Source organism: Acinetobacter sp. UBA1297, assembly GCF_002307755.1.
GTDB lineage: Bacteria > Pseudomonadota > Gammaproteobacteria > Pseudomonadales > Moraxellaceae > Acinetobacter > Acinetobacter radioresistens.
Genome location: NZ_DBUF01000014.1, coordinates 60,229 through 110,281, shown reverse-complemented (window position 1 = coordinate 110,281; position 50,053 = coordinate 60,229). Strand labels below are relative to the sequence as shown.

General features: G+C 41.0%; 46 protein-coding genes and 1 pseudogene. 22 read left to right on the top strand and 25 right to left on the bottom strand.

From position 1 onward, the window contains the following. Positions 1-506 precede the first annotated feature (506 nt). Entirely contained in the window at positions 507-1,880 is a 1,374-nt protein-coding gene (locus B3R63_RS06755; RefSeq protein WP_151984778.1) for a phosphomannomutase CpsG, read from the top strand. Positions 1,881-1,927: 47 nt separating this feature from the next. Here the strand turns inward: B3R63_RS06755 and galE are convergent, their stop codons facing one another. From galE to tviB, 15 genes are all read right to left on the bottom strand, one after another. Continuing rightward, on the bottom strand, positions 1,928-2,947 hold the full coding sequence (galE, locus tag B3R63_RS06750) for a UDP-glucose 4-epimerase GalE (protein ID WP_286729294.1): 1,020 nt from the start codon (positions 2,945-2,947) through the stop codon (positions 1,928-1,930). Continuing rightward, the gene (pgi, locus tag B3R63_RS06745) at positions 2,940-4,616 is read right to left on the bottom strand and encodes a glucose-6-phosphate isomerase (protein WP_286729292.1); all 1,677 of its coding nucleotides are present in this window, start codon (positions 4,614-4,616) and stop codon (positions 2,940-2,942) included. Before pgi ends, galE begins: the two co-directional genes overlap by 8 nt. Then, positions 4,613-5,878, bottom strand: a complete 1,266-nt coding sequence (locus tag B3R63_RS06740; protein ID WP_286729290.1) for a UDP binding domain-containing protein — start codon at positions 5,876-5,878, stop codon at positions 4,613-4,615. The genes pgi and B3R63_RS06740 overlap by 4 nt, the downstream gene beginning before the upstream one ends. Positions 5,879-5,891: 13 nt before the next feature. Then, on the bottom strand, positions 5,892-6,770 hold the full coding sequence (gene galU / locus B3R63_RS06735; RefSeq protein ID WP_286729288.1) for a UTP--glucose-1-phosphate uridylyltransferase GalU: 879 nt from the start codon (positions 6,768-6,770) through the stop codon (positions 5,892-5,894). 14 nt (positions 6,771-6,784) lie between these two features. Further along, complete coding sequence (locus B3R63_RS06730) at positions 6,785-8,659, bottom strand: polysaccharide biosynthesis protein (protein ID WP_286729286.1); 1,875 nt, start codon at positions 8,657-8,659, stop codon at positions 6,785-6,787. Positions 8,660-8,821: 162 nt separating this feature from the next. Then, a complete protein-coding gene (locus B3R63_RS06725) occupies positions 8,822-9,997 on the bottom strand; it encodes a DegT/DnrJ/EryC1/StrS family aminotransferase (RefSeq protein ID WP_286729284.1) in 1,176 nt (391 codons plus the stop codon). 17 nt (positions 9,998-10,014) lie between these two features. Continuing rightward, entirely contained in the window at positions 10,015-11,022 is a 1,008-nt protein-coding gene (locus B3R63_RS06720; RefSeq protein ID WP_286729282.1) for an ATP-grasp domain-containing protein, read from the bottom strand. Between the two features lies 1 nt (position 11,023). Continuing rightward, positions 11,024-11,557, bottom strand: coding sequence for a GNAT family N-acetyltransferase (locus tag B3R63_RS06715; RefSeq protein WP_286729280.1), 534 nt, complete (start codon positions 11,555-11,557; stop codon positions 11,024-11,026). Beyond that, positions 11,535-12,161, bottom strand: a complete 627-nt coding sequence (locus tag B3R63_RS06710) for a sugar transferase (protein ID WP_286729278.1) — start codon at positions 12,159-12,161, stop codon at positions 11,535-11,537. The genes B3R63_RS06715 and B3R63_RS06710 overlap by 23 nt, the downstream gene beginning before the upstream one ends. Then, the gene (locus tag B3R63_RS06705; protein WP_286729276.1) at positions 12,154-13,317 is read right to left on the bottom strand and encodes a glycosyltransferase family 4 protein; all 1,164 of its coding nucleotides are present in this window, start codon (positions 13,315-13,317) and stop codon (positions 12,154-12,156) included. Before B3R63_RS06705 ends, B3R63_RS06710 begins: the two co-directional genes overlap by 8 nt. Positions 13,318-13,327: 10 nt before the next feature. Then, positions 13,328-14,488, bottom strand: coding sequence for a glycosyltransferase (locus B3R63_RS06700; RefSeq protein ID WP_286729275.1), 1,161 nt, complete (start codon positions 14,486-14,488; stop codon positions 13,328-13,330). Beyond that, positions 14,485-15,639, bottom strand: a complete 1,155-nt coding sequence (locus tag B3R63_RS06695) for a hypothetical protein (RefSeq protein ID WP_286729273.1) — start codon at positions 15,637-15,639, stop codon at positions 14,485-14,487. Before B3R63_RS06695 ends, B3R63_RS06700 begins: the two co-directional genes overlap by 4 nt. Beyond that, positions 15,636-16,940: an O-antigen polymerase gene (locus B3R63_RS06690; protein ID WP_286729272.1), complete on the bottom strand. Its 1,305-nt coding sequence runs from the start codon at positions 16,938-16,940 to the stop codon at positions 15,636-15,638. Before B3R63_RS06690 ends, B3R63_RS06695 begins: the two co-directional genes overlap by 4 nt. A gap of 3 nt (positions 16,941-16,943) precedes the next feature. After that, the gene (locus B3R63_RS06685) at positions 16,944-17,963 is read right to left on the bottom strand and encodes an NAD-dependent epimerase/dehydratase family protein (protein ID WP_286729270.1); all 1,020 of its coding nucleotides are present in this window, start codon (positions 17,961-17,963) and stop codon (positions 16,944-16,946) included. A gap of 24 nt (positions 17,964-17,987) precedes the next feature. Continuing rightward, a complete protein-coding gene (tviB, locus tag B3R63_RS06680) occupies positions 17,988-19,265 on the bottom strand; it encodes a Vi polysaccharide biosynthesis UDP-N-acetylglucosamine C-6 dehydrogenase TviB (protein WP_286729268.1) in 1,278 nt (425 codons plus the stop codon). A 377-nt stretch (positions 19,266-19,642) separates the two neighbouring features. Between tviB and B3R63_RS06675 the strand changes: the two genes are divergently transcribed. The 5 genes from B3R63_RS06675 (at position 19,643) to B3R63_RS06655 (ending at position 25,019) form a co-directional block, all read left to right on the top strand. Further along, on the top strand, positions 19,643-20,743 hold the full coding sequence (locus B3R63_RS06675) for a polysaccharide biosynthesis/export family protein (RefSeq protein ID WP_005405968.1): 1,101 nt from the start codon (positions 19,643-19,645) through the stop codon (positions 20,741-20,743). Further along, the gene (locus tag B3R63_RS06670; protein ID WP_286729265.1) at positions 20,743-21,171 is read left to right on the top strand and encodes a low molecular weight protein-tyrosine-phosphatase; all 429 of its coding nucleotides are present in this window, start codon (positions 20,743-20,745) and stop codon (positions 21,169-21,171) included. The genes B3R63_RS06675 and B3R63_RS06670 overlap by 1 nt, the downstream gene beginning before the upstream one ends. An 18-nt stretch (positions 21,172-21,189) precedes the next feature. Continuing rightward, on the top strand, positions 21,190-23,370 hold the full coding sequence (locus B3R63_RS06665) for a polysaccharide biosynthesis tyrosine autokinase (protein WP_286729263.1): 2,181 nt from the start codon (positions 21,190-21,192) through the stop codon (positions 23,368-23,370). Positions 23,371-23,578: 208 nt separating this feature from the next. Next, positions 23,579-24,283 (top strand): FKBP-type peptidyl-prolyl cis-trans isomerase, encoded by a 705-nt coding sequence (locus B3R63_RS06660; RefSeq protein WP_248132555.1) that lies wholly within the window; start codon positions 23,579-23,581, stop codon positions 24,281-24,283. A gap of 46 nt (positions 24,284-24,329) precedes the next feature. Next, positions 24,330-25,019 carry an FKBP-type peptidyl-prolyl cis-trans isomerase gene (locus B3R63_RS06655; protein WP_005017411.1) on the top strand — a complete coding sequence of 230 codons (690 nt, stop codon included), beginning with the start codon at positions 24,330-24,332 and terminating at the stop codon, positions 25,017-25,019. A 65-nt stretch (positions 25,020-25,084) separates the two neighbouring features. Here the strand turns inward: B3R63_RS06655 and murJ are convergent, their stop codons facing one another. Together murJ and ampD are read right to left on the bottom strand one after the other, a co-directional pair. Then, the gene (gene murJ, locus B3R63_RS06650; protein ID WP_286729259.1) at positions 25,085-26,626 is read right to left on the bottom strand and encodes a murein biosynthesis integral membrane protein MurJ; all 1,542 of its coding nucleotides are present in this window, start codon (positions 26,624-26,626) and stop codon (positions 25,085-25,087) included. Positions 26,627-26,695: 69 nt separating this feature from the next. After that, a complete protein-coding gene (gene ampD, locus B3R63_RS06645) occupies positions 26,696-27,274 on the bottom strand; it encodes a 1,6-anhydro-N-acetylmuramyl-L-alanine amidase AmpD (RefSeq protein WP_286729257.1) in 579 nt (192 codons plus the stop codon). A gap of 145 nt (positions 27,275-27,419) precedes the next feature. Here ampD and nadC point away from each other — a divergent pair, with 145 nt between their 5' ends. Next, positions 27,420-28,265, top strand: a complete 846-nt coding sequence (gene nadC, locus B3R63_RS06640; protein WP_151984726.1) for a carboxylating nicotinate-nucleotide diphosphorylase — start codon at positions 27,420-27,422, stop codon at positions 28,263-28,265. A gap of 8 nt (positions 28,266-28,273) precedes the next feature. Here nadC and B3R63_RS06635 read toward each other — a convergent pair whose 3' ends face one another. The 5 genes and pseudogenes from B3R63_RS06635 to B3R63_RS06615 all read right to left on the bottom strand — a co-directional run bounded on the left by B3R63_RS06635 (position 28,274) and on the right by B3R63_RS06615 (position 34,231). Then, entirely contained in the window at positions 28,274-28,417 is a 144-nt protein-coding gene (locus B3R63_RS06635) for a hypothetical protein (RefSeq protein ID WP_171499861.1), read from the bottom strand. Positions 28,418-28,773: 356 nt separating this feature from the next. Further along, positions 28,774-30,936 (bottom strand): annotated as a pseudogene (locus B3R63_RS06630) (phosphocholine-specific phospholipase C). 284 nt (positions 30,937-31,220) lie between these two features. Beyond that, positions 31,221-31,937: a ribonuclease PH gene (rph, locus tag B3R63_RS06625; RefSeq protein WP_005017425.1), complete on the bottom strand. Its 717-nt coding sequence runs from the start codon at positions 31,935-31,937 to the stop codon at positions 31,221-31,223. A gap of 69 nt (positions 31,938-32,006) precedes the next feature. After that, a complete protein-coding gene (locus B3R63_RS06620) occupies positions 32,007-33,179 on the bottom strand; it encodes a fatty acid desaturase family protein (RefSeq protein WP_005405357.1) in 1,173 nt (390 codons plus the stop codon). A 32-nt stretch (positions 33,180-33,211) separates the two neighbouring features. Next, positions 33,212-34,231 carry a flavin reductase family protein gene (locus B3R63_RS06615; protein WP_286729252.1) on the bottom strand — a complete coding sequence of 340 codons (1,020 nt, stop codon included), beginning with the start codon at positions 34,229-34,231 and terminating at the stop codon, positions 33,212-33,214. A 173-nt stretch (positions 34,232-34,404) separates the two neighbouring features. Here B3R63_RS06615 and B3R63_RS06610 point away from each other — a divergent pair, with 173 nt between their 5' ends. Both B3R63_RS06610 and B3R63_RS06605 read left to right on the top strand, forming a co-directional pair. After that, positions 34,405-35,040 carry a TetR family transcriptional regulator gene (locus B3R63_RS06610; protein WP_026444179.1) on the top strand — a complete coding sequence of 212 codons (636 nt, stop codon included), beginning with the start codon at positions 34,405-34,407 and terminating at the stop codon, positions 35,038-35,040. Between the two features lie 136 nt (positions 35,041-35,176). Continuing rightward, the gene (locus B3R63_RS06605; protein ID WP_005017430.1) at positions 35,177-35,812 is read left to right on the top strand and encodes a TetR/AcrR family transcriptional regulator; all 636 of its coding nucleotides are present in this window, start codon (positions 35,177-35,179) and stop codon (positions 35,810-35,812) included. 79 nt (positions 35,813-35,891) lie between these two features. On the opposite strand, the gene B3R63_RS06600 is transcribed toward B3R63_RS06605, so the two are convergent. Continuing rightward, entirely contained in the window at positions 35,892-36,509 is a 618-nt protein-coding gene (locus B3R63_RS06600; protein ID WP_005023783.1) for a thiol:disulfide interchange protein DsbA/DsbL, read from the bottom strand. Between the two features lie 182 nt (positions 36,510-36,691). Between B3R63_RS06600 and ubiG the strand changes: the two genes are divergently transcribed. From ubiG to B3R63_RS06540, 12 genes are all read left to right on the top strand, one after another. Next, positions 36,692-37,411: a bifunctional 2-polyprenyl-6-hydroxyphenol methylase/3-demethylubiquinol 3-O-methyltransferase UbiG gene (gene ubiG, locus B3R63_RS06595; RefSeq protein ID WP_034685807.1), complete on the top strand. Its 720-nt coding sequence runs from the start codon at positions 36,692-36,694 to the stop codon at positions 37,409-37,411. After that, entirely contained in the window at positions 37,408-38,103 is a 696-nt protein-coding gene (locus B3R63_RS06590) for an HAD family hydrolase (RefSeq protein ID WP_286729249.1), read from the top strand. The genes ubiG and B3R63_RS06590 overlap by 4 nt, the downstream gene beginning before the upstream one ends. 29 nt (positions 38,104-38,132) lie before the next feature. Then, complete coding sequence (locus tag B3R63_RS06585) at positions 38,133-38,879, top strand: YciK family oxidoreductase (RefSeq protein WP_286729247.1); 747 nt, start codon at positions 38,133-38,135, stop codon at positions 38,877-38,879. A 341-nt stretch (positions 38,880-39,220) separates the two neighbouring features. Next, positions 39,221-39,598: an RcnB family protein gene (locus B3R63_RS06580; RefSeq protein WP_286729245.1), complete on the top strand. Its 378-nt coding sequence runs from the start codon at positions 39,221-39,223 to the stop codon at positions 39,596-39,598. 224 nt (positions 39,599-39,822) lie between these two features. Further along, a complete protein-coding gene (locus B3R63_RS06575; protein ID WP_005405737.1) occupies positions 39,823-40,191 on the top strand; it encodes an RcnB family protein in 369 nt (122 codons plus the stop codon). Between the two features lie 126 nt (positions 40,192-40,317). Next, complete coding sequence (argA, locus tag B3R63_RS06570) at positions 40,318-41,664, top strand: amino-acid N-acetyltransferase (RefSeq protein ID WP_286729242.1); 1,347 nt, start codon at positions 40,318-40,320, stop codon at positions 41,662-41,664. Positions 41,665-41,974: 310 nt separating this feature from the next. Next, on the top strand, positions 41,975-42,940 hold the full coding sequence (locus B3R63_RS06565; protein ID WP_286729240.1) for a sulfonate ABC transporter substrate-binding protein: 966 nt from the start codon (positions 41,975-41,977) through the stop codon (positions 42,938-42,940). Positions 42,941-42,958: 18 nt separating this feature from the next. Further along, a complete protein-coding gene (locus B3R63_RS06560; protein WP_286729239.1) occupies positions 42,959-43,948 on the top strand; it encodes an aliphatic sulfonate ABC transporter substrate-binding protein in 990 nt (329 codons plus the stop codon). 23 nt (positions 43,949-43,971) lie between these two features. Then, positions 43,972-45,147, top strand: coding sequence for an FMNH2-dependent alkanesulfonate monooxygenase (ssuD, locus tag B3R63_RS06555; protein WP_286729237.1), 1,176 nt, complete (start codon positions 43,972-43,974; stop codon positions 45,145-45,147). Further along, positions 45,144-45,950: an aliphatic sulfonate ABC transporter permease SsuC gene (ssuC, locus tag B3R63_RS06550; protein WP_414630835.1), complete on the top strand. Its 807-nt coding sequence runs from the start codon at positions 45,144-45,146 to the stop codon at positions 45,948-45,950. The genes ssuD and ssuC overlap by 4 nt, the downstream gene beginning before the upstream one ends. A gap of 16 nt (positions 45,951-45,966) precedes the next feature. Further along, positions 45,967-46,761, top strand: a complete 795-nt coding sequence (locus B3R63_RS06545; RefSeq protein WP_005023799.1) for an ATP-binding cassette domain-containing protein — start codon at positions 45,967-45,969, stop codon at positions 46,759-46,761. A 414-nt stretch (positions 46,762-47,175) separates the two neighbouring features. Continuing rightward, complete coding sequence (locus B3R63_RS06540; RefSeq protein WP_075041067.1) at positions 47,176-47,841, top strand: TetR/AcrR family transcriptional regulator; 666 nt, start codon at positions 47,176-47,178, stop codon at positions 47,839-47,841. A 38-nt stretch (positions 47,842-47,879) separates the two neighbouring features. Here the strand turns inward: B3R63_RS06540 and B3R63_RS06535 are convergent, their stop codons facing one another. After that, positions 47,880-48,461 carry a 5'-nucleosidase gene (locus B3R63_RS06535; RefSeq protein ID WP_101161044.1) on the bottom strand — a complete coding sequence of 194 codons (582 nt, stop codon included), beginning with the start codon at positions 48,459-48,461 and terminating at the stop codon, positions 47,880-47,882. A 211-nt stretch (positions 48,462-48,672) separates the two neighbouring features. Here B3R63_RS06535 and B3R63_RS06530 point away from each other — a divergent pair, with 211 nt between their 5' ends. Then, the gene (locus B3R63_RS06530) at positions 48,673-48,852 is read left to right on the top strand and encodes a hypothetical protein (protein WP_106438914.1); all 180 of its coding nucleotides are present in this window, start codon (positions 48,673-48,675) and stop codon (positions 48,850-48,852) included. Positions 48,853-48,928: 76 nt separating this feature from the next. Here B3R63_RS06530 and B3R63_RS06525 read toward each other — a convergent pair. After that, on the bottom strand, positions 48,929-50,053 hold a 1,125-nt coding region (locus tag B3R63_RS06525; protein WP_286729233.1), incomplete at its 5' end, for a TDT family transporter.

Below are 50,053 nucleotides of genomic sequence, written 5' to 3'. Positions count from 1 at the left end.
TCTCGTTTCCCGCTCCAGATTCTAAAAAGCCTCAAGTTGAACTTGGGGCTTTTTTAATGCTAATCGAATATATTGTTTTTGAGTTAAAATCAAAAAGCTAAAGCAAAATTTATAAGTTTAAAAATAAGCTATCCTTAAAATCGTATTGTTAATAAAGTCATATATTTGTGGGTATAAAATCATACCAGTCATAAGAACATTTCAGCCAAGGAAGCCGTGCTACTGGTAAAATGAGTAATGTTCACTGGCCCTATAATAAATATATAAAGACTTACCGGATAATAAGAATATAGCTGCAGCAGGTAAAACTACCTGAATTATGGATAAGTAAGATCTTTAATTTTTATATAATGCTGTTTTTATTTAACTGCTAAAGACAGGTTATATATTCAAGTTTAATTTACTTTTATGTTCTTTATTTTTTGTAAGCGTAAGTGATTGATACTTAGAATAACTTTTCAAAGGTCTATAATAAGATCCATCTTTATAAAAATTGATCATCACTCATGACTGTACTTACCTGCTTTAAAGCTTATGACATCCGTGGCAAGCTCGGAACAGAGCTGAATGAAGAGATTGCTTATAAAATTGGCCGTGCCTATGGACAGATTTATCAGCCTCAGACTGTGGTAGTGGGGTGTGATATTCGTCTTAGCAGTGAATCTCTAAAACAGGCCACTATTCGCGGCTTAAATGATGCCGGCGTTAATGTACTGGATCTGGGTATGACTGGAACCGAAGAAGTTTACTTTGGGGCTTTCCATCTAAATGTACAAGGTGGAATCGAGATTACTGCCAGTCATAATCCGATGGATTATAACGGTATGAAACTGGTCCGTGAAAATGCACGCCCCATCAGTGCAGATACGGGTTTAAAAGCTATTCAGGCTTTAGCTGAGAGTGAAAACTTTACACAGGTACAAAAACCAGGAACTACCCAGTCTTATAATATTCTGCCAGAGTTTGTTGAACATCTGATGAATTATATCGAACCCGGCAAGATTCGCCCGCTTAAACTGGTCGTTAATGCCGGAAATGGTGCGGCCGGACATGTAATTGATGCTATTGAGACTAAATTCCGGACCTTAGATATACCGGTAGAGTTTATTAAAATTCATCATGAGGCCAATGGGCATTTTCCGAATGGTATTCCCAATCCGATTCTGGTTGAAAACCGTGATGTTACCCGCCAAGCGGTACTGCAACATCAGGCAGACCTAGGTATTGCTTGGGATGGCGACTTTGACCGCTGCTTCCTGTTTGATGAAAAAGGGCAGTTTATTGAAGGATATTATATTGTCGGATTGCTGGCACAGGCATTTTTGATTAAACAGTCGGGTGAAAAAATTGTGCATGATCCGCGTCTGGTATGGAATACCCTCGATATTGTCGAGCAGTACCATGGTGTTGCAGTCCAGTCCAAGTCAGGTCATGCTTTTATTAAAGATGTTATGCGGGAACACAATGCTGTGTATGGCGGCGAAATGAGTGCTCACCATTATTTTCGTGATTTTGCCTACTGTGATAGTGGAATGATTCCATGGTTACTCATTATTGCCCTGCTGTCAGAAACCGGCCAAACACTCTCGAGCCTGGTTGAGCGTATGATTGAAAAATTCCCTTGTAGTGGTGAGATCAATTTTAAGGTTGAAGATACTCAAAAGACGATTGAGAATATCTTGGCACATTATCAATCACAACAACCGCAAATTGATAAGACTGACGGGGTCAGCCTGAACTTTGGAGAATGGCGTTTCAATGTTCGTGCTTCAAATACTGAACCTTTGCTACGCCTGAATATTGAAATCCAGGCTGAACGGACTGCGCGACCAATGCTGCACTATATTGATGAACTGACCGCACTTATTCAGGGAAGTTAATATAAAAAGATTATAAAAAAACGGAGTATTGACTCCGTTTTTACTTTTCAGGAATGATAACCTTGCGGATTTTGCTGCTGCCATTTCCAGCTATCTTTTAACATATCTTCCAAGGTATATCGTGGCTGCCAGCCCAATTCAGCCATTGCACGCGAATTATCTGCAAAGGATATTGCAACATCACCTGTACGGCGAGGAACAAACTCAAATGGAATCTTGACTTGATTCACTGCTTCAAATGCATTTTTTACCTGTAATACCGAAGATCCTTGACCAGTACCGATATTCCAGGCACGACATCCCTGTGAGTTTAAACGGTTATTTAAAGCACATAAATGGGCATTTGCCAAGTCAACCACATGTATATAATCACGGATACCTGTGCCATCTACCGTATCATAATCACTACCATAGATCGACAATTTTTCACGGCGACCCACTGCTACCTGGGTAATATACGGCATTAAATTGTTTGGAATACCTTGTGGATCCTCACCAATCTGACCACTTTGATGGGCCCCAACCGGGTTAAAATATCTTAATAACGCAATAGACCACCGCTCATCCGCTATAGAAAGTTTCTCTAAGATCTGCTCAACCATTAGCTTGGTGTAGCCATAGTTATTGCTTGGCATACCTGTTGGCATTTCTTCTTTTAAAGGAGAGATATTGGCTTCGTCATAGACTGTAGCAGACGAGCTAAATACCAGCCGATATACCTGAGCTTTCTGCATCGCCTGAACCAGAGCTATACTGCCTGCAATATTGTTATCAAAATACACCAGCGGCACCTGCTGGCTTTCCCCAACTGCTTTCAGCCCAGCAAAATGAATAACGGCATCAATTTTATATTCATCAAATATCTGGTCAAGCACCTGATGGTCTCGTATGTCGCCCTGAATAAAAACCAGTGACTTTTGTGTGAGCTGTTGTACTCGATGCAAAGCCTCTTCTGAACTGTTACTTAAATTATCAAGCACAATTACTTCATGTCCGGCTTGGAGTAACTCTATACAGGTATGCGAACCAATATAGCCTGCTCCACCTGTGACTAAAACTTTAGCCATAATATTGACCTAATAACACTTTAATTAAACCTTGAGTAGAAGCATCCAACTGAGAGATATTTTCCTGCTGACGATTCAGTATGGGGAGCAGTTCGTTAGCAATCTGCTTACCCTTTTCCACTCCCCATTGATCGAATGGGTTAATATTCCAGATAACTGACTGTACAAAAACTTTATGTTCATAGAGTGCGATCAGCATTCCCAGACTAAATGGATTAAGTTCTTGTAACAGCAGGGTACTGCTTGGCTGATTACCTTCATATTGCTTATAGATCGGCAGTTGTGCGGACTCATCCTGATTCAGGGCTGCATTGCCAAATGCCAGCAAACGTGACTGCGCCAGACAGTTAGACAGAGCGAGGTGATGCTGTTCTACCAAGGCTTCAGCATTCTGGATATAGGTAAACTGATTAGCATTATAACGCTTGACTGGAGCAATAAAATCACAACTTACCGCTTGTGTTCCCTGATGCAGCAACTGGTAAAACGCATGTTGTGCATTTGGGCCTACCTCACCCCAGATAATAGGGCAGGTATTATAATTTACCCGTTCGCTATTACGCTGTACAGATTTGCCATTTGACTCCATTTCCAGTTGCTGCAAATAAGAGGCAAAATATTTCAGGCGGCCATCATAAGGCAAAATGGCATGGGTCTGTATTTCCAGAAAATTACTGTTCCACACCCCGAGTAAAGCCATCAATACGGGAATATTTTTATGTAGTGGAGCTTCCTGGAAATGCCGGTCTACTGTGTAAGCACCGCCCAAAAATTGTTTGAAGCCTTCAATTCCAATGGTTAAGGCAATCGGTAGACCAATACAGGACCAGAGTGAATAGCGTCCACCGACCCATTCCCATAACAGTAACTGGTTTTCAGGCACGATTCCCCATTCTGTCATTTTTTCAGGCTTGGTAGAGACTCCAATAAAATGACTTTTTAAAATATGGGGATGCTGGCCGAGTTCTTTTTCTAACCATTGCCGTGCAGTCTGGGCATTTGACAGGGTATCGATGGTACTAAAAGATTTTGATGAAATAATAAAGAGGGTGGTTTCAGGACGTAACTGATGCAGCAGATCTGATAGCTGACTACCATCAATTGTGGAAACAAAGTGGACCCCTAGAGATCTGCGGCTCTGAACCTTGAAATCACCTAATGCATAACTGGTCATCAGAGGACCAAGATCTGATCCACCTACTCCAATATTTACAATATCCCGTATTACTTCACCAGTCGCGCCGCGGAACTGTCCAGCATGGATTTTCTCGACCAGCCTATACATACGCTGTAACTGTTCATGGACCTGTGCTGCCAGATCAGCATGTTTTACTTCATTTTCAGGCAACCGCAAGGCCCAGTGCATAGCTGCACGCTGCTCGGTGTAATTAATTTCCTGCTCAGAAAATAATGCATGAATCCATTCCGGTAACTTCTGCTGTTCAGCCAATGCTACCAGCTGTTCCATGACATCCTGATTTACCCGATGCTTGCTATAATCAAAGGTCAACTGTTCAATATGAATAGAATAATCATTGAAGCGGTCTGGTTCATTCTTAAATAGATCATTTAAATGCTGGGCTTTGAGTGCCTCTGCCAGCTGTTCCAGCTTCTGATAGGCCGGCATATTTTTGGGAAACTCTGATGTCTGTTGTATATTCTGGTTCATATGCGCCCCACTCCTTCATAGGCAAAACCTTGGGCTCTGACATAAGCTGGGTCATAAATATTACGGCCATCCAGAATCATAGGATGTGCCATTAACTGTTTTAAACGGGAATAGTCTGGACTCCAGTAGGCTTTCCACGCTGTCATCAGACATAGGGCGTGAGCATCCTGTACCGCTTCATAAGGATTACGGCAGAGAATCAGGTCTTCACGCTTACCATAATAGTTTTCCAGATCTGGTAGAGCAGCCGGGTCATGCAGTTTTACAGTCACCTGCTGCGCCCATAAGGCTTCCAGCATGGTATGCACTGGAGAATTAATGGTACTGCTGGTATTTTCCTTAAAAGCCGCACCCCAGATTGCAACCGTTTTACCTTGCAAGTCACAGCAGTAATAATTCCATAATTTACGGAAAAGTATTTCCTTCTGCTGCTCGTTAATCTCCCAGACCTGCTGTAAAAGGCGACTGTTGGTACCACTACTCGACATAGTTTCTGACAGGGTCAGAATATCCCTGGAGAAATTATCGCCCCCGAATCCGACTCCCGGTTGTAAATAGCTTGAACCAATCCGGCTGTCAGCACCTAGGCCCAAACGTACATTTTCAATATCAATATGCAATTTTTCTGCGACCTGGGCCAAGTCATTCATATAGCTGATGCGAGTGGCCAGCATGCCAGAAATACTCAGCTTGGTAAATTCTGCATCCAGTATGGGCATGAACAGATACTGCTGGCTCAACGGAAAAAAGGGTCTCAGCAGCTCACGGGTCTGGGTCTGGGCAAAATCATAATATTTTTCATCAATACCAATTACGACTTCACGTGAGTGAGTAAAACTCTCGGCCGACTTACCCTCCTGAATCATGTCAGGCAAGTAAACCCAGGCATCTTTAGCCAGAATTTTCTGTAGTGAAGCTGTACCCTTCAAACCAAAAGTAGAACCATTGATCATTAATTTCGGGTGGATAATGGGTTGACGGCTTAAATGCTGGACAATATCTAAGGCTTCCTGAAAACAGGAGGGGTTAAAGCCAAAAAAATAAACATCAATATCTTCTTTTAAACTGCTTAAACTGGCCTCTTTTAAATTCCCCAAGTGTTTTTGCCGGCTCAGAAGCTCAAGTAGCTGGGTATCTAGGGTAAGACCTGGTGCACAGGTTTCTTCAAGTCCCTGACACCAGTAGACCTGGTGGCCTGTCTCTGCCCATAAAGCACTCATTACCGCGGCTTGTAAGGTTGCGCCAAATACCGCAATTTTCATAGTGCCTCCTGCTTTAAAAATCGAGTTCCTGAATTAATGCCTTAAAGTCTGTACCCAGCTGCGGATGATTAACCCCATAATGTAACACTGCCTTGAGATAACCCAACTTGCTACCACAATCAAAAGTCTGTCCCTGCATCCGGTAAGCTTCTACCACCTGTTTCTGCTGTAACAGCGCAATTGCATCCGTTAACTGAATCTCATTACCGGCCCCCTTGGGTGTCTGCTCAAGCAGCTGCATAATCTCTGCCGGTAAAATATAACGGCCAATCACGGATAGATTAGAGGGCGCTGTACCAACTGCAGGTTTTTCAACAATTCCCTGTATGGCTACACTTTGCCCTGCTTCAGGTAGAAGAGAAACATCAACAATACCGTACTGATCCACCAGCTCATCCGGTACGGCCTCTACCATGATCTGGGCAGCCTGTGCAGTCTCATAACGCTGCATCATTTGTGCCAGATCATTTATACCTTTCTCATTTTTCACCAGAACATCAGGTAACAGAACAGCAAAAGGTTCATTCCCTACTACTGCTTTGGCACAGAGTACAGCATGACCCAGCCCGAGTGGCTGCGGCTGGCGTACACTAATGACACTAATATGAGAAGAAATAATTTCAGTAATTTCTTTTAACAGGTCAAACTTCTTTTTTTGTTCTAACGTGGTTTCGAGCTCAAAATTACGGTCAAAGTAATTTTCAATAGCTCCCTTAGACGCATGGGTTACCAGAATAATTTCTTCAATTCCAGCCTCTACTGCTTCACGTACCACATATTCAATCGCCGGGCGGTCAACAACAGTTACCATTTCTTTAGGAATAGACTTACTGGCGGGTAAAAAGCGGGTTCCCAGTCCCGCTACCGGAAGAATCGCTTTTTTAATCTGCATATTATTTCCAAAGTTTAGTTTACTGAAACAAGTCCACTGCGTTTATAGCCATCAACATAATATTCAAGCTGGCCAAGTGCCCAGTCAATATCAGTCTGAATAGCTGTCATGTTATTAATACGTTCAAATACAGGTAATAGCTCGCTAAAGGTATAGTGTTTTTCAAATGACCTTAAAATACGGCTATGTTCTGTAATTTGTGTATTGTCATGATCAATCAGCAATTCTTCATATAATTTTTCACCCGGGCGCAGACCACTATAGCGAATCTCTATATCGCCTTCGGTTGTATCTTGTTCACGAACTGTTAAACCACTTAAAGATACCATCTGCCGTGCCAGATCCTGGATCCGTACCGGCTCCCCCATATCAAGTAAAAATACATCGCCACCTGTACCGAGTGCCCCAGCCTGTATCACCAGCTGTGAAGCCTCAGGAATAGTCATAAAATAACGGGTAACCTCAGGATGGGTCACAGTAATTGGACCACCTTTAGCAATCTGCTGTTTAAACAGAGGTACTACTGAACCAGATGAGCCCAATACATTACCGAAGCGCACGATACTGATCTGGGTCTGGGCCTGTTCTTCTGCCATTGCCTGACAGTATAGCTCTGCCATGCGCTTGGATGCCCCCATTACATTCGTCGGGCGGACTGCCTTGTCGGTTGAGATCAGTACAAAGGTTTCCACACCCTTTTTAATGGCAGCATTCAGACTATTGGCCGTACCAATGGCATTATTTTTAAGACCGGCAATCGGGTTACATTCGACCAGTGGCACATGTTTATAGGCTGCAGCATGGTAAACCGTCTGTACTGCGTACTGCTCAATTACCCGTTCCAGTTTCTGCTGGTCGAGCACGGTCCCTAGAATTGGAATAATCTCGCATTGGGTCGCCAGACGCAGTTCTTTATCAATACTGTACAGGGCAAACTCGGTTAATTCATAAATTACCAGACGTAAAGGCTGGTTTTTAATAATCTGGCGGCATAATTCTGAGCCGATTGACCCACCTGCCCCAGTCACCATAACTACCTTATTATGAATGTTTTTAGCTAGAAGGTGATCAATTGGCGGTACAGGATCGCGGCCAAGCAGGTCAATAATATCTACTTCACGGATATCGGCGATTTTAATATCACCATCTACCAGTTTGGTCAGGCCCGGAAGCTCGGTAATTTTAAGCCGTGCCGGTTCCAGCTGTTTAATAATCTCACTTTTACGGACCCGGCTAGCCGAAGGAATAGCAATTAAAATCTCTTCTATCTGACATTTTTTAATTAAACTTAGCCCTTTCTGGATAGAGTAGACATTTAAACCTCCAATAATCCGATCTTGTAAGGTCTTTTTGTCATCCATAAAGAAAACTGGCAAATGTTCGTCAGAACGAAATAATGCTGCTGCTATCTGCTGACCGGCATGCCCTGCGCCATAAATTACTATTCGCTTGCGTCCCTGCCCGGTCTGTGCAACACCCTTTACCGTAAAACGAATAATAGCGCGACTGAACCAGACCCAGCCAAACATCATGAAACCAAACATGAGAGGAATAGACATAGGAATAAAAGCAGAAGAAAAATAGGCTAAGGCGTACAGCATAGCAATCATCAGAAATATGGCTACTGCCAGTTTCATCATGAAAAATTCATTAAAGGTACGCACAATAAAGCGATAGATTCCGCATACTGCCAAGCATAATACGCCCAGACTGCTGATAACCAAAGCGCCATAAGGTAAACCAGGCACCACGTCAACACTGAGGTCAAACTGCCGGATGGCATAACAGAGCCAGAGGAGAACCAGCAGAACAAATAAATCCAGTAAAACCAGAAAACCCTGTTTTACCAGCCGAGGAGCTGCTGCAAATTTTAGAATAAGTTGTTTCACGATGATCTTCTAATATAATTATTTCATCAAATACAAAACTTTATACGCGTTTATATTTAAGAAATAAACTACTTCTTACTAAGTACTACGAAAAATATGGAATTTTAAAATAAAAGTGGTAAAGCATTGATAAAACCTTCACATTTACCACCAGATTCCAAATCAAGAATTCATCATTGCCATCACTTTCTGAATAGCTTTAACTGTTTTTTCTATACTTTGGCCACTTAAGGTGGGATGTACCAGAAACATCAGACTGGTCTCACCCAACTGCTTTGCTTGTGGAAGACGCTCAGCCGGTCGCCATGGTGTATGATCAAATGCATGTTCAAGATACACTTCTGAGCATGAACCACTAAAACACGGAACGCCCAGGGTATTAATCTCCTGCATGATCCGGTCACGGTCCCAGCCTTTTGGCAGGTTTTCTGGCTTCACTTGTACATAGCATTTATAGTAAGCATGTACAAACTCAGGTGGTACATTCGGTACAGAAAAATACTGACTTTGTGCACAGGTATCTAGAATTTTCTGAGCATGTTCAGTTCGCTTCCTGGTCCATTCTGGCATTCTTTTTAACTGGATCCGACCAATGACTGCCTGCATTTCCATCATGCGCCAGTTGGTTCCAAATGAATCATGTACCCAGCGAAAGCCTGGTGGATGCTGCTTGTGATAAATACTGTCAAAGTTCTTGCCATGATCTTTATAAGACCACATTTTTTTCCACAGCGCTTCATCATTGGTGGTGACCATACCGCCTTCACCCCCTGTGGACATAATTTTATCCTGACAGAATGACCATGCCGCAATATGACCGATTGAACCGGCCGGCCGGCCTTTATACTGTGCACCATGTGCTTGCGCACAGTCTTCAATTACATATAGCCCTTTATCAGCAGCCAGTTGCATGATGGGGTCCATGTCACACATCCAGCCCGCCAGATGCACACAGATAATTGCTTTGATATCTGGTGTTAGAACAGCTTCAATCGTAGCACGGGAAATATTTTGTGAATCCAGCTCGACATCGGCAAAAACAGGATTAGCACCGGCTGTGACAATTGAACTGGCAGAGGCCAGAAAAGTGCGTGAGGTGACAATCACGTCATCTCCCGGCCCGATCCCTAAGGCTTTAAGCGCGACATCTAACGCCACTGTCCCATTGGCCAAAGCTACTGCATAAGCACTACCGGCAAAGCGGGCAAACTCTTGTTCAAACTCGCGGCATTCCTGCCCGGTCCAGTAGTTTACTTTGTTAGACAGTAAAACCTGAGAGACCGCATCGGCCTCTTCTTGGGTAAAGCTCGGCCATGGTTCAAATGCAGTGTTTAACATAAAAAAGCCTTAGTTTATTAAAGTTGAATTAGACGATCACACTTAGAAAATACAATTCCAGCTTGATAATGATTAATACTTTGATCAATAGGTATAGACTTTAGCCATGATATATAAGCTTGCATCGTATTCATGCCTGCTTCATGTGAAAATGGATAGCCTCCACCAAAACGTGGATTAAATTCTAAAACATAAAGTTTATTGTGATGCTCAAATACATCACAGTCTAAATTACCAATATGTTTTAATTTTTTAGAAATTTCTTGTCCAATCTGTTCAAAACGTGAGTCGATAATTGACTGGGCTTTATCAGTCTCACCAGCACGCATAGACAGTTTTTTACGTACCGCTGTAGAAAAATATTCCTGATTAAAGGTATTAACAATATCCATTCCATACTCAGGACCCTCTAACTTTTCTTGAATTAAAATAGCTGCATCTAACTCTTGCTTACTTGCTTCAAAGAGAATCGTTCTTCTTAGCTTGATCTCTAATAGACTATAGGCCAGCTTTAACTCTTCAAGGCTTTCAGGAAACTCAATACCAATGGATGCACTTCCCCAACGAGGTTTAAGAACTAAAGGAAAATTAAGTTCTCCTGAGTGAATAGCCTCTATTGCCTGTTCTAAATTAATAAAAGTTAAAGGAGTATTTAAACCTATACTTTGTAAGAAATCTTTCGTTTTAATTTTATCAAAACAAATATCTATAACTGATTGGTCTGATACTATTAAAGTTACTCCTAAAGTTTGAAAACTTTTTTTATGATTAGCTAATATAGGTAATTCTAGATCATTTAAAGATATAATAGCTTTAACCTTATACTCTTCAACAATATTTAAGAGAGTAGGAATATATGAATTATCATATATAGAAGGTACTATTAAACTAATATCAGCATCTGCCATTGCGGGTGCAAGATGACTCATGTCTGTTGCTAGAACTTTACCTTCACCTGCTAAAGCTTGTTTACAGTAATTAATTAAATAATTACGGCGTCCAGCACAGGTAAATAAAATATTCATATTAAATCTCTAAAAATATATTGTCTATATAGTAATTACTGCTAATCCAGTCCTCTTTGAGAAGACCATAAATACATCTATCAATATGCTGTCCATTTTTAAACTTATGCTTTCTTAATTTCCCTTCTAATGAAAAGCCTAAATTTCCATATAAAGAATTTGCCCTTTCATTAAATGAATTAGTATATAAATAGACTTTATGAATATTGAAATTTAAAAAAGCATAATTTAAGGTAAAGATAGTTGCTTTTTTTCCATAACCTTTTGATTGTGCCTCTGGGTTAACCATAATATAGAATTCAGCAATACCATCAATACTATTAATATCGGTAAGACCTGTCATCGCAACAATTTGGTCATCCTCGAAAAATATAAGATCAATACGTCTATTATTTGTTATAACTCGACCATACCAAGTTTCTGTTTCCTCTAAAGTAATAGGGTACTGCATATTCATATGCTGAAAAATCTTTTCATGATTTAGCCATTGATAGCGAGTCTCTAAATGTTGTCTACTGAGTTTTTGAATTTGCATTTTTCTCTCGTTTTTCATCAACAAGTTTCTTTACTGGTACAATACTAATATCCTTAGACAGCAACACCTTTTTTATAGTCATAAAAATAATCTTTACATCCAGCCAAAACGATATATTTTCTACATAAAAGACATCTAGCTTGAATTTAGTTTCCCAGTCAATTGCATTTCTACCATTAACTTGTGCCCAGCCTGTGATACCTGGGCGAACTTTATGTCTTTGTTTTTCAAAATCATTATATAAACTTAAATAGTTGATCAGTAAAGGACGTGGACCAATTAGTGACATATCTCCTTTCAAGACATTAATCAACTGAGGAATCTCATCTAGAGATGTCTTACGGATAAAAGCACCTATCCTTGTTAACCGCTCAGCATCAGAAAGTAGTTCCCCATTCTCATCTTTATTATCATTCATTGTTTTAAACTTAATAATTTTAAAAATACGTTCATTAAGTCCAGGTCTAGCCTGTACAAAAAAAGGTTTACCATGATTAGCAATAGAAAGTAAGGTTATAATTATAATCAATAGTGGAGAAAGCAAAATTAATGCAATTAAAGCTAAACCAAAATCTAGAAATCTTTTAAAGAAAAATTTATACATTATTCTCTCCCATAATTCCCATTTCAGTTAACATATGATGGTTTACCTTATGTACATCATATTTGTCTTCGACAATCTGTCTAGAAGCTTTACCCATCGATAAAAGTTGCTCAGGGCTTAACTGTAAAATTTTCTCTATGGCATTAACTAAACTTTCAACAGATTTCACTTCTGCTAAATAACCATTTTCTCCGTCAATAACCAATTGTTTACAACCTGGTACATTTGTAGTCACAACAGGACGTCCTATAGACATTGCTTCTAAAATAGAACGTGAAGTTCCTTCTCGGTATGAAGGAAGAATAAATACATGACTATCCGTAAGTATTGGACGAACATCTTTGAGCTTCCCTAGATATTCAATAATTCCTTCTTCTATCCAACTATCTAGTTCATTTTTTTGAATGGCAGTAGGATTACTATCTAAACCACCTGCTAGCTGAAAAACCACCCGTTCGCTATATTTCTGCTTTAATCTTCTAGCTGCTGCTATATACTCACGTATACCTTTATCACCAATAATACGGCCTAACATTAAAAATTTTAATGGATCTTTCTCAGTAGAATTTTCTAATAATTTTATATTATATATATAGTGATCTAAATCAACACCAGAGCCATTAACTACTATCACTCTAGTATTTCTAACTAATTCCATTTTCTCAAATAGCTTTAAATCATCTATATTTTGAAAGAAAGTAATATCTGTTTTAGCTAAAGAAAATTTATAAAGTTTATATATAATCTTTTGAAAAAAACTAATACTATTTTTAGTTTCAATATTATTAAAGGAATAGCCTAACCCTGTAATTAAAGCAAATCTATATGAAATCCCAGTTAACCATGCAATTAAAGTTCCATATATTACAGGCTTAATTGTATAGGATAATATAAAATCAGGTTTTATCTTAGAGAAAATCTTATAAAGATTATATAAACTATATATATCTTGTAAGGGATTAGTACCTGTCCTTTGCATGGGAATAGTATGAATAATAAAGTCTTTTGATCTCAAATATTTGGCCTGATCTTTAAAGTCGTCTATAGAAGGTACTAAAATATGTACTTCATTTCCTCTATTTTTTATTTCATCAATAAGCTTTCCTCTAAAATTTATTATAGAGTTCAAATGACTACCGAATATTAAAAATCTCATGTACTTACCATTAATTAATAGACTTAAATTTTTTCCAAAAAATTTCTCTTTGTTGTGTTAAATAGTTTGAATCATAATATTTTACTTGTTCAAAATTCTTTCTAGATTGATTATATCTCTCATGAGAATCACCTAATAGATTGATTAAACTTAAAGCTAATCTCTTATGATCTTTAGGAGGTATAAGATATTCTTTATCTAATAGCTCTGGAATTCCACCTACCTGAGTAGCTATAGCCGGTAGACCTCTACTCATAGCTTCTATTAGAGCGCGTGGTAAACCTTCAGTATAACTTGGTTGTATGTAAACATCTAAAGAATCTAACCATTGAAAAATATTTTCCCCACCCTTTATACTACCTAAAAATATTATATCATGTTCAATATCTAGTCTTTTGGCTAAGTTTAAATAGTATTCTTTTAATTTTCCTGAACCAACTATATTTAATTTTGAGTTAACTCCTTGATCTTTTAAAATTTTTATTGCCTTTATAGCTGTTTCAATACCTTTATACTCATTATTAAAAGATCCTATAAGTCCAATCTTATAATAATCTCTTGCCTCAGCTTTTCTATCTAAGTAAAAATTTTTTTCTACATTTACTTCTACATTAGAAGCTACTGCTACAAAACCTTTAGTAGGATAATATTTCTGTAAATCTTTTTTTGTTACGTAAATCACTCCATTAGCATTAAAGATATGAAATTTTCTTATTTTATCTAATAATATAGCTATTTTCTTATAAAAATAGGAATTTTTAGATTTTATATTAAACCATGCCTCTCTACCATTACCTACTAACTCAACAGCATACTTCTTCTTAAAGATAAGATTAATACTCAATACAAATAAACCCAAAATACTAGGCATTCTAACAATTAAAAGATCACTTCTTACTATATAATATGCTATCTTCACTAAATTAATAAAAAAATATGTGCTAAAAATAAAATAAAATTTTACACCCTTAACTGGAGAAAATTTTATATTTTCTTTATCTATTTTATTATAATATTCAACCTGTTCAGAGTTTATTTTTCTAGAAATAATTACAATATTAGCTTTCAAACAATCATATCTAGTAAATATTTTATTACTAAACTTACCTTCTGAAAAGTAATTTCCATTATTAGTAATAAATTTATGATCATATATATATAATACTTTCATACTTTAACCTTATTCAAGTACGAGTTAAAACAAACATTAAAAACCCCACTTATTAATACAGCTAATATAGTTGTGTTTAAAGGAGTAAATAAATTAATCAAAATAAAATAGCTTATTAATAATACAACAAGAGAAGAGACTGAAACTAATAAAACTAAATTAAACTTCCTCTCTTTTAATAAGAAAAAATTCAACCAAACAATTGTTATTTGTACACACCCTATTAGAGATGATATTAAGATAGTTACATTATCTAGTGTTATCTCTATTTTATAAATAAAATGTAATATCCAATTAAGCATAAAAATTGTAAATAAAAAATATAATATAATATAAGTTACTATTAAAATATTTAATTTAGTTAAATAATTAGTAAAAAAATCTTTCTTTTTAGAAAATAATATTTGTGATGCTGAAGTAACTGGAAGACAAGCCATAGAAGAGAAAGACATTAGAATTCCAAAAATAGCAAGAGAAACCATATCATTTTCTGATAAAAGCCATCTTGGTATACTGGTATTTAAAGCAACTATAAAGGAAGAAATTACTAAAGGGGTATTCAATTTAATAATTTTAAAAATCTTTGTATAATCTCCTTTGGCATATAAAAAATACTTTCCATTCTTTCTATCATAAAAATAATATATAAAATACAAAGCAAATAAATAACCAATTAAAGCTAACTTTTCTCCAAAAATTATATAGAACAATAAAAATATAATTAATCCAGCTATAAGGCGTAGGATTTTTGAGTAAGCATAAAAGAAGCTCTTCCCTTGCTGTATAAAGTAACCATTAATTGGTTCCATTAATATTTCATTTAATTTAAATAAAAAAACAAATAAAAATAAAATGAAATTTTCTTTAATAAAAAGAAAAATTAATATTCCTACTATAAGGTACAGAATAAAACTTATATTAGATAAACCTTTATACTGTTCTATAGAAAAACTACTATTTTGATCTGTCGCAATACTATTTCTTATACCATAGTTTAATAAAATTGATAGAGGAGTAAATATAGACAAAAAATAGAGATATAAACCTGCCTGATCTACACCGATATATCTAGTTATATAAAATATTATTAGCCATTGAGTTAAAGCATAACTTACAGAACCCAAAATCTGAATAAATAATTTTTTTTTCATGACTTTAGCCTACTAACTAAAATAAATATAAGAGTAGGAAAGGCCCAGTTTTTAATTACTTGAAAAATAATATTATCTAGATCATAAAATAGAAAATAAATAGGAATAAAAAATAATAAAGGGACAAATAAAATAAATTTTGAATTCTTTATATTGTTAATTAATATTAATGTATAAGCATGTATAAGCCCATATATAAAAAAAACAAAAAATGTTATATATAAGCCATAATTTAAAATACTCTCTCCCAACAACCCATAGATACGACTAGATGAATAATCTTCATCTCCCTTATAACCATATTGTGCCTCTGTTCCTAATACTCTTTTAGAATCAAAAGGAAAACGGTAATCTTTAGGTAATAATAGGTTTATAGCATTTAAATAAGTACTAGGAAAATAAGGGGGTTTATAATCCCCTTGTAAATAATTTTCTAATATTTTCGCTTGAATATTTGATCTACCTAAATCAAAAACTAGAAAGCTTAAACTTTCACTATCCTTATTAGCCAAGTAGGTAGGACGCTCTCCTGCTGTAATATAACTCTTTAATGCCTCAACACCGCCATACTTATAAGTACTAAATACTATATTAAAACACCACCCTATAATTAGGAATATTAAGAATTTTCTAAAATTAATTTTGTTAATAAGAAAACTATAAAGTAATATAAAATTTATTAATTGGAAAATTACTGCTATTCTACTTCCTCGTACACCAGAAAAAACAAGAGCTGTAATAAAAAATAATAGAAAATAAGGCCAGAACACTTTACTTTTTTTTATTAATAGATGAGAAATAATTACCCAAGCGACTATTAATGGAGTTGATTCAATAATCATATAATCAATTAATGATATACTAGAGTCTATTAGCTCACTTTTACTCTCTTGGTAGAAATAATCTCCCGTAAGTATTATATAGATTAGATAAATAGTTGCTCCAAAGCAATAAATAATCCCATATGTTCTAATACTATTCCAATTTATATTTTTTTCTTTATTAGTATATATTTTATCTTTTTTAAAAACTTTATTCCCTAATAAAAACCCTAATATAGTAAAGGAAATCGTAATTAAATTTACTATATTAAGATTTAAAAAGGCTTCCTTTATATCTATATAATATAAATCAGGAGCTGTTATAGAATATACTATGTGTAATACAGGTACGATACTTATATAGTAAAAAATATAGCAAAATTGAAAAAAGAATAATTTTTTCTCATTAGTATATTTTATGCCTACTATACCATAAATAGAAAGCCCTAGAATTAGGGCAAGAATACTAATTAAAAACAAGCCTTAACCGCCTATATACCACTTAGTTGTTGATTTAATGCCATTTTCTATTTTTACTAAAGCTATATATGATAATAAACCTTGTATTTTTTTAATGGATGCTTGTGAGTGGCGTACATCCCCTGCGCGGAAATCCCGATATATAGGCTCTTTAGTATAAGTCACACCATTTTCATTTAACGCAGCTTTAATAGCATTAAACAAATCATTCAGTGTAGTACGATCTCCGACTGCCACATTATAAATCTGATTTTTAGCATCATCATTTTGCGTAGTAGCTGCCAGAATATTGGCCTGCACCGTGTTTTCAATAAAACAGAAATCACGACTGGTTTCACCATCACCGTTAATGAACACATCATCACCAGCAATCATCGCTGCGGTCCATTTTGGAATAACAGCTGCATAGGCACCATTCGGGTCCTGACGCTTACCAAAGACATTAAAGTAACGCAAACCAATACTCTTGAACCCATAAGTACGGGCAAAAACTTCTGCATATAGCTCATTTACATATTTGGTAACAGCATATGGTGACAGGGGTTTTCCGATATTCTCTTCCACTTTCGGTAATGCCGGATGGTCGCCATAAGTCGAACTGCTGGCAGCATAAGTAAAGCTTTTCACTTCCGCATCACGTGCAGCCGTCAGCATATTTAAAAAGCCGGTAATATTAGCTGCATTGGTGGTAATCGGGTCAGCAATCGAACGTGGCACAGAACCTAAAGCAGCTTCATGTAATACATAGTCCACTCCTGCACATGCTTTCTGACAGTCTTCCAGATTACGAATATCACCTTCATAAAACTTGAAGTTTACCCACTGTTCAGGCTTGACCAGACTTTGCACTTCATCCAGATTATACTGATGGCCTGTTGAAAAATTATCCAGACCAACAACGCGCTGATCCAGTTTTAATAAAGTTTCTAAAAGATTAGAGCCAATAAAACCGGCCACTCCGGTAATTAGCCAGATTTTAGGGTTCTGTTTTAGCTGCTCGCATACTTGATAATATTGGCTCATACCTTTTTCTCTTCTCTTTATTTATTACAGACGGATGTCTACTTTAGACTGGTCAAGCACATATTTCAGGTCATACAGTACATGGTTCGCTTTACCCAGCTTACGAATTTTATCTGCACCCATGTCTTTAAATTCCTCATGTGCAACCGCCAGAATTACTCCATCATAAATTGAATCTTGAAGTGTCTTTATTGGTGTAACATTATATTCATGTTGTGCCTCGCTAATATCTACCCATGGGTCATAGATATCAACTTCAATCTGGTATTCTTTTAGCTCATTGATGATATCGATAATCTTGGTATTACGGATATCCGGACAGTTTTCTTTGAAACTTAAACCGAGTACTAATACTTTTGAGCCTTCAACCTGTATTTTCTTTCTGATCATTTGTTTGACCAGCTGGGTCACTACATATGCACCCATTGCATCATTTAAACGGCGGCCTGCCAAAATAATTTCAGGGTGATAGCCAATAGACTGTGCTTTATGGGTTAAATAGTATGGGTCGACACCAATACAATGCCCACCAACCAGGCCTGGACGAAAAGGCAGAAAGTTCCATTTGGTACCGGCAGCCTTTAATACCTCTTCAGTATCAATACCCATTTTATTAAAAATCAGCGCCAGCTCATTAATCAGTGCAATATTGACATCACGCTGGGTATTTTCAATTACTTTTGCCGCTTCAGCCACTTTAATACTTGGCGCTTTATAAGTACCCGCTTCAATAATCAGGTTATAGACCTGATCTACAAATTCAGCAACTTGTGGTGTAGAGCCTGAAGTAATTTTTAGAATATTGGTGACTCGATGCTGCTTATCGCCTGGGTTAATACGCTCCGGACTATAACCGGCAAAAAAGTCCTGGTTAAACTTGAGTCCGGATACCTGCTCTAGCACGGGAATACAGGTTTCTTCGGTCGCACCCGGGTATACGGTTGACTCGTATACCACAATATCACCCTTTTTAAGCACTTTACCAATACTGGTAGAAGCTTTAATTAGAGGAGTTAAATCAGGCTGTTTAAAGTCATCAATTGGGGTAGGCACCGTGACAATAAAAAAATTACAGTCTTCTAAATCTTCAAGTTGTGCAGTATAAGTAAGTTGGGTCGCTTGCGTAAGTTCTTCCGGTGAGACCTCCAAAGTATGGTCCTGCCCTGCTTTTAACTCATCAATACGTTTTTGGTGAATATCAAAACCGGTAACTGGCACTTTCTTGCCGAACTCTACCGCCAGAGGTAAACCTACGTAGCCTAGGCCTATAATTGCTATTTTTAATTCAGGGAGTTGCAACATAGTACAGCCTTTATCCTTATATGTTAAAATCTGTATTTTCTATTTAAGAAAAATCAAGCAAAAGTTAAGCGACAGTAATATAACAGAAAAATTATTTATATTATGTGTAAAGAATATCAGTTTGTATAAAAGTGTTGTATTTTAGTTGGAGTGCCAGATCAAAAATAAATCATAAACTTAAATCTGTTAAAACATTCACATTTTATAATTTGGAATCTACTTATACTAAACGTAACTTTTATATAAATTATACAAACTATAGAATACTTTAGATGTATTTCAATATTTTTTCAGTTAAGCTTTTTGCGCCATTCAATTCTAAGTTTTTATAAAAGGTTGAATGAAGTTAATCAGATATAACGATATAAGGGTCCAGTGTGAAAATTTACCAAGCTCTTTTTTTACTAGGTTTTGGCCTTGGCAGTACGGGCTGTGCCGTCGTTTCGGGTTTCCAGACCTATGACCTGCCACAAGAAGGCACTTACCAGACCGAGCTTGGTACGCCGGTAAATGTCATTAAAATTAGTCAAGAAACATTACCTGCAATCCAGCCTGCTGAAATCAATTACCGTCAGGACTATGCTCATCTGTTTAAACAGCAGGCGCCTACTTATATGCTAAGCCCTGGTGATATTTTGTCTATACAGCTCTGGGCCTACCCAGAAATTACCCCACCTATTAATAATATTGGAAACTTACAAGCAGCTCAGGCATCTGGTTATCAGATTGGGCAAGATGGCTATATTACATTCCCACTGGTTGGGCGTATTAAGGCCTCAGGTCAGAGTGTAGCAGCGTTTAACCGCACCCTGCGTAATCGCCTCGCCAGTTATTTAAAAACACCAGATGTAGTAGTACGAGTTCTTTCTTATCAGGGACAGCGTTTTTCAGTGCAAGGTAGTGTAAAACAGGCCGGCCAGTTCTTTTTAAGTGATCAGCCCATCAGTGTTTATACCGCTTTAGGACTGGCGGGTGGAACAGCCGAACAGGGTGACAATACCTATATTACTCTTGTTCGCCAAGGTATAACCTATCAGCTTAATACCATTGCACTGGAAAAAGCAGGTTACTCCCTGCATAATCTGTTGATTCAGCCGAATGATACCATTTATGTAAACTCACGTGAAAACCAGAAAATATACGTAATGGGCGAAGCAGGCAAAAATCAGTCACTGCCAATGCGTGACCAAGGGATGAGCTTGAGTGATGCACTTGGCGAGAGTTTAGGCATTAATCCGCTTTCAGCCAGTGCCGGGCGAATTTATGTATTACGAACGAACCCCAATGACCAGACTACTGAGCTTTATCATTTAAACCTGCAAAGTCTGGGAGACTTTGGTTTGGCCAACCGTTTCAAAATGCGTAGTAATGATATTGTCTATGTTGATGCGACGGGTCTGACACGCTGGCAACGTGTAGTAAATCAGGTGATACCTTTCTCAAATGCCTTGTATAATTTAGACCGTTTGGGGCAATAATGCAGATTCAGCATATTTTGGTGGTCTGTGTAGGTAATATTTGCCGTAGCCCAATGGCAGAATATTTTTTAAAACAGGAATTTCCTCAACTTCAGGTTGAATCTGCAGGAATTTCCGGTTTAAGTGGACATCCAGCAGATGAAAAAGCCCGGCACTGCATGCAGCGTTTAGGTATTGATATGCAGCCGCATATCGCCCGAAAGTTAAATGCCGAGTTGCTCAAAAAAGCTGACCTGATCCTGGTGATGAGCCAGAACCAGCAAAAATATATTGAACAAAGTTGGCCATTCGCCAAAGGCAAAATTTTTCGGCTGGGCCACTGGCAAAATAAAAATGTACCAGATCCGTTCCAGCAGGATCAGCAGGTGTTTGATAAAACCTGTGAACTGATTCAATGCTGCATCGCGGACTGGAAAAAATATATTTAACGTTTAAATAGTAGAATTATGAGCCAAAACACTACCACTGAAGATACCATTGACCTCAAGGAACTGTTTTTCTCCTTGATTGCACAGTGGAAACTGATTGCCCTCTGCACAATTTTAAGTCTGGTATGTGCTCTGCTGTATTTGCGGACCACACCTGATACTTATGCAGTAGATGCCCTGGTACAGGTAGAGGACAGCAAAGGAACCTCTGCTGCGCTGCTTGGTGACCTTTCCGAAATGATTGAACAGAAGTCACCGGCACAGGCTGAAATTGAAATCCTCAAATCACGGCTGATTTTAGGTTCTGTCATTCATAATTTAAATCTTGATATTCAGGTCAGCAGTACTGAAGATAGTTTTATACAGCGTTTACTTCATAAACCTGACTATCAGACCCAGTATTCTAAAAATTCTGTACTGTTTAAAGATGACAATAAATCTTTTGATATCCGCCAGTTTGAGATCCCGGCCTATTATCTGGACAAAACTCTATTATTAAATTTTTCGGGGAAAAATTTTAGCTTAACTGATGCTGATACTGAACAGGTACTTTTTGAAGCTCCGCTGAATAAAGCCAGCCAGTTAAATTCTAAATATGGTATGTGGAAAGTGGCTATTTTTAGTCAAGGCCAGTTTAATGCCCCTTACAATATTCGCAAGCTCTCTTTGCCTGCTGCCATCAATACAATTTCAGCCAGCTATTCAGTGGCTGAAAAAGGAAAAATGACCGGTATTTTAGGCCTGAATTATCAGGGTCAGGACAAAGAGCATATCACTCAGGTGCTGAATGCCATCCTTGCTTCTTATAAACAGCAAAATATTGAACGCCGTTCAGCCGAAACAGCTCAGACCTTAAAGTTTTTGGATGAACAGTTACCTGATCTGAAGCGTCAACTTGATAAAGCTGAGCGTGAATTTAATAGTTTCCGCCAGCAGTACAATACTGTAGATGTTACTAAAGAGTCCGAATTATATTTAACCCAGAGTATTACCTTAGAGACCCAGAAAATAGAGCTGCAGCAGAAACAGGCAGAAATGGCGGCAAAATATACCTCTGAGCATCCACTAATGCGTGAAATCAATGCTCAGCTCGCTGCAATTAACAGCAAAATTGGTGAACTGAACACGACTTTAAAACGTTTGCCTGAATTGCAGCGCCGTTATTTACAGCTGTTCCGTGAAGTAGAAGTGAACCAGCAGCTTTATACCGCCCTGCTCAACTCTTACCAGCAGCTTCGTGTTGCCAAAGCAGGAGAAATCGGAAATGTCCGTATTGTAGATACAGCAGTTGAACCAATTGCTCCCATCAAGCCAAAGAAAGCTCAAATTCTGGTCCTGGCACTGTTTTTAGGTGCATTCTTAGGTACTTTACTGGCCTTACTACGTAATATGTTACGCTCAGGTGTAAAAGATTCGAGCCAGATTGAAAACGAGCTGGATCTGCCGGTCTATGCTACAGTACCTCGCTCACCAATTCAGGAAAGCCGGGGTAACCTGCACAAGAAGAAGCACATTCCGATTCTGGCCGTTAAAAATAATGATGACATTGCGATTGAAAGCCTGCGCAGCTTGCGTACTGCCGTCAACTTTGCTTTGGCCAATGCCAAAAATAATATCATTATGATCGCAGGACCTGCACCAGAAGTTGGGAAATCTTTTATTTCTACGAATTTGTCAGTGATCTTTGCACAAAGCCACAAGCGTGTTCTGCTGATTGATGCAGACATGCGCCGTGGTTACCTACACCGTTATTTTAATATAGATACACAACCTGGTCTGTCTGAATACTTGAATGGATTAAGTCCACTAACTGATGTAATTCATCAGACTGAAACTGAAAATTTGTATTTGATGAGTCGTGGTAAAAATCCGGCTAATCCGTCTGAGCTGTTAAGTTCCACAACTTTTAGTAGTATGCTGGAACAGCTTTCCAGTCAGTATGATCATATTATTATTGATACTCCACCGGTACTAGCTGTGACTGATGGAATTATTATTTCTCAATATAGTGGTGTAAACCTGATTATTGCCCGCCATGCTAAAACACAAATGAAAGAGCTGGAGATTACAGTAAACCGTTTTGAGCAGGCAGGCGTAAAAGTTAATGGCTTTATACTGAACGATATTCAGTGTACTGCGGCAGGTTATGGTTACGGCTATAATTATGCTTATGCTTATCAGGCAAAAAAAGATGATTAAATCAGTTTTGAAATAATTTAAAAGCCGGAGTTTATTCCGGCTTTTTATTTTACGGTAGTAGATAGATTGTTATACAAGTTTAAAGTAGGATTTTAATGCACAGAAAAAACATATTGTTTGATTGCAAAATATTCTATGCTAAAAGAGTTAGATGACCTGATTACCCCATGGTCTATGTTAAAAGATAAAATGAACTGGAACGCCCTTTATGAGTAAAGCCTTACCTATTGCTGTTGCTGTTATCCTCGGCGGTGCTGCCCTGATCCCTGTTTACTATGCCAGCCAGCATCCTGTGACGCATACCGGTAATGTTAGCAAAGATGCCTCTTCAATCCAGAAAATCAGTTATGCGCTGGGCTATGAAGTTGCACATCAAACTCCACCAGAACTTGATGTTGACAGTTTTATAACTGGTATCCGTCAGGGACATGCCCGTACCAAGCCAGCTTATACTGAAGAAGAGCTACAGGCAGCGTATGTGCAGTTCCAGCAAGATATGCAGAAAAAACAGCTTGAACAGGCTCAAAAAGCTGAATCTGACAGTAACAGCTTTTTGACTGAAAATGCCAAAAAAGCTGGTGTACAGACTACAGCTTCAGGGTTGCAATATAAAATCATTAAAGAGGGTACAGGCAAGCAGCCTACTGCTACTTCCCGTGTGACAGTTCACTATAAAGGCCAGCTGACAGATGGAAAAGTATTTGACAGCTCTTATGACCGTGGCGAGCCAGTCGAGTTCCCTTTAAACCAGGTCATTCCGGGATGGACAGAAGGCTTACAATTACTGAAAGAAGGCGGTAAGGCTACCTTATATATACCTGCTAAACTTGGTTATGGTGAACAAGGCGTACCTGGTACGATTCCACCAAACAGCACACTGATTTTTGATGTAGAGCTGCTTAAAGTACAATAATAATGCACAGGAGGGTCCGACTGCCCTCCACCCTTCAGGATTTTTTATGAAAAAAACACTGCTCGCTTCTATTTTAATCTCGGCCAGCTTCTCTGTCTGGGCGTTACCTGTGACCAATAAAAGTCCGCAAAAAGACCAGCTGGGTTATAGCTATGGCTATGTCATGGGTCGTACCAATGCAGATACCTTGAAAGACCTTAATCTGGAAGCTTTTATTCAGGGTCTAAAAGAAGGTTCTGAAGGCAAGTCTGCCCGTCTGACTGAAGAGGAAATGGCCCGAGCCTTAACTCAATATAAAAAGCAGGCGGAAGCTGAACAGCTGATTGAATTTCAGAAGATGGCTGCCAAAAATGGGCAGGCTGGTGCAGTATTCTTAGCAGAAAATATGAAAAAGCCCGGTATTATTAGCACCAAATCTGGCCTGCAATATCAAATTATTCGAGCAGGACAGGGAAAAACTCCCAAGCCAACCTCACAGGTCAAAGTACATTATGAAGGCCGTTTACTGGATGGTACCGTGTTTGACAGTTCAATTGCACGTAGCCAACCGGTAGATTTTCAGCTGAACCAGGTCATTGAGGGTTGGTCTGAGGGTTTACAGACCATGAAAGAAGGCGGTAAAAGCCGTTTCTTTATTCCAGCCAAGCTGGCTTATGGCGAAATTGGTTCCGGTGACGCTATTCCACCGAATAGTACCTTAATTTTTGATGTAGAGCTTTTGCAGATTTTACCTTAATTTCTGTTCTATAAAAAACCGCCTATATAGAGGCGGTTTTTTATTTATATCGTAGTAAAACTGGCTTAATGCTTGAGCTGGCGAGGATGAAAACCGCTGAGCAGCAAACCAACAGCATAAGCTATAACTCCGACTATACACAGTCCTGCCACTTCAGCCACACGTAACCACTGTGAAAGCTCGCCGTTATACCACTGTAAGCCAAACCATAAGGCAGTTGCCATTACAGTGTTGGCGACCACAAATTGTATAAACAGTTTTTTCCAGTGGCTACCGAAGCGGAAAATATTACGCTTATGCAGGTAATAGTAAAGCAGACCGGCATTGGCAAGTGCAGAACCTGAAGAGGCCAATGCCAGCGCCATATGCTCTGCATGCCAGTTGATCAGTTTAAAAAATCCAATAAAGATCACATTCAATATAGCATTGGTTGCAACTGCAATCAGGCCAACACGGACTGGAGTCTTGGTATCCTGCTGGGCATAGAAGCCGGGTGCAAAGACTTTAATCAGCATAAACGCAATTACTCCCGCACTCATACATTGCAGTGCCAGTGCTGTCATTCGGGTATCTTCCCAAGTAAATTCACCACGCTCAAATAATGCCTGAATGATCGGTGTAGAGAGCATAAACAGCGCAATACTGGCCGGAATACCAACCAGCATGATTACGCGGGCTGCCCAGTCCAGCATGCCACGGAATTTGGTCTGATCCTGCTCGGCATGACGGGCTGAAAGTGAAGGCAGGATCACCGTACCAATCGCGACACCGATTAGACCCAGCGGCAATTCAGTCATCCGTTCGGCACTATACAACCATGAGACCGAACCATCCTGCATAAAGGAGGCCCAAATGGTGTTCAGTAACAGGTTAATCTGGGTAACTGACACCCCGAACAGTGCTGGCAGCATCAGTTTAAGAATACGTTCTACCCCTTCATGCTTGAAATCCACTTTAGGTGGAATCAGCAGTTTTTTACGCCATAGTTCCGGTATCTGAATCGCCAGTTGTAGAATACCAGCGACAACCACAGCCCAGCCTAATGCCATGATTGGCTCAGCCATATACGGTGTCAGCCACCAAGCCCCAGCAATCATCGCGACATTAAGAAGTACAGGTGAAAAAGCTGGTGTACTAAAAGAACCATAGCTGTTCAAAATACTGCTGGCAAAAGCCGTCAGTGACATAAACATCAGGTAAGGGATAGTCAGGCGGAACATGTCGACTGCCAAATCAAACTTGGCCGGGTCATCGTGAAACCCTGGTGCATAGATATATAGAATAGCCGGTGCTGCTACCATCGCAATAAAGGTTAATAAAGTCATGACCGTCAGCAGGCAGCCAAAAACCCGGCTAATCAGAATCTGGACTTCAGCATGAGTACGACTGGTTTTATATTCAGTTAAAACTGGAATAAAGGCCTGCGAGAATGCACCTTCAGCAAACAGACGCCTGAAAAAGTTAGGGATACGAAAGGCCACCACAAAGGTATCGAAATCCTTGCCAGCACCAAATACATTAAGCAGGACCACATCACGTACCAGTCCCAGTACCCGTGACAGCATGGTCATTGCACTTACAATAAAGGTCGATCGCCACAGCGCCATGTATCCACCCAAGCCAAAAAGAAAGACGTTATTGTAATGAAAGTGCAGTAAAATTGCGTTGTAAAATCATCAATAAGATGACTGCTTTTTCTGCTTTAATAATTCCCTGAAATGTGCCCAGTCAAAATGGGGCCCTGGATCGGTTTTTCGTCCCGGCGCAATATCGCTGTGGCCGGCAATATGCTGGCCAATTTTAGGGTAAGCCCGTTGCAGGACAGTCGTCACTTCAGCCAGTACCTGATATTGAATCTCGCAAAACTCAGTATCATCACTGCCCTCAAGTTCAACCCCGATAGAATAATCATTACACTCTACCCTGCCCAGATAGCTGGAGCGGCCCGCGTGCCAGGCACGATCATTGAAATTGACGAACTGCAGGACTTCACCGCTACGCAGGATCAAAAGATGGGTGGAAACCTGCATACCGCGAATGGTCTGGAAATAAGGATGGGCATTCCAGTCAAGCTGGTTCTGAAAAAACTGTTCAATATAGCCCCCCCCAAATTGTGACGGCGGCAGGCTAATGTTATGCACGACAATCAGCTGGATTTCACATGGCTCAGGACGCTGGTTAAAATTGGGAGAGCTGATCTGTCTGGCCCCTATTAATTTTCCGTTAATTACCTGAAATGTGGGAGCTGTATACATAAATTTATCCGTTTAGAAAATCTGTAGGTGTGCCTGAACCGGTGATCTGGACGCTGAAAAGCAGGATGAAAAACTGTCTCTTTCCAGTGGGACAATGCTAATATATCGCACAATTTTTATGGGTACATCACGATACGGAAATTATATGAGCATTCCTGCCTCTTTGCTTGAACAGTCGATTCAGATCAATATCCAGCAGGCCCTGCAGGAAGATATCGGTACGGGTGACATCACGGCTTTATTGACGCCTGAAGATGAACAGGCAACTGCAACTATTATCAGTCGGGAAGATATGATACTGGCAGGACAGCCTTGGGTGAATAGCCTGATTCAGACTTATGATCCTCAGGTAGAGGTAATCTGGCTAAAAAATGATGGTGAGCGGGTACAGGCGAATGAGGCTTTTTTAAAACTGGCTGGCTCTGCACGCAGTCTGCTCACTGTGGAACGCCCTGCCCTAAACTTTATTCAGACTTTATCAGCTGTCGCAACCAAAGTAGCCGACTATGTTCAGCGACTTAACGGGCTGAAGACCAAGCTTCTTGATACCCGCAAGACTCTGCCTGGGCTACGTATTGCCCAGAAATATGCAGTTGCAGTGGGTGGTGGACAAAATCACCGTTTGGGCCTGTTTGATGCTTTCCTGATTAAGGAAAATCATATTATGGCAGCTGGCGGTATTGCCCAAGCCATTGCTAAAGCCCATGACATTGCACCTGGTAAACCGGTTGAAGTTGAAGTTGAAACCTGGGATGAACTTAATCAGGCCTTAAACGCTGGTGCAGATATTGTCATGCTGGATAATTTTAGCACTCAGCAAATGCGGGATGCGGTTCAACATGTAGCGGGACGCTGCAAACTGGAAGCTTCAGGTAATATCACACTAGAAAATCTGCGAGAAGTTGCCTCGACAGGCGTAGATTATATTTCGATGGGTGCCCTGACCAAAGATATAAAAGCTGTTGATTTATCAATGCGTTTTAATGGCTAATACAGCCATTAATTAACAGTTTCCTCACTCGGGTCGGCAGTTTCGGCTGTCTGCCAGGCTGATTCAGCCGCATTTTTTTCTTGGGAGCGTGGATCACAGGCCATTAATGCGAATGTAATAAAAGAAATTAAAATAATAAACAGTTTCAGCAAAAGTATAGTTCCTTATAGGTTAGGTCATAATGAAAATCTATAAAACACATTAACTTATTCAGATGGACTGCGACGCAGGTTTAAGCTTTCCTATGTATTTTATTGGTTATATTTTGTAGAGGTGGATAAATTGCTGTATCGCCTTGATTCAAGAAGGCTAATTTATATCATATGTGGGGTTAAAATTATAAATTTCAACAGATTATACTTTTTATTTTAGACTCTTTAGATGCTCTTTTATATTATCTGTTCTTTTGAGCTCCTCTGGTTAGAGCTAAAAAGGAAGAGTGTGCTCAAAGCAGGAAAAGTACTGGCTATAACCGGTTTAAATAAACATTATAGCCAGCCAGTTAAGATTAAACCGAATAACCTATAAATGGATCAGAGTAAGAATCTTTTCCTGTTTCAATCCGTCCGGCAAAGCGACGTTTGAATTCGGGCTCATTTTCTAGACTGACTGTAAAATCATACCAGCCGTACCATTCACTCATATCCAGTAACAGCTCGGTTTCCGCCGTGCGGGTTTCTATGTGCCAGGACTTGTTTAAATAGGCATTGGCCTGAATCACCAGCTTTGCTGTTTTCTGACCGTCACTTCTGAGTTTTAGATATATTTTTGGTTCACACTCTCCTACACATATCCGAATTTCAGGCAGACTTTCACTATAAAGTTTGCTGTGAAGATTCCCCTGAAAACTCCGGTGAAAACCATTTGGTCCCAGTACCCACAAGTCATATCCGCCGTCATGTACAGACCAGATATCGTCTAGCTGTTTCCCTGCTTCTACCATATAACGTCGCGGAATAGCTTCCAGATCAAGCTTGTTATAAACATGAAAAACTGCTGCCTGCTCGCCGGTATTGGAAAAAATTAGCTGAACCTGCTGTCGGGCCAGTTCGACCTTGGCGCTACAGTGCAAAATATAGGGTAAGGCACGTGACAGGCGTATACCAGTCTGCTGTAGTGGCATGTTCTGGTTTTTCGGTACAGTCAGCTGTGGCAACAAGGCCTGCCTTAGACGGATTGCATCTGCTTCCTGTCTGGATTTCTGCCCAGGCAGCTCAGGCAGAATGTCCAGATTAGGAGTTTTAAAATTAAAGGCGGAGGTCAAGTCACCACAGACTGCGCGGCGGTAAGGGCTGATATTGGGTTCCTGTATTCCAAAGCGCTGTTCCAGAAAACGTAAAATAGAGGTATGGTCAAAAACCTGTGAGTTTACCCAGCCACCACGGCTCCAAGGTGAAAGGATATACAATGGCACACGTACGCCTGGACCATATACCCGGCCATCCGGCTTGGGTTGTGATTTGGAACCTACCACCGCAGGGTGATTGAAATATTCATAAGAAAGCTGCTGCTCGGTTAAGGTTGTTTTGCCCTGTAACTGGCCAGCCTGATCTTTTGAGGGCGCACTCGGTGATGGTACATGGTCAAAGAAGCCATCATTTTCATCAAAATTGACCAATAATACGGTCTGGCTCCAGATGTGCGGATTTTCTGTGAGGGCATTTAAAACTTCCTGGATATACCACGCACCTTGTACCGGGCTGGAAGGCCCGGGATGTTCACTATAAGTTGCGGGCGCTACTATCCAGCTCACCTGTGGTAACTGACCCTGCTGGATATCTTCTTTAAAACTGCCGAGAAACCCGCCATCTGGCATGGTATTGGCAATACCTTTATAAAGCGGCTGATTAGCATCAATTCTGGCATCGTATGCTGGACTTTTCAGGTCACTGTGACTGACGGGCTAACCAGATTGCTCATTGGCACGGCGATACTGTTTAAAACCGGCTAACGGATTATCTGTAAAGTTATCTGGCATGTTCTGGTAGACCTTCCAGCTGACGCCCGCCTGCTGTAGACGTTCAGGATATGTACTCCATTCATAGCCTTCACTTGAAGGCCCCAGTCCATCAAATTCATTTACCACGCTGGCTACGCCTGCTCCAGTTGGGCCATTGGTACCAGTCCAGATAAATTTGCGGTTCGGATTGGTTCCTGCATGTATGGCACAGTGATAGGCATCACAGATGGTAAAAGCATCTGCCAAGGCAAACTGATATTCCAGTTCCTGTTTTTTATAATACCCCATGGATTGTGGCTGCTTGTGCTTGACCCAGTCTCCCATACGGCCATAGTCCCAGGCTGCTTGTCCATCTGACCAGGAATGTGGTGTACCACTGACCCGCTGGGCATTACCTTTCGTACTGTCCAGATGATAAGGCAGAATTTTGTTCTGCTGGGCATCATACTGCTCCCAGACTGAACGGCCCTCTTTCAAGGGAATGGTAAAACGGTCCCCGAAACCACGGACTCCTTTTAAAGTACCAAAATAATTGTCAAAGGAGCGGTTTTCCTGCGTCAGGATAACTACATGTTTGATGTCCTGCAGCGTACCTGTCTCTACTTTGGCATCGATTGCCAGAGCTTTTTGAATACTGAGCGGAAAACTGGCCAGAGCGGCGGTGCCAAACAAGGTTTTACTGGTGGTTAATAAGAATTCACGACGGTCCATTTTAAGTCCTGCTGTTTGTCCAGAGATTAAGGGGCACAGTGCATTTTGCATCCAGAGGGTGAAGGCATTAATGTGCCGGAGTCGGCCTCATCTTCATTACAGGCACTGAGCAGCAGGCTGCCGGTTATGATTAAAACTAAAAATAATTTATGCATTGTCCATTACCCAATAAAGAAGTAAGGACTAGAAATACTGAAAACCGATAACGTTTACGTTATATTTTGATGTCGTTTCCATGAAATAAAAAACGCATCCGAAGATGCGTTTTGAATAGAACATGCAGCTTACCAGCCCAGCGCTTCCTGCTGTTTCTTGATCAGCTCGCTAATTCCCTGTTCTGCCAGCTCCAGCATGGCATTGCATTGGGCACGAGTAAATGGCTTATCTTCTGCAGTCCCCTGAATCTCAATAAATTCACCTGCCTGAGTCATTACCACATTCAGGTCAGTCTGGCAGTTTGAATCTTCTTCATAACACAGGTCCAGTAACACCTCATCCTGATACATGCCGACAGAAATAGCCGCAACTAGTCCTTTTAAGGGATCATGTTTGATTTTTTTGCGCTCGAGCAACACATTCATGGCATCTACCAGTGCAACAGCTGCTCCAGTAATGGCTGCTGTACGCGTACCGCCATCAGCCTGGATCACGTCACAGTCGATAGTAATAGTATTTTCACCCAGTTTTTTCAGATCGACCATTGCACGCAGGCTACGGCCAATCAGGCGCTGGATTTCCTGGGTACGGCCACTCTGCTTGCCGCGTGCCGCTTCACGGTCACTGCGAGTATGGGTGGAGCGCGGTAACATGCCGTATTCAGCAGTTACCCAGCCCTGACCCTGACCTTTTAAAAAGCGAGGTACAGAATTATCGATACTGGCTGTACACAATACTTTGGTATGACCAAACTCAACCAATACTGAGCCTTCGGCATAACGTGTGTAGTTGCGAGTGATTTTGACATCACGTAATTGGTTTAGGGCACGCTGGTCAATACGCATAATCCATCCTATAGCTGGCTCAAAATTGATTGCGCGCTATTATAGCAGATGCATCTCTTTCCCGTGCAGCTACAAATTGTGCTCATTCGAAAAGCGGTTCTTCAGTAAGGTAAATGCTTCCTTCCAGCGGCCTGCCTTGACCTTTTGCAGACTACCTTCCGGTAAAGAGCATTTCGCCAGCCGGACCCATACGCTCGCAAACTGCTGCATAAAACTCGCTTCATTATAGTGAATGCCATATTCCGCACACAGAGCCTTAATTTTCGGCGCCACCTCGGCATAGCGGTTAGCCGGCATATCCGGAAACAGGTGGTGTTCAATCTGGTGACTCAGGTTACCGCTCAGAATATGCAGCCCTTCCGTGCCACTGAAATTACTTGAACCACGAATCTGGCGTAAATACCACTCTGCCCGGCTTTCATTTTCAGTATTGTCTGGCTCAAAGGTTTCAGCATCTTCAGTAAAATGGCCGTTAAAAATTACCGCGGAGGCCCACAGGCTCCGAATTATATTGGCCACCGCATTTCCGGCAAAAACTGGTAAGGCATTCGGTCCGGCGATTAATGGAAAGAAGATATAGTCTTTAAGTACTTGACGGCGGACTTTCAGGCGCAGTTTTGCTGCATCTTGCCAGACCTGTTTCCAGGTTTTGGTTTTATAGACCAGTACATCTTCCAGATGCAGGTTCTGTACACCCACATACCACTCAAAAAACACCATAAGCTGGATTGCCAGTGGAATATTAAATAGAAAGCGCGGCTCCCATTTCTGTGATTCACTGACCCGAAGCAATCCATAACCGACATCATGATCCTTACCGACAATATTGGTATAGGTATGGTGCACATAATTATGGGTATATTTCCAGTCATCTCCCGTCGAGATGGTGTCCCAGTCATAATTTTCCCCGTTCAGGCTCGGGTCATTCAGCCAGTCAAACTGGCCATGCATCACGTTATGACCCAGTTCCATATTTTCAACAATTTTGGAAATACCCAGCAAGGTGGTTCCAGCCAGCCAGACTGGTGGTATCCAGCCGGCAAACATCAGCATGCCACGTGAAGTAATTTCACTATAACGGACGAAGTTGCGGATTTTATAGATATACGCCGCATCCTTTTCACCAAGACTATCCATAACTTCACGGCGGATTGCATCTACTTTTGCACCAAACTGCTGGATTTCTTCAGGTGTTAAATGGCGGGATTTAGAATTTAGTGGATACTGTATGGACATGTTCATAAGGGCTCTCCAATATTTTTAATTTTTTGATTCTAGAGATTAATCTCAAGCGGACTGACTGCCTGGCTGATACAAAGCTTAATCTGAACGTTGTTACCATGATCAATTTCACCGGTCAGCAGATTTCTGGTTGAGCCACTGACCTTGGTACAGGTGCAGGTATTACAGATTCCCATACGGCAACCGTGCGCAGGTCTTAAACCGGCCTGTTCTGCACTGTCTAGCAGATTACCTTTGGCCTCAAATGCCTGCTGTGAACGTATGAACCTGACTGGCTGGGCTTCTAGGGTCTCATCCATGACTGGCTGGAAATATTCCTGATGTAACCAGTCCTCTGCCTGTGCCCCATGATAAATATACTGTACCGCCTGCATCATGCCTGGCGTACCACAGGCATAGCTGTGAGTATGGGCAAAATGTGGCACAATAGCCTTGAGTAAAGCCAGGTCCAGATGCTGTTTCTGCTGGGTAGTATTGATAAAATGATAGTTGAGCTGCGGATAGGCCTCTGCTAATTGCTGGATTTCATTATGCAGGACAGTATCACGGCTAAAATACAGCAGATCGATCTGTCTCACCTTTTGTGTCATGGCTTGCTGTAACAGAGCATAAATAGCTGTAATTCCGCTTCCGGAAGCAATCAGTAAAGCAGGCTCCTGACCAGCATGCAGACAGAACTCCCCCTGTGGCTGCGATATTTCAATTACCTCGCCTTTTTTCAGCTGTGACATGGCCCGGGAAACCCGTCCCTGCACCTTAACTCCTAATATCAGCGTACCGGCATCTATAGCAATAATCGAATAACTCCGCTGTAAACGTACACCTTCTACTACAACTGTGACCAGAACCGACTGCCCGGCACAATACTGTTGTGTATTAAACCGGTGGCTGGGTCTCAGTTTGATCCGGTACATGTCGGCGGCCAGAGGATAGACACTAATGACTTGTGCCTTGATCCGTTTTAAGGCCAACATCGGGTCAACCTTTTCCAGAAGAAAGTCTACAAAATCTTCACGTATCCATTGTGGCTTGTATTGCATTTGTGCGGTCATCGGTGTTCCTCTTTATGCTAGCTATTTAGTGAGTGAACAAACGTTCTTTAAGTGTACAATTGTTCACTATACGCTTTTCCATTATTCAGTCAACACCTGTACACTGATATTCGTCGTTTAAAAGTAGCTATTTTTTGCTAGACTCTTGCACAAAGCAATTTTGGGTTAGCATGATGTCGATACGTGATGAACGAAAGCAGCAGAGTCGTCAGGCCTTACTGGATGCGGCATTGCGCCTGAGTACTTCTGGTCGTTCATTTAGCAGTATTAGCTTGCGTGAAGTCGCACGTGAGGTTGGTTTAGTACCAACCGCCTTCTATCGGCATTTTCAGGATATGGACCATTTAGGTCAGGAACTGCTTGATCAGGTCGCGCTGCATTTAAAAACAGTATTACATCAGCTGGGTCTGGCTTATCTGTCACAGCTCGGCAGTAAATCACAGAATACCTTACAACTCTTTTTTCAGGCAGTTGACCAGAATCCTGAACCCTGGATTTTTATGATTTCTGAACGTTGGGGCGGTTCCAAGGTCGTTCGCCAGGCGATTGGCCGTGAAATTGAATTTCTAATTGATGATCTGGTCAATGACCTGCGCCGGATTGAAAGCCTCAAGCATATTCAGGATGAAAATGACCTTAAGGTACTTTCTACTATTCTTACCAATCTCTCTTTTACCTGGGCCATGACCTGGATCAGTCTGTCACGCCAGAATAGTGGACTGGCCTTGAAGGAACAGCAGGAGCAGTTTATGCAGCAGGCTGCGACTGAATTACGATTTATGTTCCGTGGCGTATCTAACTGGACATAGTGCCAAGCACCAATTTTTAACACAAAAATTACTATCACCCGGCTTTTGGCTTTCTGTTATCTCAACAAATAGTTTAATTTTACAGTAAGGTAAGTACTGCTACAGTATAGCCATCGGCAAGGAACGGAAAACAGGCATGAATCCAGAGCGCCATAAACAATTTTTATTACGTAAAGAACGCATTCTTCAGGCAGCAGAGAAGCTACTACTGGAAAATAATCAGGAAATTACACTGGATGAACTGGTTGCAGAGCTGGATATTGCCAAAGGTACACTGTACAAGCATTTTAAAAGTAAAAATGAGCTATTACTGGAACTGGTGATCCAGAATGAAAGACAACTGCTGGAAATTTCCCGTGCACCTTATCGTAACTTTAGGGAATATGCACCTGCCTATATGCTCCATCACCTGCTTGCGCCTGGCCGTACTATTTTACTGCACCAGCTTGAAGAGCATCTGACTATGACAGCATCGGGTCTGAATACACTCTTTGAAGAGTTGTATCAGGTACGGCAGGAACGGATTCTGGCCATTCGTGAAGTCACCGAACAATATTTAAAATCATTAAATTATGATATGTCGATCCGTGACTATCTGTCTTATATCTGGTCCCTGACTTATGGTGCAGCCCTGTTACTTAATTCTAGCTACTATCAGCGTTCTATCGGTTCACGTAAAAAATTGATTCAGCTTTATATCAATCAGGCACTTTCTTTACCAAGCCAACCGATTAATCTGGATGCATTCGAGCTGGACAGCGAATTACTTTAAGTTCAGTTTAAATACTATCTATAAAAAAGCCGTTTCCTGCCCTGACAGAAAACGGCTTAAATAATTAAATAACTATAGACTATTTGGCTTTACGCTCTTTATTAATCAGGAAATCAAGCACCTGGGTAACTTTAGCGTCTTCACCCTGAATAATATATTTACCATTTACAACTACAGCAGGTACACCAGTTAACTGGTATTGCTGCGCCAGACGGTTAGATTGCGCCACTTTTCCGGTAATCGAGAAAGAGTTAAACATGCTGTTGAATTTACTCTCTGGTATACCGTACTTGGTAAAGAATTTTGCCTGAGCAGCCTGGTCAAAAATCTGCTGGTTGTTGACATGAATTGCATGGAATAATGGCAGATGGGTTTTTTGGCGTACACCGAGTGCCTCAGACACATAATAGCCACGTGCACCCTGTTCCCAGACTTTATTCATGGCAGCCGGAGTACGTACAAAGCGTACGTCTTTAGGTATCTTTTTAAGCCAGGCCTGCATATGCGGCTCAAGCTTAAAACAGTGCGGACAGCCATACCAGAAAAACTCACGGACTTCGATCTTGCCCGGTACTTCAACCTTAACAGGATTGGCCACTACAGTATAATCCTTGCCTGCTACAAAATTGGCTGCCATGGCACTACCTGAAAATGCCATTACAGCAGTACACAAACTACCTAAAATAAACTTTTTCATTGACGCTGAGATTCCTCTGAATTGTTATGCCGAGTTTATGAGTTCACTATAAATTAAATATGCCAGAATCGTTTTCCTTCTGTGAACTTTTTTACAGCTTTTATCGCTTTTTCTGGAATTAACGCTACACTAAGTCTGAATATTTTATTCCTGATCATTAACCGGATAATGAGGTGACTGTCATGTCGCAACTGAATGTTGATCCACAAGAAATTGCTAAATTCGAAGCACTTGCAGCCAAATGGTGGGATCAGCATTCTGAGTTCCGTCCCTTACATCAGATCAATCCCTTGCGCTTGAACTGGGTAGATGAGCTCAGTGGTGGCCTGGCCGGTAAAAAGGTACTGGACGTAGGTTGTGGTGGTGGCATTTTGACCGAAAGTATGGCACGTCGCGGTGCGGCTGAAGTGCTGGGTGTAGATATGGGTGAAGCGCCTTTAGCAGTTGGCCGCCTGCATGCCCAGCAGGAAAATGTGCAGAATATTGAGTACCGCCAAATTCCGGTAGAGCAGCTGGCTGAAGAACAAGCGGGCCAGTATGATATTGTGACCTGTATGGAAATGCTGGAACATGTACCAGATCCGGCTTCTATTATTAAAGCCTGTCAGACTCTGGTAAAACCGGGCGGCCATGTGTTCTTTTCTACTATTAACCGTAATCCGAAATCTTATCTGTTCGCTATTATTGGTGCCGAATACCTACTCCGGATGTTGCCTAAAGGTACTCATGATTATCACAAGTTTATACGCCCATCCGAGCTAGCCCATGACATCCGGGCTGCCGGGCTAGAGCTTAAACAGATGACCGGTTTACATTACAATCCGCTGACCAAGCATTACTGGCTGGCACCGAATGTAGATGTCAACTATATGGTACATACTGTTAAGGAAGTCACAGAATGAAAGCTGTCCTGTTTGACCTTGATGGTACCTTGATTGACACCGCAGCTGACTTTATCCGTATTATTCAGGATATGTGCCGTGCCGAAAACTGTGAGGTTGTAGCAGCAGACCTGATCCGCATCCAGGTGTCTGAAGGTGCGCGAGCCATGGTCAAACTGGTCTATCCGCATCTTGAGGTCGATGATCCGGTATTTCTGGCACACCGTCAGCGTTTTCTGGACCTATATGGAGCAGATATTGCAGTTGAGACAGACCTGTTCGAAGGCATGTACCCTTTACTTGATGAACTGGAAGCTCGAGGTATTCCTTGGGGAATTGTGACTAATAAGCCCCGTGGCTTAAGCGAGGCTTTACTTGCTGCCCTGAACTTAACAGAACGCTGTGCAGTACTGGTCTGCCCTGAGGATGTCACCAGAACCAAACCTGATCCGGAACCGATGTATTTAGCTGCCAGACAAATCAATCTTCCGGCAGAGCAAATCATTTATGTCGGGGATCATCCGCGTGATATTGAAGCCGGTCGTAATGCAGGAATGTATACCATCCTGGCTGCTTACGGCTATTTACCGTTAAGCCACAAAGATAACTTAACGGCCTGGCAGGCAGATTGTATAGTGAATGATATTTCCGAACTGCGGCAGAAGGTATGCCAACTGCTGAAACTGGAATCAGAAAAACCCGTAGTACTTTAGACATATCATAATAATGAGGAGGTTTGCCTATGAAATACTCACAATATCAACCTCGTCCAGACTTACTGAAAAATCAGGTTATTCTGATCACGGGTGCAGGTGACGGTATTGGCCGCGCTGCTGCCTTAAGTTATGCCCTGCATGGTGCTACAGTTGTTTTGCATGGCCGTACCCTGAACAAGCTTGAAGTCATCTATGATGAAATTGAAGCATTGGGGGCACCTCAACCTGCCATTTTGCCTTTACAACTGTCCAGTGCTTCTGCACAGGATTATGAACATCTGGTCAATATTCTGGATAAACAGTTCGGACGTCTAGATGGAATTTTGCATAATGCCGGTATCTTGGGTGAGCGTATCGAACTGGCCCATTATCCAGCTGAAGTCTGGGATGACGTGATGGCGGTAAATCTGCGAGCACCCTTTGTACTAACGCAGGCCCTATTGCCTCTACTGCAAAAATCTGAACATGCTTCAGTAGTTTTTGCCAGTTCAGGTGTAGGCCGGGAAGTTCGTAAGCGTTGGGGTGCATATTCTGTTTCTAAAATTGCTATTGAAGCGGTAAGCAAACTGTTTGCTGTAGAAAACCAGCATCCGAATATACGCTTTAACTGCATTAATCCGGGCGCCACCCGAACAGCCATGCGGGCTAAGGCTTTTCCAGATGAAGATCCAAAAGTGCTAGCGACACCAGAAACAATTATGCCGGCTTATTTATACCTGATGGGTGAAGACAGCCGTCATATGAATGGGCAGAGTATCGATGCTCAGGATTAGTCTCGGATTTTATTTTTGAATCACTGTTTGGCTTAAATAAAAACAGGCTATACCAAATTAAACTACTGCTATTGCAAAAGAGGTTACAGGCATAGACGAGATCATATCTTGCTCTATGCCAAGAATGAGCAAAAGCAGAAATAAGCTTAAATATTTAAAGCAGAAATTTACCGATACATATAAATAATAATAGTATGGAGAATACTTAATTTGTTTTATATTAAGTACGCATTGTCTCTGCAATTTTAAATAATTAGTTGAATTATCTTCACAGTTTCTCTGTTTTTTTTTCGTACAGTAGATGGGTAAAGAAATTTTAAGTATGAATTTGAGGATTAAACATGAAAAAGATTATGGCTGTGCTGGCATTATCTTTCTCTACCTTCATGGCAAGTGTAGCTTTTGCAGCACCTCCTCATAAAAATCAGGACCATTCGGACCGACGTGGCGGGCCACATGGCAAGATGTTCCAGCAGGACGAAGATTCTGTCCGTGAACAGCGTCGTATGCGTGAAGAACGTGGAGTCAGTCGTCTGAAACAGCACAAATGGCAAACCGGTTATATTATGCCGCAACATTACCGAGGCAACGGCTATAAGGTTGAATATGAAAATTATGACCTGCCGAAACCTTCGCGTAATCAGCAATGGTACAAGGTCAATAATGATTATCTGTTAGTCGACTCAGATAAACACAGTATTATCAGGATTATGGACTGATAGATATCCTTCATTATTCCGTTCATCCAGAATAAAAAGGCCTAAATACAATTTAGGCCTTTTTACATAGGGCTAACTGGCTATTTCTGTCGAGTTAATTTCTAATTTCCTTCTCAATTCCTTCATTAATTTCACAATTCAATAAAACGGCTTTCATGCTTTATATCTAATTGTTGCCTAAAGTAGCGTTATAAATTGATGAGCTTGCAACGCAGGATAAAAACATGAAAACATTACTTACAGGTATCGCTTTATCTTTGAGCGCGCTGATTACTACCAGTGCTATGGCCGCACCACAGCATTATGATCAGCGTTATGACCGCCCTAATACCCCACACTGGAGCCATGACGACCGTCGTTATGATGACCGCCGCTGGGATGATCGCCGTTCATCTTCACGAGTAAATCCAAGTCGTGAATGGCGCAGTGGTCAGGTGCTGCCTCGTCAGTATGATAACAACCGTTACAAGGTTGACTACCGTGATAGCCGTCACCTGAATAAGCCTGCCCGTTATCAGCAGTGGTATAAAATTAATGGTGACTATGTGCTGGTCAATGAACGTAACAACCGTATCATACGGATTCTGGGCTAATTCAGTCCTACATCGATACATATTCACCCGGGCACTGACCCGGGTGTTTTTTTGCTTTTTATATACCTGCCTGCTGTTTTTTGATTAGAATCAGCAGACTGAATAAGCAACTGGATCAGGCATATTATGAATTCTGTGGAAACCGCGAATACTACTGAACAACTCAATGTACGCTGGTTCCGGCATTCTGCTCCCTATATTAATGCGCATCGTAATAAGACCTTTGTCATCATGTTTGGAGGTGAGGCGGTCTGCCATGATAATTTCCAGCATATTATTCACGATATTGCCCTGCTCAATTCCTTGGGAATTCGTCTGGTTCTGGTTCACGGTGCCCGTCCGCAGATTAACCGGAATCTGGAACAGTTTCAGCTGAGTGCACCATTTCATAAGAACCGCCGGATTACTACACGTGAGTCTCTTGGCTGTGTCATGAGTGCTGTAGGCTCAATCCGTCTGCAAATTGAAGCCCTGCTTTCTACCGGGTTAGCGAACTCACCTATGTACGGCGCAGCTATCCATGTAGTCTCTGGTAATTTTGTCACTGCTAAACCTTATGGTATTCATGATGGTATCGATTTTCAGTTAACCGGTGAGGTTCGCTCCATAGACAGTACCAGTATTCACCAGCATCTTGAGCATAACAGTATTGTACTGCTCGGACCGACTGGGTACTCCACTACAGGCGAAGTCTTCAATCTGCTGGCAGAAGAAGTCGCAACCAAGACAGCCGTTGCCCTAAAAGCGGATAAACTGATTTTTCTGGGCCAGCAGCAAGGTCTATTAAATTCCAAACAGCAATTATTGCGTGAATTAACACCTCAGCAGCTGGACCCTTATATAGAACAGCATGAACAGGCAGATCCAACTCAGGCTTTATATTTACGTGCGGCACGCGATGCTTCCCTAGAAGGCGTCAATCGTGTTCATCTGATTTCTTATACGTATGACGGTGCGCTGATTGAAGAGCTATTTACCCGTGATGGGATTGGCACCATGATCACCGATGCACATTATGAAGAAGTCCGCACTGCCAGAATTCAGGATGTAGGTGGACTGATCAAACTGTTACGCCCCCTTGAACAAGAAGGGATACTGGTTTACCGCTCACGTGAACGGCTAGAAACTGAAATCAACCAGTTTGCTGTCATTGAACGTGACGGTACGATTCTCGCCTGTGCGGCGCTTTACCCGATTCCAACTTTGAAGAATGAAATACCTTCGGCAGAAATTGCCTGTGTAGCAGTACATCCGGCATACCGTAAATCGAATCGAGGCAGCCAGATTTTAAATTTTCTTGAAAAAAAGGCACAAGATAATGGAATCAAGCAGTTGTTTGTACTGACCACCCGCACAGCACACTGGTTCCTAGAACATGGTTTCATGCCAGCCTCTGTTGATGATTTACCCAATACCCGGCAGGCACTTTATAACTATCAGCGAAATTCACTGGTATTTAAAAAACAGTTATAGAACCGGCCTTAATATTTAGCTTTATTTTTAATAAATATATCTTTGAACCAGAAATAAAAAGTAAAACTTTCAAGGTTCTTACTTATTATTTCTGGTTTTTCTTTAGCTCAATAAAAAATTATTAATAATATTCAGTTATTTAATTAAAAATAATATTAATTTTTTAAATCATAAATACTCATAAGTTAAGCAGTTTTATATTTTAGCTTTTTTTTTCATGACTAAACGATAAAAGCTTATTTTTTTAGCATTACCGGGCATCTTAGGCTGTATGTGATTGTTAAATTTCACTGCCAGGAGCACCTTTTCCATGAACAGCCAGCAAATTTCTTGGGCCCGTTCTGCCATCTTATTGACCAGTCTGGCAACTGCCCTGTTTCTAGGTGGCTGTTCCAAATCTGACCCTCAGACTCAGGTCTTGAATATCGGTTTTCAAAAATATGGCATTTTACCGATTCTAAAGGTCCAAGGTAGTCTGGAAAATGCTCTCAAATCACAAGGTATAAAGATTCGTTGGGTTGAATTTCCTGCAGGTCCACAGCTCCTTGAAGGTTTGAATGTCGGAAGTGTCGCTTTTGGAGAAGCGGGTGAAGCTCCTCCCATTTTTGCTCAGGCAGCCAATTCAAATATTGTCTATGTAGCAAATCAGCCGGGCGCGCCTCATGGGGAAGCGTTAATAGTCCAGAAGAATTCTCCCATACAGTCTGTTGCTGATTTAAAAGGCAAACGGATTGCACTGAATAAAGGTTCTAATGTTCATTATTTACTGCTCAATATTTTAGAGGCGAATGGTTTAAAGCTTGAAGATATTCAGGTGGTCTATCTGCCACCGGCAGATGCTCGTGCTGCATTTGAACGTGGTTCTGTCGATGCTTGGGTAATCTGGGACCCCTTCCTGGCCGCAGCAGAACAGCAACTTGGTGCCCGGGTTTTAAAGGATGGTCAGGGCCTGGTCAATAATCTCCAATTCTATCTGGCCGACCGTAAATTTGCAGAAAACAACCCGAAAGTCATTCAGACTATTATTCAAGAATTAAACACTACGACCCAATGGGTTGCCCAGCATCAGGACGAGGCAGCCAGTCTGTTAGAACAACCAACCGGACTGGAACATAATATTTTAAAAACTTCTATTTCACGTATGGGCTTTGGGGTAAGACCAGTTAGCCAGGAAGTCTCTCATGCGCAGCAGAAAGTGGCTGATGCCTTTTATGCCCAGAAATTAATACCTGTCAAACTTGATATTCAGGCTGCGATTTTAAAGCAAACACCATAACAATAAGAAGGACGCCAAATGTATTCACTCAAAGTTTTTTTAATTAGCAGTTTTATAGCCTTAGGCCTGAGTGGCTGCCAGAAAACCAGTTCTGATACTGCGCCGGGACAACAGTCTGTTCAAGAAAACAAACTCAAAACCCTGGCAATCGGATACCAGAAATCCTCACTGAATCTGTTAGTCGCTCGCCAGCAACAGCTATTTGAACAGCAGTTTCCCGGCGTTAAGGTGGCGTGGAAAGAGTTTCCAGCTGGCCCACAAATGCTGGAAGCACTGGCAGTTGGTGCAATTGATTTTGGTGCAGTAGGTAATACTCCTCCTGTTTTCGCACAAGCGGCCGGGAAAGATCTGAAATACATTGGCTATGAAGTGGTTCCCCAGAATGCACAGGCATTATTAATACCTGCAGACAGTTCAATTCGTACACTTGCCGATCTAAAAGGTAAACGGATAGCGGTACAGAAAGGTTCAAGTGCTCATGAACTTTTGGCTAAAGTTTTACAAAAGGCTGGTTTAAGCTGGCAGGACATTCAGCCCATCTGGCTTCCTCCGGCAGATGCACGGGCAGCTTTCGATAAACAGTCAATTGATGCTTGGTCGATCTGGGAACCGTACTTAAGTGCAGCAGAGCTGGATGCCAAAGCCAAGGTATTAATTGACGGCCAAGCCTTTGCACGGACTTATTCATTTTATATCGCTAACCCACAATTTATTGAGCAGCATCCCGGTGCAACTGAAAAGATCCTACAAAGTTTAAATACTGCCGATCAATGGATACTTCAACACCAGCAACAGGCATTAAAGATTTATCAGCAAAGTACCGGCCTTAAACAGAATATTGCCCAGCGGGTTATAGATAAACGGCTCAAACCCTCTCCTATTTATAGCCTTAAACCTGAAGTCGTACAGGCACAACAAGAAATTGCTGATCTCTTTCAACAGGTCAAATTAATTCCAAAATCAATCCAGGTCAGCCAAGTGGTCTGGGTCCCTACACCTAAAAACTGATTTAGACAGATAAGGATACTGACATGAAAATTTTTTGGTTTATTCCGACTCATGGTGATAGCCGCTATTTAGGCACCAGTAAAGGTGGGCGCCAGGTCGATCATGCTTATATGAAACAGATTGCAGTGGCTGTAGACAACCTGGGCTATGAAGGTGTACTGATTCCGACCGGCCGCTCATGTGAAGATCCATGGATTACAGCTGCCAGCCTGATTGATGCCACTAAAAACCTGAAATTTCTGGTGGCTTTGCGCCCTGGTGTAACCACCCCTGCTCTGGCAGCCCGTATGGCAGCAACTTTTGACCGTCTCTCAAACGGGCGGGTACTGCTAAATCTGGTTACAGGGGGTGATGAGCAAGAGCTAAAAGGTGATGGTGTATATGAAGACCATGCTACACGCTACCAGACAGCAGCAGAGTACACCAAGATCTGGCGTGAAATCTTAACCCGTTCTCATACAGGTGAAAGCTTTACTTTCCATGGCGAACGGCTAAGTGTTGATGATGCTAAACTGCTGTATCCGCCTGTACAGCAGCCTTATCCTCCGCTCTGGTTCGGTGGTTCATCTGAAGCTGCTCAAGAACTGGCTGCTGAGCAGGTCGATACTTACCTGACCTGGGGAGAACCGCCTGCAGCAGTAGAAGAAAAAATCCAGACCATGCAGGCTAAGTCCGCTGCAAAAGGACGTCGTCTGAACTATGGCATCCGTCTGCATGTAATTGTACGTGAAACCAGTGCAGAAGCCTGGGCCGCAGCTGATGAACTGATTCAGTATGTAGATGACGCTACGATTGCCGCTGCGCAACAAAAATTCCGTCAGATGGACTCAGTAGGTCAACGTCGTATGGCTGAATTACATAATGGCGATAAGAGCAAACTGGAAGTATCACCAAACCTCTGGGCTGGGGTAGGTCTGGTTCGTGGAGGTGCCGGGACTGCGCTGGTCGGTGACCCGCAGACTGTAGCAGACCGTATTCAGGAATATGCAGATTTGGGTATTAATACCTTTATTTTTTCAGGTTACCCACATCTGGAAGAGTCTATTCGCTTTGCTGAACTGGTCTTTCCTTTACTGCCATTACAGACCCGTAAAAAGCTGGCCCAGCCTAACTTGACCGGTCCATTCGGTGAGATTGTTGCCAATAATTATGTACCTGATCGGCTAGCAGATAATAAAATTGTTAAGGAAGGGTCATGATGCAAAAGAATAGCATAGATAACTACGTTTCACGTGGAACAGGTGTATTTAGAAAACATCTGCTGCCTTGGTTAGTGCCCTTATTATTACTTGTTCTGTGGCAGCTTACTTCAATGAGCGGCTTACTGCAAAGCCGGATTTTGCCTGCCCCTACAGCCGTACTTACAGCTTTCTGGTCTTTACTCATCAGTGGTGAACTGTGGCAGCATGTCAAGGTGAGTACGGCCCGGGCATTGACTGGTCTTGCTGTGGGTGGAGGTCTAGGTTTATTGCTCGGCCTATTAAATGGTTCTTCCAAGATAGCCTCGAATCTTCTGGATACTACTTTGCAAATGCTACGTAATATTCCGGCTCTGGCGTTAATTCCTCTTGTTATTTTATGGTTTGGAATAGATGAAAGTGCCAAGCTTTTTCTGGTAGCGATAGGTGTATTTTTCCCGATCTATATCAATACCTATCATGGAATCCGATCAGTTGATCCGCAGCTAATTGAAATGGGAAAGAGTTATGGGCTGAATCGTCGCCAGCTTTATCAGCAAATTATTTTACCAGGCGCTATGCCTTCTATACTGGTCGGGCTACGCTTTGCTTTGGGTCTGGTCTGGGTATTGCTTATTGTTGCCGAAACAATTTCTGCGCAGTCAGGAATTGGCTATATGACCATGAATGCCCGTGAGTTTTTGCAGACTGATATTGTACTGGTCGGCGTTCTCCTGTATGCCCTTTTAGGCAAGCTGGCAGATATTCTGGCTCAAGGACTGGAACGCTATCTGCTGCGCTGGCATCCCGGCTATCAACAATAGGAACAGGAATATACTAATGAGCAATTTAAATATACCGCTATCAGTTGATATAGAAGCTAAGCCAAGTACGAATTTTACCACTCAGCCGCAGAATGGAGCAGAAATTGTGGTTGAGCAGCTTCATAAGTTTTATGGGCAGGTTAAAGTTCTTGAGGAACTAGATCTGCATATTCAGGCGGGAGAATTTGTAGCAATCGTGGGACGTAGCGGATGTGGCAAGAGTACTCTACTACGTCTAATTGCTGGCCTGGAAGCAGCAAGTTACGGTGAAATAAAATTCAAGTCTGCACAGAATTTTCGTGAAGGTATTACCACAGATGATATTCGGGTTATGTTTCAGGATTCACGTCTATTGCCATGGAAGACTGTCGAGAAGAATGTACAGCTAGGTTTGGCCCATAACCGTCATGCCCATGCAGTAGCTCTACTCAAAAAGGTGGGGCTCGCTGAAAAAGCCAGTAACTGGCCTGCACAACTTTCAGGCGGACAACGGCAACGTGCTGCTCTGGCTCGAGCTTTATCCCATACGCCACGAGTTTTATTACTGGATGAACCCTTAGGCGCACTTGATGCCCTTACCCGGCTTGAAATGCAAAATCTGATTGAACAGTTATGGCGTGAGCAGGGCTTCACAGCTGTTTTAGTCACTCATGATGTTGCTGAAGCAGTACAACTGGCTGACCGGATTATTCTACTGGATAAAGGCCAGATTGCTCATCATTTTAAGATTGATTTACCACGGCCCCGTAAAAAGAGTGTCCAGTTCACCGAGCTGGAGCAGCAAGTTTTAGATGCAGTATTAGCCACCTAAACTCATACACGCCAACAGCCATCTTGAGATGGCTGTTTTATACATGAGGCTATATAAACAAGATATCTTTTAACAAGAAGGTAAAGATCATAACTTCTTTTACAGTATAGTCATGAAAAACTCATTCTATACTAAATATAATTATTAAAATCAATTTCTTAAACTTATAAAAAATATATTTGGTACTTTAAAAAAGATTTTTCATTTAATTTTTACAGCTAAAAATAATTTTATTTTAAAATTATTTTTTAAGCTAATTTGTTATTAACTATCAATTTATTAGGGGTTACTTTTTTTACCAAATGTTAAAAAAGATGTTTAATTCAGCATATTGGAAGAATTACTTTGCAAAATTGTGCACAAATCGACCCATTTGTCTTACAATTATGACTTTATCGATATTTGTGGGGAACAATGGAACAAAAGAAGAGCACTCAAAAACGGAATTTACTTTTAAATGCAGCTCTAGACGTTTTTTCTACCTATGGTTTTAACGGGGCAAGCCTGGATGAAATTGCTCAGCTGGCCGACATGCATAAGTCAAATATTTTTTATTATTATGAAAATAAAGAGGCTTTATATGTTGAGGTACTTACTACAGTACTCCAGAAGTGGCTGGCTCCTCTACAGTCGCTTGAAGTAGACCTTGAGCCGGCTGAAGCATTAGCTAATTATCTAATGCTCAAGATCGAGGTTTCACGTCACCAGCCTAAAGCCTCCAAGCTGTTTGCACTAGAAGTTATTCAGGGTGCACCACATATTTTATCTATTTTAAAAGGCCCGCTGAAAAAACTATTTAAGCGTAAGGCTAAAGTGATACAGAACTGGCAGGAACAAGGAAAAATTTCTGCAGGTATTGATCCGGAATTGCTGATTTTAAATATCTGGGCAATTACCCAGAATTATGCTGATTTTAGTACTCAAATTGAAATGGTGATGGGAAAAACGCTTAAAAGTAAAAGCACCTACCAGAGGACTATCGAACATACCATCCATCTGATGCTCTATGGTATTTTACCGCGCTCTGAATATAGCCCGGTCACGCTTTCAACCGAAGTTTTCGAAGCTAACCAGAATTAATGCTTCAGCTCTTTAATTCTGGCCTTTTTACTTGTTCTTTACGATTGAAATGAAAGTTTTGCCTGCTGGTATAAATCCAACAGTTTATGCGCTCCCAACAGCAGATTATTTTCCCAATCCAGATGTGCTGTGGTGTTGGCACCATCACTAATATATTTGACAGATACCAGGCGTACTCCAAGTTTTTTACAAACTTTAGCCAAGGCATAACCTTCCATATCCACCAGATCACAAGACACTTTAGGCAAGCCTGTTTCGAAGGAGTCACCAGTTCCACAGATTCCTTTAGGCAATTGATCGAAGTATGAAACCAGTTCAATACACCCTGGTATTTCCTCATCCATTGGAGTAATGCCCGGGACAAAACCTAAAGGAGAGACATCCATATCACGTTGTACAAAACTGCTGACCTCGACCAGTGAGTGGGTATCAAATTGACTACTGCCTGCGGTACCTAAGTTAAAAAGTATTTTACATCCAGTATGTTGAATCACCTCATAGGCTTTAAATGCTGCATTGACCTTGCCAATACCGCTGTAATGAACCTGAATACCGGCCTGCTCAAACAGTCCTTTAGATTCACTTGGGAGCGCCATGATGAGTGCAGATTGCTCTACCATTTAGAAAACTCGTTAAAATTTGATTATTAGAAAATAAACTTAAGTTAGATTCAATTTTTTATATTAATTTAGTTTAAAAAAAACTCAATCTTTCAAGCTATAGTCTTTATACATTAAAAATATTCTTATTATTCATAAAACTAATTTGTATTTTTATTAATCAACTCTATAATTATTTTAATTTGTTATTTTTTGTATTTAAGGAAGTCCTATGAAAATTTTAGTATTAAAAGGGGTATGTATCTTAATTGTACTTGCAGCACTACTTAGTTTAGGACAAGGAATCTTTCATCTTGACTTATTTTTTGTCTTGATCGGCTTATTACTCGGTATAGCGGCCTGGCTTATTAAGGCCGAATATAGCCAATATCAATCAGATCCATTTCAATAAGCTAATTTCCTGATAGATAGTTATTTAAATAAATTTAAAATGACAGATAGTTTTAGACTGCCTGTCATCATTATTATTAATTACCAAATTCTTTTCTTTGCAGAAAGCTTTTCAGGCAAGGTGAGAACAACAGGTTGCCACGATAAAACCCTTGTACTGTCTTAGGGGCTACAACCACCCAGAGTATGATTAAAATATAGGCCAGGCTAGAGGCAATATTATGTAATATAGCGAGCTGAAGCTGCTGGCCCAGAGTGTAAATGGCCAGTGTATACACCCCTAATGGAAAGATTAAACCCCACCACCCCAAATTGAAAGGTAGACCTCTTTTTATATATTTTAAGGTCGTCAATACTGCAAGGCCAAGCCACCAAAGCCCAAACCCCAGTAGAATCAAGCTGCTGGCAGTACCTGCATACTGCAAAAACATGCCTAAATCTTTCTGTCCAATAAAAGTTAGAATGCGTGGTGCCTGTGATCCTAAGCTCAGTAAAGCCAATGCACCCGTTCCAATAGAACCTAATGCCAGCCAGCTGCTAATCGCCATATCTTTAGAAGGTAACTGATGCAGGGCAAGTCTTAACATCAGAATAGTTAATATGGCAAAAGCTGGCAGTACTGAAATTCCCCATAACCCATAACTGGCGATCAATATAGCCACTGTCTGCTGGCTTATAGCCAGATATTGTATTAATACTCCACCTGAGTTTGCTGCCACCTCACAGGCTACAATCGGTAATAGCCAGATCGCTGTCATACTGTGTAACTGGTGCTGCTGGCAACTAAACATACAAAAAGGTACTAACCAGGCAATTCCCACTGCCATAACGACATCGATATACCAAAGCAGTTTGGCTATTTCTAGTGCAGAATCGCCATATAGCGGCAAACCGTATTTTAAAAATCCATTTACAAGAGTGGCCAAGCCCATAGGAATAGCACCCAGAAACAGACTCATGTTTGAATGAAAAAAGATTTGTCTGGCTTCGGTAGGATAGAACAACCAGCGCAGGCTATAAAGCAGACTAAAGCTGATAAATAAGATAATATTGATTTGCCAGAGGAAAGCACCTCCTAACCACAGATTAATTGAACCAGATGACAGTTCAGGTAAAATAAGTGCTACTACACCCGTTCCCATAGTGACGGTAAACCAGTTAGGTGTGAATTGACGAATGATATCTCGTGGCTGCCCTAGCTG

Excerpts from the sequence above, each read along its gene's own strand:
- B3R63_RS06755 (WP_151984778.1), top strand. The coding sequence starts at position 507 with ATGACTGTACTTACCTGCTTTAAAGCTTATGACATCCGTGGCAAGCTC.
- galE (WP_286729294.1), bottom strand. The coding sequence starts at position 2,947 with ATGGCTAAAGTTTTAGTCACAGGTGGAGCAGGCTATATTGGTTCGCAT.
- pgi (WP_286729292.1), bottom strand. The coding sequence starts at position 4,616 with ATGAACCAGAATATACAACAGACATCAGAGTTTCCCAAAAATATGCCG.
- B3R63_RS06740 (WP_286729290.1), bottom strand. The coding sequence starts at position 5,878 with ATGAAAATTGCGGTATTTGGCGCAACCTTACAAGCCGCGGTAATGAGT.
- galU (WP_286729288.1), bottom strand. The coding sequence starts at position 6,770 with ATGCAGATTAAAAAAGCGATTCTTCCGGTAGCGGGACTGGGAACCCGC.
- B3R63_RS06725 (WP_286729284.1), bottom strand. The coding sequence starts at position 9,997 with ATGTTAAACACTGCATTTGAACCATGGCCGAGCTTTACCCAAGAAGAG.
- B3R63_RS06720 (WP_286729282.1), bottom strand. The coding sequence starts at position 11,022 with ATGAATATTTTATTTACCTGTGCTGGACGCCGTAATTATTTAATTAAT.
- B3R63_RS06715 (WP_286729280.1), bottom strand. The coding sequence starts at position 11,557 with ATGCAAATTCAAAAACTCAGTAGACAACATTTAGAGACTCGCTATCAA.
- B3R63_RS06710 (WP_286729278.1), bottom strand. The coding sequence starts at position 12,161 with ATGTATAAATTTTTCTTTAAAAGATTTCTAGATTTTGGTTTAGCTTTA.
- B3R63_RS06705 (WP_286729276.1), bottom strand. The coding sequence starts at position 13,317 with ATGAGATTTTTAATATTCGGTAGTCATTTGAACTCTATAATAAATTTT.
- B3R63_RS06700 (WP_286729275.1), bottom strand. The coding sequence starts at position 14,488 with ATGAAAGTATTATATATATATGATCATAAATTTATTACTAATAATGGA.
- B3R63_RS06695 (WP_286729273.1), bottom strand. The coding sequence starts at position 15,639 with ATGAAAAAAAAATTATTTATTCAGATTTTGGGTTCTGTAAGTTATGCT.
- B3R63_RS06685 (WP_286729270.1), bottom strand. The coding sequence starts at position 17,963 with ATGAGCCAATATTATCAAGTATGCGAGCAGCTAAAACAGAACCCTAAA.
- tviB (WP_286729268.1), bottom strand. The coding sequence starts at position 19,265 with ATGTTGCAACTCCCTGAATTAAAAATAGCAATTATAGGCCTAGGCTAC.
- B3R63_RS06670 (WP_286729265.1), top strand. The coding sequence starts at position 20,743 with ATGCAGATTCAGCATATTTTGGTGGTCTGTGTAGGTAATATTTGCCGT.
- B3R63_RS06665 (WP_286729263.1), top strand. The coding sequence starts at position 21,190 with ATGAGCCAAAACACTACCACTGAAGATACCATTGACCTCAAGGAACTG.
- B3R63_RS06660 (WP_248132555.1), top strand. The coding sequence starts at position 23,579 with ATGAGTAAAGCCTTACCTATTGCTGTTGCTGTTATCCTCGGCGGTGCT.
- B3R63_RS06655 (WP_005017411.1), top strand. The coding sequence starts at position 24,330 with ATGAAAAAAACACTGCTCGCTTCTATTTTAATCTCGGCCAGCTTCTCT.
- murJ (WP_286729259.1), bottom strand. The coding sequence starts at position 26,626 with ATGGCGCTGTGGCGATCGACCTTTATTGTAAGTGCAATGACCATGCTG.
- ampD (WP_286729257.1), bottom strand. The coding sequence starts at position 27,274 with ATGTATACAGCTCCCACATTTCAGGTAATTAACGGAAAATTAATAGGG.
- nadC (WP_151984726.1), top strand. The coding sequence starts at position 27,420 with ATGAGCATTCCTGCCTCTTTGCTTGAACAGTCGATTCAGATCAATATC.
- rph (WP_005017425.1), bottom strand. The coding sequence starts at position 31,937 with ATGCGTATTGACCAGCGTGCCCTAAACCAATTACGTGATGTCAAAATC.
- B3R63_RS06620 (WP_005405357.1), bottom strand. The coding sequence starts at position 33,179 with ATGAACATGTCCATACAGTATCCACTAAATTCTAAATCCCGCCATTTA.
- B3R63_RS06615 (WP_286729252.1), bottom strand. The coding sequence starts at position 34,231 with ATGACCGCACAAATGCAATACAAGCCACAATGGATACGTGAAGATTTT.
- B3R63_RS06610 (WP_026444179.1), top strand. The coding sequence starts at position 34,405 with ATGTCGATACGTGATGAACGAAAGCAGCAGAGTCGTCAGGCCTTACTG.
- B3R63_RS06605 (WP_005017430.1), top strand. The coding sequence starts at position 35,177 with ATGAATCCAGAGCGCCATAAACAATTTTTATTACGTAAAGAACGCATT.
- B3R63_RS06600 (WP_005023783.1), bottom strand. The coding sequence starts at position 36,509 with ATGAAAAAGTTTATTTTAGGTAGTTTGTGTACTGCTGTAATGGCATTT.
- ubiG (WP_034685807.1), top strand. The coding sequence starts at position 36,692 with ATGTCGCAACTGAATGTTGATCCACAAGAAATTGCTAAATTCGAAGCA.
- B3R63_RS06590 (WP_286729249.1), top strand. The coding sequence starts at position 37,408 with ATGAAAGCTGTCCTGTTTGACCTTGATGGTACCTTGATTGACACCGCA.
- B3R63_RS06585 (WP_286729247.1), top strand. The coding sequence starts at position 38,133 with ATGAAATACTCACAATATCAACCTCGTCCAGACTTACTGAAAAATCAG.
- B3R63_RS06580 (WP_286729245.1), top strand. The coding sequence starts at position 39,221 with ATGAAAAAGATTATGGCTGTGCTGGCATTATCTTTCTCTACCTTCATG.
- B3R63_RS06575 (WP_005405737.1), top strand. The coding sequence starts at position 39,823 with ATGAAAACATTACTTACAGGTATCGCTTTATCTTTGAGCGCGCTGATT.
- argA (WP_286729242.1), top strand. The coding sequence starts at position 40,318 with ATGAATTCTGTGGAAACCGCGAATACTACTGAACAACTCAATGTACGC.
- B3R63_RS06565 (WP_286729240.1), top strand. The coding sequence starts at position 41,975 with ATGAACAGCCAGCAAATTTCTTGGGCCCGTTCTGCCATCTTATTGACC.
- B3R63_RS06560 (WP_286729239.1), top strand. The coding sequence starts at position 42,959 with ATGTATTCACTCAAAGTTTTTTTAATTAGCAGTTTTATAGCCTTAGGC.
- ssuD (WP_286729237.1), top strand. The coding sequence starts at position 43,972 with ATGAAAATTTTTTGGTTTATTCCGACTCATGGTGATAGCCGCTATTTA.
- ssuC (WP_414630835.1), top strand. The coding sequence starts at position 45,144 with ATGATGCAAAAGAATAGCATAGATAACTACGTTTCACGTGGAACAGGT.
- B3R63_RS06545 (WP_005023799.1), top strand. The coding sequence starts at position 45,967 with ATGAGCAATTTAAATATACCGCTATCAGTTGATATAGAAGCTAAGCCA.
- B3R63_RS06540 (WP_075041067.1), top strand. The coding sequence starts at position 47,176 with ATGGAACAAAAGAAGAGCACTCAAAAACGGAATTTACTTTTAAATGCA.
- B3R63_RS06535 (WP_101161044.1), bottom strand. The coding sequence starts at position 48,461 with ATGGTAGAGCAATCTGCACTCATCATGGCGCTCCCAAGTGAATCTAAA.
- B3R63_RS06530 (WP_106438914.1), top strand. The coding sequence starts at position 48,673 with ATGAAAATTTTAGTATTAAAAGGGGTATGTATCTTAATTGTACTTGCA.